Raw genomic sequence first — 57,236 nt, forward strand, 5'->3', positions numbered from 1 at the left:
TCCGCGAGTGTGGCGCTGTTCTGTTGCGACGTCTCGGGTCGTCTTGCGCGGCGCAGTGTTTGCGTGGGGTCGGCCGCTCGCCGCGGTGCGTGGTGCCGCGTGGTGATGATCGCGCGCCGTACAGCGGTTTTGCGTGGTGGCGTGGTGCCGCGAGCGTGGCGCTGTTCTGCTGCGAAGCTGCGGGTCCTCTTGCGCGGCGGAGTGTTTGTGTGGGTTCGGCCGTCTGCCGTGATGCGTGGTGCCGCGTGGTGATGATCGCGCGGCGAACAGCGGCTTGGCGTGGTGGCGTGGTCCCGCGAGCGTGGCGAGGTCCTCCTGCAAAGCCTCGGGTCGTCTTGCGCGGCGCAGTGCCTGCGCGGGGTCGGCCGCTTGCCGCGGCGACTGGCGCTGTGTGGTGATCGCGCAAAGCGAACAACGGCTTTCGGTGGCGCCGTCGTTCCGCGAACGTGGTGTGGTGGTCGATCGTTCCGTAATCGTCCACTGTGGACTCGATGTTAATTGCGTTGACCGGACCATCGGCCGCGAGTCATGATTTTCCCATCAGCGCGACAGAAGCAGCCGAGAGGGGGAAGACCGTGTGGATGACCGAGATCGATCGCGCAGCCGCGGTCTTCCCCGTGCTCTGACCTGGCACTGAACCGCGGCGCCGAACCCGGACAACGAACCGGCCCGGGCGCGCGCTGACCGCACACCGACAGCGGCACCGAAGCGCGAAACCGTGCCCGGAATCCACCACCTCACCTTCTCGATCTTTTCCCGATAAGTCTCCGCGCGCCCGCCCTCCCGCTACCTTGGGTGGTCGCTGTGCGGAGCCGCCGAGTGCGTGCGTCGTCCCGGGGGAGGGGCGGCGTGCGCGCTCGCGCGTCACCGAAAGCGCCGCCGCGGGCGAAAGCGTTGCACAATGGGGGCATGGACACCGAGGTCGCCGATCCGCTGGCCGGGTTCGCCGGGTTCGCGGCGGCTCTGCGTGAGGCGGGCGTCGCGTGCGATGCGCGGCGCGTGCAGGCGTATCTGGCCGCCGTCGCGGAGGTGGACATCGCGGAGCCCACGCAGCTGTACTGGGCCGGCCGGCTCACGTTGTGTTCCGATCCCGACGACCTGCCGCGCTACGAGGAAGCCTTCGCGCGCTGGTTCGAGGGCGACGAGACCCGCCGCGGCACCCAATCCGTCCCCGCGCAGAAGCGTGCCCGCATCGCGCCGCTGACGTCCGACAGCGGTGGCAGCGGCGAAGGCGAGGAAGAGCCCGACACCCTGAAGGTCGCCGCGAGTGACCACGAAGTGCTGCGCCACCGTGATCTCGCCGAGCTCACCAAAACCGAGCGTGAGCACCTGCGCGAGCTCCTGGCCACGCTCAAACCGGTTCCGCCGCAACGCCGCGCGGCACGCCGCCACCCCGCCCACCGCGGCCGGCTGGACCCCGCGCGCACGCTGCGCGCCATGCTCGCCGACGGCGGCGAACCCGTGCGCCTCGTCCGCAGCCGCCGCGGCACCCGCCCGCGGAAGACGGTGCTGCTCATCGACGTCTCGGGTTCGATGAGCCCCTATGCCGACGCGTTGCTGCGCTTCGCCCACGTGCTCACCAGGTCCGCACCGTCGAGCGTCGAGGTCTTCACACTCGGCACGCGCATGACGCGGGTGTCGCGCCAGCTGCGGCAGCGCGACCCGGAGCAGGCCATGCTCGCGGCCGGCAACGCGGTGCCCGATTTCGCCGGCGGCACGCGCCTCGGCGAGACGCTGCGGGTGTTCCTCGACCGCTGGGGCCAGCGCGGAATCGCGCGCCGCTCCGTGGTCACCGTGTTCTCCGACGGCTGGGAACGCGGCGACGTCGCGCTGCTGTCCGAGCAACTCGGCAGACTGCGCCGGCTCGCGCACGCCGTATTCTGGGTGAATCCGCACGCAGGGCGGGAGGGGTACGCTCCGGTTCAGTCCGGCATCGTGGCCGCCCTGCCCCACATCGACCGGTTGCTGGCCGGGCACAGCCTGGCGACTTTGGAACGACTGCTCGGGGAGATTGCCGATGCGTGACGTACTGGACGACGTGTACCGCCGCTGGCTGGCGGGCGAGACGGTGGGCCTGGGCACGGTGGTGGCCACGTTCTCGTCGGCGCCGCGGTCACCGGGCGCGTCGATGGTGGTGGCGCCGGACGGCACCGTCGCCGGCAGCGTGTCCGGCGGGTGCGTCGAGGGCGCGGTCTACGAGCTGGCCCAGGAAGTGGTCACCGACCGCAAGCCCGTGCTGCAGCGCTACGGCGTGACCGACGACGACGCCTTCGCCGTGGGCCTGACCTGCGGCGGGATCATCGACATCTACGTGGAGCACCTCGACCGCGAGTCGATGCCGGAGCTGGACCAGGTCGTGGCCTCGGTGCGCAGCGGCGAGCCCGTCGCCATCGTGACGATCGTCGAGCACGAGACGCCCGGCCTGGTCGGCGAGCGCATGATCGTGTGGCCCGACCGCGTCGAGGGCTCGCTCGGCTCTTCGCGCATGGACGACGCCGTGGCCGACGACGCGCGCGGCCTCCTGGCCAGCGGTCGCACCGGCACCCTGCGCTACGGGCCGGACGGCCAGCGCCGCGGCGAAGGCATGGCCGTGTTCGTGAACTCGTTCGAACCGCCGCCGCGGCTGCTCGTGTTCGGCGCCATCGACTTCGCCGCCGCCATGGCGCGCATGGGCGCCTACCTCGGCTACCAGGTCACGGTGTGCGACGCGCGGCCCGTGTTCGCCACCAGCAGCCGGTTCCCCGACGCGCACGAGGTCGTGGTCGACTGGCCCCACCGCTACCTCGCCGCCGAGGCCGAGGCCGGCCGCATCGACAGCCGCACCGCGATCGCCGTGCTCACGCACGACCCGAAGTTCGACGTGCCGCTGCTGGAGATCGCGCTGCGCCTCGACGTCGGCTACGTCGGCGCCATGGGCTCCCGCAAGACCCACGACGACCGCTTCGCCCGCCTTCGCGAAGCCGGCATCACGGAAGCCGAGCTGGAACGGCTTTCGTCGCCGATCGGCCTCGACCTGGGCGCGCGCACGCCCGAGGAAACCGCGGTGTCGATCGCGGCGGAGATCATTTCGCTGCGCTGGAGCGGAACCGGACGACGATTGGCCGCTTTGTCCGGCCGGATCCACAACTGAGTGTTTTTCAGAAAGTCCCGCACGCCACGGTGTGCGGGACTTTTTGATGAGTCCGCATCTGCGGAGGAAACACACGGGATAAACCGCACTTGCGGAATTTGATTCACTGTAGACCCGACAATGCGGTGAAAAACCCGCTCATCCTCGAGCGACTGCGGCGAGCAGTGGGGGACTGACCGGAAATCCCCACGCCCAGGCGGAAGTCGACCATGGTGTGACCGTCCACCTGAGACTCGGGTGAGTTTTGCCGCCGGGTGGAAAAATCACCCGGACGGAGGTCCGCATCTGCGGAAGGGCCCTGCACATAAGCATGCAGATGCGGGAGTACGGCCCGGATGTACGACATCCGGACTTGTCCGCGCGCGTAAGGAGTAGCAGGCTCCCATGTGAGGCCGATCACGATCGACCTTGGCCGTTCCCGAACCGGCCCGCCGGCCCCACCCGGGTCAGGCGGGCATTTGCTCTTGGAGGCCTTTGATGCGCATCACCGTCACCGTCGACGGCACGAAGTACACCGATGAGGTGGAGCCCCGCACACTTCTCGTCCATTACCTGCGGGAACGCGTCGGGAAAGTGGGCACAGTCGTCGGCTGCGACACGAGCAACTGCGGCGCGTGCACCGTCCACCTCGACGGCCACAGCGTGAAGTCCTGCTCAGTGCTCGCGGTCCAGGCCGACGGCAGCGAGGTCACCACCGTCGAAGGACTCGCCCGCGACGGGCGGCTCCACCCGGTGCAACAGGCGTTCCACGACAACCACGCCCTGCAGTGCGGGTTCTGCACGCCGGGCATGATCATGCAGTCCATCGACCTGCTGGCCGACAACCCCGATCCAGACGAACAGGCCGTCCGTGAAGGACTCGAAGGCAACCTGTGCCGCTGCACGGGTTACCAGAACATCGTGCGCGCCGTGCGCGACGCCGCGAAGCACATGAGCCCGGGCGCCGGACCCGAGGCCGAACAGATCAAGCACGTCGGTGTGGGTGGTGAGTGATGACTGCCACGATCGAACCCGAAGTCGGGAAGTCCCGTCGCCGCAAGGAGGACGAGCGGCTCATCACCGGCCGCACCCGCTGGACCGACAACATCGCGCTCCCGGGCATGCTGCACCTCGCCGTGCTGCGCAGCCCCATGGCGCACGCGAAGATCACCTCCCTCGACACTTCGGCGGCCAAGGATTCGCCGGGTGTCATCGCCGTCTACACCGCCAAGGACCTGGATCCGGACGGTTCGATCGGCATGCCGTGCGCGTGGCCGATCACGCCGGACATGAAGGCGCCGCGCCGGCCCGTGCTGGCCGATGGCCAGGTGAACTTCGCCGGTGAGGGCATCGCCGTGGTCGTGGCGCGCAGCTCCAGCGAAGCCCACGACGCGCTCGAAGGCATCGAGGTCGAGTACGACGAGCTGCCCGTGGTGCTCGACATGGAGGCCGCGCTCGCCGAGGGCGCGCAGCTCGTGCACGAGGACCTGGGCACCAACAAGAACGCGTTCTGGGCGTTCGACTCGGCCGAGGCGGGTACCGGCGGCAATGTCGAGGACGCCATCGCCTCGTCCGAGATCGTGGTCAAGCGCCGCTTCCGCCAGCAGCGGCTCATTCCCGCGTTCATGGAGCCGCGGGCGTGTGTCGTCGATCCGACGGGCGCGCAGCTGACGATGTGGTCGGCCACGCAGGTCCCGCACATCCTGCGGGTGATGACGGCGCTGACACTGGGGCTCCCGGAGCACAAGGTGCGCGTGATCGCGCCTGACGTCGGCGGCGGCTTCGGCGGCAAGATCGCCGTGCTGCCCGAAGAGATGATGGCCGTCCTGGTGGCGCAGAAGCTCGGGAAACCGGTGAAGTGGAACGAGTCGCGCTCCGAGTCGATCCTCACCGCCCACCACGGCCGCGATCAGATCCAGGACATCACGATCTCCGCGAACGCCGACGGCACGGTCACCGGCCTGAAGGTCGAGCTGATCGCGAACCTGGGTGCCTACAACGGGCTCGTCGGCCCGGGTGTGCCGATCCTGGGCGCGTTCATGTTCAACGCGATCTACAAGTTCCCCGCCTACCACTTCGCTTGCACCAACGTGTTCACCACGACCACGCTCACCGACGCCTACCGCGGCGCCGGCCGGCCGGAGGCGACCTACGCCATCGAGCGGATCATGGACGAGCTCGCAGACGAGCTCGGCATGGACCCGATGGAGCTGCGCGAGAAGAACTGGATCAAGCACGAGGAGTTCCCGTTCACCACGGTGGCCGGGCTGACCTACGACTCGGGCAACTACGAGGCCGCCACCGCGAAGGCCAAGGAGCTCTTCGACTACGACGGCCTGCGGCGCGAGCAGCAGCGGCGGCGCGAATCGGGTGACCCGGTGCAGCTCGGCATCGGCATCTCCACGTTCACGGAGATGTGCGGCCTGGCGCCGTCGCGGGTGCTCGGCTCGCTGGACTACGGGGCGGGCGGCTGGGAGTACGCGCAGCTGCGGGTGCTGCCCACGGGAAAGATCGAGGTGACCACCGGAGCCTCGGCCCACGGCCAGGGGCACGAGACGGCGTGGAGCCAGATCGTGGCCGACCAGCTGGGTGTGCCGTTCGAGGACATCGAGGTGCTGCACGGCGACACGCAGTCGTCCCACAAGGGCATGGACACCTACGGCTCGCGGTCTCTCGTCGTCGGGGGCATCGCCGTCGTGAAGGCGGCCGAGAAGGTCGTGGCGAAGGCGATGCCGATCGCCGCGCACATGCTCGAATGCGCCGAGGACGACCTGGAGTTCGGAGGTGGCAAGTTCACGGTCAAGGGCACAGATCAGTCGACGACGATCCAGGATGTCGCCTTGGCCGTGTTCGCGGCCCACGACCTGCCCGACGGAATCGAGCCCTCGCTCGACTCCGACGCGACGTTCGACCCGGAGAACTTCTCCTTCCCGCACGGCACGCACCTGTGTGCCGCCGAGGTGGACACGGAGACGGGCCGGATCAAGCTGCGCTCGTACGTGTGCGTGGACGACGTCGGCGTGGTCGTGAACCCGCTGATCGTCGACGGCCAGGTGCACGGCGGGCTCGCGCAGGGCATCGCGCAGGCGCTGTTCGAGGAGGCCGTGCACGACGAGAGCGGCACGCTCACCACGGGCACGTTCGCCGACTACCTGCTGCCCTCGTCGGCGGACCTGCCGTCGTTCACCACGGCGCGCACCGAAACGCCGTCGACGACGAACCCGCTCGGCGCCAAGGGCGTCGGCGAGGCGGGCACGATCGCCTCGACACCGGCGGTGGTCAACGCGGTGGTCGACGCCGTGCGCCACTTCGGCGTGAACGACATCGAAATGCCGCTGACGCCGATGCGCGTGTGGCACGCCATCCAGCACGGAACCACGGGAGCCGGGGGAGCCGGCTCGGAGGCCGGCGGCGGCCTCGGTTCGATCGACGCTTCCGGAGGTGCCCAGTGATCCCGGCCCCGTTCGAGTACGTGGCTCCGTCCAGTGTGGACGAAGCGGTGCAGGCGCTCGCCGCCGCGGGCGAGGACGCCAAGGTGCTGGCGGGCGGGCAGAGCCTGCTGCCGGTGCTGCGGATGCGGCTCGCCGCGCCGACCACCCTGGTGGACCTGCGCAACATCGCGGAGATGCGCGGTGTCCGCGAAGACGGCGACGCCATCGTGATCGGCGCGATGACCACGCACTACGACGTGCAGCGCGATGCCCTCGTCGCCGAGCACGCGGCGCTGGCCAAGGAGGCGACCGACAAGGTGGCCGACCCGCAGGTGCGCCACCGCGGCACGTTCGGCGGCTCGCTCGCGCACGCCGATCCGGCGGGTGACCTGCCGGCTGTGGCGGTGGCGCTCGACGGCTCGCTGGTGATCGCCGGACCGAACGGCCGGCGCACGGTGGGCGCGGGAGAGTTCTTCCAGGACTTCTTCACCACTGTGCTGGCGCCCGACGAGCTGCTCGTGGAGGTTCGCCTGCCCAAGCACACGGGCTGGAGCGCGCACTACGAGAAGTTCAACCGCGTCGCGCAGGCGTGGTCGATCGTCGCGGTCGCGGCCACCGTCCGCACCGAGGGCGGCGTGATCGAGGAGGCCCGGGTGGCGCTCACGAACATGGGCTCGACGCCGGTGCGGGCCGTCGCGGTGGAGCAAGCGCTGGTGGGCGCCTCGGCGAACGCCGACGTGATCCGCGCGGCCGCCGCGCACGCCGCCGACGGCACGAGCCCGGCCGCCGACGGCAACTCCGACGTCGAGTACCGGCAGCACCTCGCGCGGGTGCTCACGGGCCGTGCCCTCACGGCCGCGGTCGGAGGCTGATTGTCGACGAGGCCCACCTTTCGGCCGTCACGGTCGTAAGGTGGGCCTCATCGGTTCTTGGCTTTTGGTTCTGCGGTTCGAAGGAGAGGAGGTCGGCCCGTGCGGCTCGACCACGAATTCACCGTCCCCGCGCCTCTCGAGGAGGTGTGGCAGGCCGTCATCGACCCCGAGCGCGTCGCCCCGTGCATGCCGGGGGCCGCGCTCACCAAGGTGGAGGGCGACTCCTTCACGGGTACGGTGAAGGTCAAGCTGGGCCCGATCTCCTTGCTGTACAAGGGATCCGGCGAGTTCCTCGAAAAGGACGAAGCGGCCCGCAAGGTCGTCATCAAGGCCTCCGGCAAGGACGCCCGCGGCGGCGGCACCGCGGCCGCGACCGTCACGGTCACCCTGCGCGCGACCGACGACGGCGGCACCCACGGCGACGTGGCCAGCGACATCGCCATCACGGGCCGCCCGGCGCAGTTCGGCCGCGGCCTGATCTCGGAGGTGGGCGGCAAGCTGCTGGACACCTTCGCGGGCAACCTGGCCGACTCACTGCGAGCGGACTCCGGCGCCGGCGCCACGCCCGGCCCAGCCGCCGCATCCGCCGGCTCGGGCTCGGTATCGACCACCCAGGCGGCGACCGCCCCGGCCGCCGAGGCGACCGCCAAGAGCGACCTCGCCGAACAGTCCGCCGCCGACAGCGCCGAAGCCGGCTCAGCGGCCAAGCCCCAGCTCCGCAGCGTCCCCTCCGGCGGCTCGACCGGCGAAACCGAAGCCATCGACCTCCTGGACTACGCGGGCCAGTCCGTGGCCAAACGCCTCATCCCGGTCGCCGCGGGCGCCGCGGTGCTGTTCGCGGTGTTCATGATCATCCGGGCCTTGCGCCGCCGCTGACCCACTCCCGCCGGCGGGTCCGCGGGTTGCCACCCGCGCCCGCCGGCAAGCTCCTCCCGGACGGCGGGCCTCACCCGGTGCTTCGCTCGAGCTGCCCCGCGCCCCCGCCGGACGACAAAACCGCCGCCCTCCCAAGGGGGCGCGCCCATGTCCATTTTATCGGCCCAACCCGACAAAACCTGGCGAAAGCGGCACGGAGCGCCTGGTTGTCCACAACTCGGCTCGGCTGTGGACAACCTGGGTGGCGGCTCGCGGAACCCGGCGGAACAGGCGGCCGCGAGCCCGGCGGATCGGCGGAGCGAGCACCCGCCCACAGCACCGGGCAAAGCGGTTGGACAAGCAGTCGGTGTAGGAACCGGCCAAGCACGTGATCGCGAATCCGGCCGAGCGTTTGGTGGAACGCGTGGCTAAGCGGCGGACGGACCGCGGGGCCGGGTGGCTGGTGACAGAACACCTGGCCGCGCGCGTGGCGGCGAATCCGGCCGAGTAGCCAACCCGGCCAAGAGGTTGGACAAGCAGTCGGTGCAGAAACCGGCCAAGCAGGTGACCGCGAATCCGGCCGAGCGTTTGATGGAACGCCTGGCCGAGCGGCAGGCGGTCCGGGTGGCTGGTCACGGAATACCTGGCCGCGCACGCGGTCGCGAACCCCCGGTCAAGCAGCCAACCCGGCCAAGCAACCTGTCCGACCTGGCAACCCAGCCGAGCACCCGCCCGAGCCAGCCAACCCAGCCCACCAAACACCCCACCCAGGCTCCCGGCCACACCCTCACCCGAACCGGAATTTGCCCACCCGCTCTACCCCAGTCATGACCGCGGGGCAGAGGGGCTCCGGGATTTCCCCCGGTCCGGCGACGGCGGAGGGTTGACCGGCTACCCTGGGCCACCTCGTCGGCCGAAGGGGCGTCACGATGCTGGGAGCGGGACCCCGCGGCGTGCGGGGTGCGCTGGCGGCGTGGCGGGAGTGGGACGGCCTGCCGTCGCGGTGGGGGATGTGGGTGGTGGCGCGGCGGAGGTGGATCGCGTACGCCGTGGTGTGCGAGGTGGCCGCCGTGGTGGCCGTGGCGGTCGGGTTCGCGACGAACTTCGGCGGCGCGGTGCAGTTCGGGTGGTTCGCGACGCTCGTCGTGCTCGGGATCGCGCAGGCGGAGATGTCGCGGCGGATCGAGCGGCTGCGGCGGTGGATGAGCGGCCAGACGCACATCAACGTCACCTCCGTCTGGTACCTCGCGGGCGCGTTCCTGCTGCCGCCGGCGTGGGTGGCGCTGCTGGCGCTCGTCCTCTACCTGCACCTGTGGTTGCGAGTCTGGCGAAGCGTCCGCACGCGGCCTGCGCACCGGTTCCTCGCCAGCACGGCGTGGGCGATGCTCAGCTGCTTCGCGGCGTCCTCAGTGCTGACCATCGACCACCTCAACGACGCGCACCTCGACACGTGGCACGGTGTGCTCGCCCTCGTCGCGGCTGCCGCGGTGTTCGAGCTGGTCAACATGGCGCTGGTCGCCGTCGGCATCTACCTCTATACGGGCAGCCGCCAGGCCGCGGACCTCATCGGCACGTGGGAGGACAACGCCTTCGAGATCGCCACGCTGTGCCTCGGCGGCCTCGCCGCGCTCGCGCTCGTGGCGCAGCCCGTGCTCGTCGTCTTCGTGGTGGCGCCGCTGCTTCTGCTGCACCGCTACCTGCTTCTGAAACAGCAACTGCAGGTCGCCGCTGTCACGGACGAGAAGACCGGGCTGCTCAACACCGCCGGCTGGCACGACCTCGCCACGCGCGAGTTCACCCGCGCCCGCCGACGGGGCCCCGGCAGTGAGTTCGCCGTGCTGATGATCGACCTCGACCACTTCAAGCGCATCAACGACACCTACGGCCACCTCACCGGCGACGAGGTCCTGGCCGCCGTCGCCGTGGCGATCGCGGAGGCCGTGCGCCAGAGCGACACCGTCGGGCGCTTCGGCGGCGAGGAGTTCGTGGTGCTGCTGCCGGCCACCGGCGGCACGCCCGTGCTCGCCATCGCCGAGCGCGTGCGGGTCGCGGTGGGGGAGCTGAGCGTGGTGGTCGGCGGGACGGTGCAGGTCAGCGGCCTGTCGGTGTCCATCGGCGTCGCCGGCTACCCCGACGCGGGCGACACGCTCGACCAGGTGCTGCGCTCCGCCGACGCCGCCCTCTACCGAGCCAAGGACGCCGGGCGCAACCGCGTCGCCGTGTGAGTCACCGCTCGAAATACGCGTTCCCCGCGGTTGTTGAACGTTGTATGAGTGCGGATCACGAGACGGACGTCGTGGTGATCGGGGCGGGACAGGCGGGGCTGTCGGCGGCGTACCACCTGCGGCGTTCGGGTCTCGCCAACGAGACCGGCTTCGTGGTCCTCGACCACGGCAAACGCCCCGGCGGCGCGTGGCAGTACCGCTGGCCCTCGCTGGTCGTCGGCAAGGTCAACGGCATCCACGACCTCCCCGGCATGGCGTTCGGCACGCCCGACCCGGCCCGGCCCGCCAGTGAGGTCGTGTCCGAGTACTTCGGCCGCTTCGAGAAGACGTTCGACCTGCCCGTGCACCGCCCGGTCGACGTCACGGCGATCCGCGAGGACGGCGAACGCCTGCTGGTCGAGACCCCCGCCGAGACGTGGGCCGCACGCGCCGTGATCAGCGCGACCGGCACGTGGGACCGCCCCTTCTGGCCCCACTACCCGGGCCAGGAGCGCTTCGCCGGCCGCCAGTTGCACACCGCCGACTACCCCGGCGCCGAGGCGTTCCGCGGGCGCCGCGTGGTCGTGGTCGGCGGCGGAATCTCGGCGGTCCAGCTGCTGATGGAGATCGGGCCCGTCGCGAGGTCGACGACCTGGGTCACCCGCCGCCCGCCGGTGTGGCGCGACGAGGAGTTCAGCGAGGAGTGGGGCCGCCAGGCCGTCGCGAAGGTGGAGCGGCGCGTGCGCGAGGGGCTGCCGCCGCAGAGCGTCGTGAGCGTCACCGACCTCGCCGTGACGCCCGAGGTGCGGGCCGCGGAAGCCGCCGGGTACCTCGACCGCAAGCCGATGTTCGACCACCTCGTGCCCGAGGGCGTCGTCTGGGCCGACGGCACGTTCGAACCCGCGGACACCATTCTCTGGGCCACCGGCTTCCGCGCCTCGATCGACCACCTGGCGCCCCTGCACCTGCGTGCGCCCGGCGGCGGCATCCGCATGGACGGCACACGCGTGGTCGCCGAGCCGCGCCTACACCTCGTGGGCTACGGGCCCTCGGCCAGCACCGTCGGCGCCAACCGCGCCGGACGCGCCGCCGTGCAGGAGATCCGCCGGTACCTCGGCCTCTGAGCTCGACAACTCGACAACTCGATACGACGTAAAGTATCGTCGGCACCAATCGCTTACAATGTAAAGAGATGGGGCCGACATGGTCACGCTGCCCGGCGGAACCACGATCGACGTCGAGGTGCACGGCGACGGACCGGCGTTGCTGCTGCCCGTGAACCCACGCCCGCTGGAAGGCGAGCAGGCCGAGTCCGTGCGTCAGTGGGGCGGCGACCCCGCGCTGGGTCGCTCGCTCATCGACGGCCTCGCCGGCTTCCGCGTGATCGCCTTCGACTACGAAGGCCACACCCTCGCCCACCCGCGCCCGGAAACCCTTACACCGGAAGAAATCTCGGCCGACCTGCTGGCGATCGCATCCGCCGTGGACGCCGAACGCTTCGCCTACTACGGCTACTCCTGGCTCGCCCTCGCCGGCCTTCAGCTGGCCCTGCGCACCGACCGCCTCACCGCGCTGGTGATGGGTGGCTACCCGCCGCTCGACGGCCCGTACGACGCGATGCTCGCCGTCACCCGGGCGACGCACGCGATGCCCCGCACTGAAGGCGGCGACGCGACGCCGGGCGACTGGGACTCCGTCGGCTTCACGATGTCCACGGCGCAGACCCGCCAGTTCGTCACGCTTTATGAAGCCCTGCAAGGCTTCGACGACCACGCCGTCCACCTGACGTGTCCCCGCCTGTGCTTCGCGGGCGCCGAGGACCGCATCGAATACGGCGAACGCTGGGGTGGCGTCACGGTTGACATCGCGGGTCCGCTCGTGAGAAACCGCGCGGCCCTCGAGCGGGACGGCTGGAAGGTGGAACTCCTCGACGGTCTCGACCACATGACCGCCATGCAGGCCAAGGCGGTGCTCCCGATGATCTCGGCCATCAGGCCGCGCTGAGTCTCGCTCGGCCGGAGTCCTCGCCCGGCACCAGGACGATCCGGCCGACCGGCTCACGACGTTCCATCCGCTCGTGTGCGGTGACGGCCTCGGCGAACGGGAGCACGTCGATCTCGGTCTCACCGAGGCCGGCGGCGACCGCCGCCAGTGCCGCCTCCAATGCCGGCCGGACGACCTGCGGGTGGGCGGGCAGGTAGGCGCCCGCGTTGAAGCCGGCGACCGTGGTGCCCGTCAGCCACAGCTGGTTGGTGTCGACCTGGTGACTCCAGTCGCCGCCGGCGTTGCCCGCCACGATCAGCCTGCCGCCCGCCTTGAGCAGAGCCAGGCTGTGTGTCCGGACGTCGCCGCCGACCGGGTCGACGATGACGTCGAACTTCTCCTCGCCCAGCGCGCCGGACAGATCGGCGGAGTCGACGATGGTGTCGTAGGGCAGCTTGGTCACGGCGGCCGCGGCGAGCTTGCCGCGGCGGACGGTGCCCACGACGCGGGCGGCACCGAGGCGGCGCGCGATGCCGGGGAACGCCGCGGAGAACCCGCCCAGCGCACCCTGGACCAGGACGCTCTCTCCCTCGGCGAGGTGAGCGACTCGGGTGAGCGCCACGTGGGCCATCGCCGCGTTCGGCACGACCGCGACCGCGACCGCGGGGTCGATGCCGTAGCGCTGCGTCGAGGCCACGAGCGCGGTGTCCGCGACGGAGATCGACGCGTACCCGCCCGCACCGGTCGCCGACATCGAGACAACCGGTTCCCCGATGGCGAACCCGGTGACCCCCTCGCCCAGTTCGCGGACCGTCCCGGCGACCTCCAGGCCGGGGACGAACGGGGGCCGCGGCAGGCCCGGCCGGTCGCCGAACAGCCCTTGGCGCATGAACACGTCGATCAGCCCCACTGCGGCGTGGCTGACGTCGATGGTGATCTGGCCCGGCCCGGGCACCGGATCCGGCAACTCGGCGACCGACAGGACGCTCGGCTCGCCGAACGCGGTGATCTGCACTGCTCGCACGGAAAGGTCCTCTTTCGTTCAAGGAAGACTCATAACGCACCTCGTGATGCGCTATGCCGACCGTAGCACCGCGCACGGCGTTAGCGCACCCCATGATGCGCTAAAATTGATCCATGCGTGAACGAGCCCGATCGGCCGAAGACAAGGCGCAGCGGGCCGAGGACCTGCTCGGCGCTGCCGAATCAGTCGCTCTCGAACTCGGCGGGGTGCGGTTCGTCACCATCGCCGCGGTCACCGAACGGGCCGGCCTGCACCGGACCGGGGTGCGGCGCTACTACGCGAACAAGGAGGAACTGCTGCTGGAGCTGGCCGAACGTGGCTGGGGACAGTGGCGCGACGCCGTCGCCGCTGCCGTCCTCGACCGAACCGGGCTGGGGCCGGACCGGGTCGCGGCCGTCCTCGCGGACACCCTCTCGCCGCTGTCGGTGTTCTGCGACCTGCTCGGTCACGTCGCCATGCACCTCGAAGGCGACGTCGACATCGAACGGGCTCGTGCCTACAAGACCAACGCCTTCGCCGCCGCTGCCGGGATCGTCACCGCGTTGGAGCGGGCGAGCACCATGACCGCCGATCAGCTCCGGAACCTCATCACCACCGCGATCTCTCTCGCGGCCGCCCTGTGGCAGGCCTCGCACCCGACCCCGACGCTGGCGACGCTCTACGAGCAGGAACCGGACTGGGGGCATGTCGCGCTCGACTTCGAACCTCGGCTCGGCCTGCTCCTGCGCGCGACGGCCGCGGGGCTGGCGTAGATCAAGAAATTAGACAGCCAAGGCTGATCAGTATAGGCTGTCTATCGTGAACGAACAGACCTCTCCCGACGCCGTGGCCCAGCGGCTGCGGATCGTCTTCGGCCGGCTGCGGCGCCGGTTGCAGGACGCGTCGTCCGTGCGTGGCCTGAGTGCGCCGCAGGCGTCGGCGCTGGCTCGGCTGGCGATTTCCGAACCGTCGTCGGCCAGCCAGCTGGCCGGCGCGGAGCGGGTCCGGCCGCAGTCGATGGCCAAGACGGTCGCGGCCCTGCACGAGCAAGGCCTGATCCGGCGCGAGGCCGACGCCGAAGACGCCCGCCGCCAGCTGCTCTTCCTGACCGACGAGGGCCGCGCGGTCGCCCAGGGGGCCCGCGCGAGCCGGGAAGAGTGGCTGGCCAAGGCGTTCGAGCAGCGCTTCACCGAGGCCGAGCGCCGGGTGCTGGACCAGGCGCTGACCTTGCTGGAGCGCGTGGTCGAAGAATGAGCGCACCCGTGAAGCCGCGCCAGCGCTTCGGCGCGGAAGACGGGTTCAACCGCAAGCTCATCGCGCCTCTCGTCTCGGGTGCGATCCTGAACCCGATCAACTCCACGATCGTCTCCGTCGCGCTGGTGCCGATCGGCGCCGCGTTCGGCGCGCCGCCCTCGCAGACGGCGTGGCTGATCTCCGCGCTCTACCTCGCGACGGCGGTCGGCCAGCCCGTGGTCGGGCGTCTCATCGACGTCTACGGCCCACGCCGGCTGTTCCTCCCCGCGACGGCCCTGGTCGGGGTCGCGGGCGTGATCGGCGCCCTGGCCCCGAACCTGGCGGTGCTGATCGTCGCCCGCGTGATCCTCGGCTTCGGCACCTGCGCCGGCTACCCCGCGGCGATGCGGCTGATCCGCGACGAAGGCCGCCGCACCGGCAAGGACAGCCCTGCCGGCGTGCTCACCATCCTCGCGATCGCCACGCAGACCATCGCCGTGATCGGCCCGCCGCTGGGCGGGCTCCTGATCGGCCTCGGCGGCTGGCGCACCACGCTGGCGGTCAACATCCCCATCGCGATCGTGGCGTTCGTGCTCGGCCGGCTGCGGTTCCCGCGCGACGAACGCGCCCCGGGCAAGCTGAACCTCGACGTCCCCGGCATGGCCCTGTTCGCGACGACGCTGGTCGCGCTCCTGCTGTTCCTCATGAACCCGCACGTCGGCTCGTGGTACCTGCTCGTGATCACCGCTCTCGCCGCCTCGGCCTTCACGGTGCACGAGCTGCGCCACCCCAAGCCGTTCATCGACCTGCGGGTGCTCGGCGGCAACGTCCCGCTGCTGCTCACCTACGGCCGCGCCCTGCTCGCGTACGTCGTGTCCTACAGCTTCATCTACGGCTTCACCCAGTGGCTCGAGGACGGCCGCGGCCTGTCGGCGAGCACCACCGGCCTGGTCACGCTGCCGATGTTCGCCACCGGCATCGTCGTCTCGGCGATCACCGGACGCCGGCAGGGCTTGCGCGGCAAGCTGGTCGTCGCGTCGGTCGCCCAGCTCGTCGCGTGCGTGCTCTTGCTGACGCTGGTGCCGGCCAGTCCGTTGTGGACGATCGTCGGCATCGTGCTGATCTTCGGCATCCCGCAGGGGCTCAACAGCCTCGCGCTGCAGAACGCCGTGTACCGGCAGGCGAATCCGGAGAACGTGGGCGCGTCGGCGGGTCTGCTGCGCACCTTCGGCTACCTCGGCGCCATCGTGTCCTCCGCCGCCCAAGGCGGATTCTTCGGCCAACGGGCCGACACCGGCGGCCTCCATCACCTGGCGTGGTTCCTGGTGATCGCGAGCGTCGTCTTCCTGCTCGTCAACGTCCTCGACCGGACGCTGGCGCGATCCACCCATCCCGAAAGGCACCCGGAAATGACCGAACAGCTCGACCCGGCCCGCACCGCCCTGCTCGTCATGGACTACCAGGCCGGCATCGTGAGCCGCGTCGCCGACGACCAGGCGCTGGTCGATCGCGTCGACACCGCCATCGCCGACGTCCGCGCCCACGGCGGGCACGTCGGCTGGGTCCGCGTCGGTTTCGACGACGCCGAGTTCGACGCCATCCCGGCCACCAGCGTGTTCGCCCGCATGGTTTCGCCCGAAACCCGTGCGGTGATGCACGCCGACGCCCCGGCCACCCAGATCGACGAGCGGCTCAGCCCGCAGCCGCAGGACGTCTCGGTGCGCAAGGTCCGCGTCGGCGCGTTCACCACCACCGACCTCGACACGCAGCTGCGCGGCCGCGACGTCGACACGCTCGTGCTCGCCGGCATCAGCACCAGCGGCGTGGTGCTCAGCACCGTGCGCGAGGCGATGGACCGCGACTACCGCATCCTCGTGCTCGACGACGCCAGCGCCGACCCTGAGCCCGGCACCCACGAGTTCCTCACCGGCCAGATCTTCCCGAAGTTCGCCACGGTGCTCGATGTCGACGCGTTGGCGAAGCTCTGGGCCTAGCGGCTCAGCGGCTCAGGTAGCGGACCTGCCCGGGCTTCGCGGCGTCGAAGTCCGGGCGGCCCGCCAGGTGCACGGGCACGCCGACCTCCCACCACGCGCCGGCTTCCGTCCAGGCCGCGGGCAGCGTGCGCACCACGACCACCGCGGGCCGGCGCTCGGCGACGGCGGCCGCGCGCGCCTTGGCATACGCGTCGCGCAGATCGTCGACCGACGAGGCCTCGAAAACGAGGCAGCCCAGCGATTCCGCGTGGCGCGCGAAGTCCACGCGCGGCGGCTCGGCGTGGGAGGTGCGGCAGTCGGCGTAGAAGTTGTTGAACGGCTTGCCGCCCTGGCCCTGCTGCAGGCGCGCGATCACGGCGTACCCGTCGTTGTCGCAGACCACCGCGACGAGCGGGTGGCCCGCGAACGCGGCGGAAAACAGGTCGGAGTTGAGCATCAGGTACGAGCCGTCGCCGAGCATGGTCGTCACGAGACCGCCGTCGTGGGCGATCGCGGCGCCCCACGCGCCGGAGAGCTCGTAACCCATGCACGAGAAGCCGTACTCCACGTCCATGCTCACCTCGCCCGAGCCGCGCCAGCCGCCGATCAGCTCACCGGGCAGCCCGCCGGACGCGGTCATCACGTAGTCGCGGGGCTCGGACAGGTCGTTGACCACGCCGACGACCTGCGCGTAGCTGGGGATCTCCGAGGCGGCAGAACGCAAGGAGTCGATGTGCTGGTCCCACTTGACGCGTTCCTCGGCGGCCTGGGAAGTCCACTGTGGATCGACGCGCCAGCTTTCCAGCTGTCCCCCCAGATCGTCGAGCCCGGCGTAGGCGTCGCCGATGACGGCCAGCGCGCCGTGTTTCACCGCGTCGAACCCGGCCGCGTTGAGCGTGACCAGCCGCATCTCCGGTGAGAACACCGTCCACGACGCCGTGGTGAAGTCCTGCAGCCGGGTACCGACGGCGAACACGACATCGGCCGAAGCGGCCACGGCGTTCGCCGAAGACGACCCGGTGATGCCCAGCGGCCCCGCGTACAGCGGGTGGGTGTGCGCCACCAGCGTCCGCCCGGCCGTGGTTTCCGTGACGGGAATCCCGTGCCGCTCGGCGAACTCCAGCGCACGGCGGCCCGCTCCCGAGTAGCGCACGCCGCCACCCAGCACCAGCAGCGGACGCCGGGCCGCGCGCAGCACGCCCGCCGCCTCGGTCACCGCGCGCCGGTCCGGGCGCGGGCGTGGCAGCCGGTGCGTCACAGGCTCGAACAGCGAAGGCGGGAAGTCGAAGGTCTCGGCCTGGACGTCCTGCGGCAGCGCGAGCGTCACCGGCCCGCAGTCGGCCGGGTCGGTGAGCACCCGCGCGACCTGCGGCAACGTCGCGAGCAGCTGCTCCGGACGCGTGATCCGGTCGAAGTAGCGGCTCACGGCGCGGAACGCGTCGTTCACGGTCGCCGTGCCGTCGTGGAAGGGCTCGATCTGCTGCAGCACCGGGTCGGGCGCGCGGCTGACGAACGTGTCGCCCGGCAGCAGCAGCACCGGCAGCCGGTTGGCGTGCGCGACGCCCGCGGCCGTCACCATGTTGAGCGCGCCCGGGCCGATCGACGAGGTCACGACACCGACCTGGCGCCGTTGCGTCGCCTTCGCGTAGCCGACGGCCGCGAGCGCCATGCCCTGCTCGGTGTGCCCGCGCCACACGGGGATCCCGTCGCGGTGCTCTTCCAGCGCCGTGCCGAGGCCGAGGACGTTGCCGTGGCCGAAGATCGCGAAGACGCCGGGGAACAGCGGTACCTCGCGCCCGTCGAGCGTCTCGGACCGTTGCGCCAGCAGCCAGCGCACCAACGCCTGCGCCGTCGTCAGCTTCATCGCGCGCGTCCCTCGTAATCGGTGACCGGACAGCGCGGGTCCGGCTCCTGCGTGGCCCACGTGTCGCGGACCCAGCCGTGCGCGGGGTCGTCGCAGAACGCCATCGAACGTTCTTCCGCGGGCCCGGCCAGCACGTTCAAGTAGTACATCGGGTAACCCGGCGCCGCGACGCACGGGCCGTGGTAGCCGCGCGGGATGAGGAACACGTCCCCGTCGCGCACGGCCACGTCTTCATCCAGCGAACCGTCGGCCGTGTAGGTGCGGTGCAGGCCGAAGCCCTCGCGCGAGGGCGTGACGCCGTCGCGCCCGGCGATGCGGAAGTAGTAGATCTCCTCGTTCACGACCTCGCACTCGCCGGCCTCGTCGTGCTTGTGCGGCGGGTACGAGGACCAGTTGCCGTCGGGGGTGATGAGCTCGCACGCGTTGAGCTTGTCCGCGTGGTCCCACACGCCGGGCACGCCGAAGTTGGTGACCTGGCGCGTTGCCTGGCCCGAGCCGCGGACCTCCACCGGCACGTCCTCGGCCGCGCCGTACCTCGGCTCCAGCCGGTTTTCGCAGCGGGCCATCGGCATCGCCACCTCGGCGCCGGTGGGCGAGGTCAGTACCACCTCGGCGTCGCGGGGCACGTAGACGAAGTCCGTGACGCGCGAGAACACCGAATCGCGGCCTTCGAGCTCGAATTCCTCGTCGTCGACCCGCACGCTGAGCGAGCCGGACAGCGGCAGCACGAAGGCCTCGAACTCGCCGGTCTCGATCATCCGGGGCAGCCGGCGGCCGACCTTGAGCACCCGCAGGCCGGTGTGGTTCCACCCGGCCCCTTCGGGCGTCAGGAGAATCGGGTCGGAGTCGTCGGTCAGTGTCCCGTGTGGACGGTGCAGTGCGCTCACTTCGCGGCCTCCAGGATCTTCGCGGCAGCTGCCACGGCGGACCCGACGTCGCCGTCGGGCGGGTAGAGCAGGGTACGGCCCACGACGAGGCCGCGCACCACGTCGTGGCGCAGCGTGCGGCCCCACGACGCCAGGTCGGCGGCGGGGTCGCCGGACGGCACCCCGCCGAGGATCACCACCGGCAGCGTCGTGGCGCCGAGCACGGCGGTGTCGTCGGTCGAGGGCAGCTTGAGCCAGGTGTGCGCCGACGTGACGCCGATGCCCGACGCCACCGTGACGGCCCGGGCCAGCGCCGCCGCGTCCTTCTGCAGCACGAGCCGGCCTTCGGCGCGGGCGTACGGCAGGGGCTCGACCATGGCCATGAGGCCGTAGGACGCGAGCTCCGTGACGGCGTCGGCGCAGGCCTGCAGCGTCGGGACGGTGCCGGGATCGTCGTCGACGAGCCGCAGCAGCATCTTGCCGCCGTCGAGCCGGCAGTCGACGAGCGACGCGGCGTGGTAGCCGGTGAAGCGGTCGTCGATCTCCCAGTCGGCGCCGGCCAGGCCGCCGCGGTTCATCGAGCCGATCACGACCTTGTCGTGCAACGCGTCGAGCAGCAGCAGCTCCTCGACGACGTCGGGGGTGGCGAGCAACCCGTCAACGGACGGGTTGGCCAGCGCCACGAGCAGCCGTTCGAGCAGCGACCGGCGGTCGGCCATCGCGAGGGGATCGCCGCCCACACCCAGCGCTCCGCGCGCCGGGTGGTCGGCGGCCACGAGGAACAGGGTTCCCTTGTCCGACAACAGGTTCTCGCGCCGCCGCCGCGACGCGTACGCCCGCCGCACCGCGCCCGGGTCGGTGGCCCGCACGCGCAGCAGCTCGCTCCAGCGTTCGTCGGACAGCATCAGTGTCACAACAGCTCCTCGATCTCCGCGGCGGTCGGCATCGCGTCGGCGCACGCGAGCCGCGCCGCGACCAGCGCGCCGGCCGCGTTCGCGTACTCCGCGAGGCGCACCGGTTCCCAGCCCGACAGCAGCCCGTGCACGAGGGCACCGCCGAAGCCGTCGCCCGCGCCGAGGCCGCACACCACCTCGACGCGCTGCGGCTTCACCGTCGCGCGGCCTTCCGGGGTCGCGACGAGCACGCCTTCCGCACCCTTCTTGATCACCGCGAGGCGCACGCCGCGCCCCAGCATCCGGTCGGCGGCCTCTTCCGGGTCCGCCGTGCCCACGGCCACCTCGACCTCCGCGCGGTTGCCGACGGCGACCGTCACGTGGTCGAGCATCCAGCCGATCTCCTCGCGCGCGGTCTCGACGTCCGGCCAGAACATCGGCCGGTAGTCGAGGTCGACGACGGTGTGCCGGCGCCGCCCGCGGGCTTCGAGGATCTTGCGCTGCGTCGTGCGCGCCGGCTCCGTGGACACGCCCGTGCCCGTGACCCACAGCAGCGGCACTTCGCGCACGACATCCCACGGCACGTCGGCGTCGGTCAGCGTGAGGTCGGGCGCGATGGGGGAGCGGTAGAACAGCAGCGGCGGGTCGGCCGGCGGGTTCAGCTCGCAGAACACGACCGGCGTCTGCAGCTCCGGCGACGTGCCCACGTGCTCGGGTGAGACACCGAAGCCCGTGAGCGCCTGGCGCACGTAGTCGCCGAACCCGTCGGGCCCCACCTTCGTGAGCACGGCGGTGCGGCGGCCGAGCCGCGCGGCGGCGACCGCGACGTTGGTCGCGGTGCCGCCGAGCGACTTGGCGAACGTGGCGACCTCGGCCAGCGGCACGCCGCTCTGCTCGGGGTAGAGGTCCACCCCGACCCGGCCGATGGTCAGCGCTTCGAGACTCACGTCTCCACCGCGCGCAGCTCGTGTTCCAGGGCCTCCAGCTCGGCACCACCCGCCATCTGCCGCGTGAGCTCCGCGATGTCGATCTCGGACTTCTTGTACGACCCGAGCGCGGCACCTCGCTTGAGCAGCAGGAACCGGTCGGCCACCGGGTAGGCGTGGTGCGGGTTGTGGGTGATCAGCACGACGCCGAGGCCGCGGTCGCGCGCCTGTGCCACGTACTTGAGCACCACACCGGCCTGCTTCACGCCGAGCGCCGCGGTGGGCTCGTCGAGGATCAGCACCTTCGCGCCGAAGTGCACGGCCCGCGCGATGGCCACGCACTGGCGTTCACCGCCGGAGAGGGTGCCCACGGGCTGCTCGACGTCGCGCAGGTCGATGCCCATGTTCGCGAGCGCCTTCTTGGTGGTCTCGCGGCCCTTCTTCCGGTCGAGCATGCGGAACGGCCCGACGCCTACCGTCGGCTCGGAGCCGAGGAAGAAGTTGCGCCACACGCTCATCAGCGGCACCACGGCGAGGTCCTGGTACACCGTGGCGATGCCGCGGTCCAGCGCCTCGCGCGGCGAGGTGAACCGCACGGGCTCGCCCTCGACCAGGAACTCGCCGCGGTCGTGCTGGTGCACGCCGGCGAGGATCTTGATCAGCGTGGACTTGCCGGCGCCGTTGTCGCCGAGCACGCAGGTGACCTCACCGGCGTTGACCACAGTGGACACATCCCGGAGCGCCACGACGCTGCCGTACATCTTGCCGACGTCCTTGACCTCGATCAGGGGAGCGTTCATCGCCGGACCCTTTCCGCGCGTCGCCGGAAGGCGTTGTTGACCAGGACCGCGGCCAGCAGCATGATCCCGAGGAACAGCATGAACCAGTCGCTGTCCCAGCCGGCGAACACGATGCCCTGGCGCGCCATGCCGAAGATGAGGGCGCCGATCGCGGCGCCCACGGCCGAGCCGTAGCCACCGGTGAGCAGGCAGCCGCCGATCACCGCGGCGATGATGTACTGGAACTCCAGCCCGATGCCCTGGTTGGCCTGCACGCTCGCGAACCGCAGGATGTTGATCGAGCCGACGAGCCACGCGGCCAGCGCCGTGCCCATGAACAGCAGGATCTTCGTGCGCACCACCGGCACGCCGACCGCGCGCGAGCTGGCCGCCGAGCCGCCGACGGCGAAGATCCAGTTGCCGAACCGCGTGCGCGACAGCAGCCACGCGGCGACCGCCGTGACGCCGATCCACCACACGATGGAGATCTGGAACGGCGTGCCCCCGATGTTCACCGTCGAGGCGAACACGAATCCGGCCGACGCGTAACCGTCGGTCGAGCGCATGCCCGAGACCTGCACGGTGCCGGTGACCAGCCGCGTCACGCCGAGGTTGAGGCCCTGCAACGCGAGGAACGTGCCGAGCGTGACGATGAAGCTCGGCAGGCCCGTTTTCATCACGAGCCAGCCGTTGAACGCGCCCACGACGAGCGCGAACACCAGCGAGGCCAGGAGGGCGAGCCACACGTTCCAGCCCACCTCGGTCGCGAGGATGGCGGTGACCAGCGAGGTCGACGCCGTCATCACACCGGCCGAGAGGTCGAACTCGCCGCCGATCATGAGCAGCGAGACGGCCACGGCCATGATGCCGAGCGTCGCCGCGTCGTCGAGCCAGGTCGCGGCGCCGCTGGCGCTGAAGAACTTTTCGGTGACGAGGGAGAAGAAGAGGAAGACGACAGCGGCGCCGAGCAGGGCGCCGATCTCCGGCCGGACCACCAGCCGGTCCATGAGCGTCGGCTTCACGAGCCGTTCGTCGAGCGTGGTGGTGGTCATCGGGTGCCCCTTTGCACGTACTGGCCGACCTTGTCCACAGTGGATTTGTCGACCAGGTCGGGGCCGGTGAGCACCGGCTTGCCGCCGCCGACGATGTTCGCGTTGTCGCGGTAGAGCTTGAGGAACATGACCGGGAGGTAACCCTGCTCGTACTGCTGCTGGTCGACGGCGAAGAGCACGTCACCCGACTTGATGGCGGCCACCACGTCGGAGTTCAGGTCGAACGTGCCGACCTGCGCCTGCGAGCCCACCGACTTGATCGCGCTCACGGCGCGGGCGGCGACCTGCGAGTTCAGGGTCAGCACCGCGTCGATCGACGGGTCGGTCTGCACGGCACCGCGGATGCGCGACTCGGCGTCGGTGGGGTTGGAGATGTCCACCTGCAGCGTCTGCACGTCGCCGCCGAAGCCGCTCTTCGCGCCGTCGCAGCGTTGCGCCTGGCCGACGTTGCCGGCCTCGTGGATCACGCAGAGCAGCTTCTTCTTGCCGAGGTCCTTGAACTTCTTCCCGGCTTCCTGGCCCGCGATGGACTCGTTCTGGCCGACGTGGGTGAGCGCGCCGTACGCCGCGCTCTTGTCCTCGCCGGAGTTGATGGTGATCACCGGGATCCCGGCGCGCACCGCCGCCTCGATCGAGGGCTGCAGGGCCTCGGGGTTGGCCATCGAGACGACCAGGCCCCCGATCTGCTGGGCGACGGCGTTGTCGATCAGCTTGGCCTGCGCGCCCGGGTCACCGTCGGAGGCGTACTCGACCTGCACACCCAGGTCCTTGCCCGCCTGCTCGGCGCCGTTCTTGACCACGTTCCAGAACGCGTCGCCCGCGGTGCCGTGGGTGATCACGGCGACCTTGAGCGGTCCGGACTCCACCGGCGCCGCGGCGGGGGCCGTGGCCTTCGGCTCGGCCGCGGGCCCGGTGCACGCCGAGAGCAGCAGGCCGGTGGCCAGCAGCCCCGCCACTACCCGGGCGGCCCTCGAGCGCGGTTTCGGCACCGTGTGCCTCGAAACCGTGCGCCTCAAGCGATGGGACATCGTCGTCTCTCCTCGCTTCGTCTTCCTCGTTGTCTTCTCAGCCGGCCAGGCGGCCGACGATCGCCCCGAGGCAGGCCAGGCTCGCCGCCACGTCCCGCTTCGGCAGGTCCACGGGGCTGCGCTCGTCGAGCGCCGTGTCCTGCTCCAGCACGTACCAGCCGTCGTAGCCCGCTTCGTGCACGAAGCGAACCATGGCTTCGATGTCCACGTCACCCTCACCCAGCGGGACGTACAGACCTTTGCCCACGGCCTGGGTGTACCCGACGGTGCCCTTGCGGACGGCTTCGGCCAGCTCACCGCGCACGTCCTTGAGGTGCAGGTGCCCGATCCGGTCCGGGTACCGCCGCGCCAGCTCGACGGGATCGGTGCCGCCGATCAGCAGGTGCCCGGTGTCGAGGCACAGCGGCAGGTCGGAGTCGGTGAGGAACCGTTCGACCTCGGCCTGCGTCTCGGCGTGGGTGCCGACGTGGGGGTGCAGCACGGTCTTGAGGCCGTGGCCGGCCGCGACGTCGCGGATGCGGCCGGCGGTGGTGATCAGGGTGGCCCACTCGGAGTCGGTGAGGGCGGGCCGTTCGTCGTAGCCGTCGAGGCCGGTCGCGGCGGCGAGCACGAGCACCTCGGCTCCGCACGCGGCGAAGAGCGCGGCGGAGTCCTCGGCTTCGGCGAGGGCGGCCTCCGGGTTCTCGTGCAGCACCACCGCGAGGAATCCGCCGATGAGGTTGAGACCGTGACCGCCGAGGAGCTTCTTCAGCTCGGCCGGGTCGCGCGGGAGGTACCCGGGCGGGCCGAGCTCGGTGGCGGTGATGCCGAGCTCCGCCATCTCCCCGAGCACGGTCGGCGCGTCGAGGACCCGGCCCCAGCCCGGCACTTCGCACACCCCCCAGGAGATCGGTGCGGCGGCGATGCGGATGGTGGCGGTCATGGGAACCCTCTCCGTGCGGTGACCCTTGGCGTTGGCCCGTTCGGTGCGCGTTGGAGCGCTCTATTGATTAGAGCGCTCTAAGCTTGTAGCGTCGGCCACACCCGAGTCAAGGGCCGGTTTCCGGCCGGTTCCGGCGGAGAGGCAAGCGAATCGTGAAGCCCACCATGGAGGACGTCGCCGCGCGGGCGGGGGTTTCCCGGGCACTCGTGTCCCTCGTGATGCGGGGCGCGCCCAATGTTTCGGCGCTGCGCCGCGAAGCCGTGCTGAAGGCGGCCGACGAGCTGGGCTACTCGCCGCACGTGATGGCCCGCTCGCTCGCGAGCCGCACGTCGACCGTGCTCGGCGTGATGGTGAACGACCTGCGCAACGCGTTTTTCGCCGACGTGGTCGAGGGTCTCGACGCGGCGGCGCAGGCGGCCGGGTTCGATCTCATCCTCAACACCGGTGGCCGCGTGCCCTCGCGGGAGAGCGCCGCGTTGCGCAGCTTGCTGTCCTTCCGGCCGGCAGGGCTGATCCTGCTGTCGCCGGTGGTGCCCGCGTCGGCGATCGAGGCGGCGGCGCGCCAATGCCCGGTGGTGCTCGTGTCGCGGACTTCGCGCGCGGCCGGGGTGGACACGGTGAACGACGACGGTGAGGCGGGGTCGGCGCTCGCCGTCGAACACCTCGTGGGCCTGGGGCATCGCCGGATCGCGCACCTCGACGGCGGGGGAGCGGCCGGTGCCGCAGCACGTCGCCGGGGGTTCCGGCGGGCGATGACGGCGCACGGGCTGGAGCCGATCGTGGTGCGCAGCGAGCACACGGACACCGCGGGCGAGAAGGCGGTGCTGGAGCTGCTGAGCACGTACGACCGGGCCGAGGTGCCGACCGCATTGGTGGCCGGTAACGACTTCAACGCCGTGGGCGCGATCTCCGCGCTGGAGGACAACGGGTTTCGCGTTCCCGGTGACGTGTCCGTGGTCGGCTACGACAACACGTCGCTGGCTTCGCTGCGGCACGTCTCACTGACCACTGTGGACCAGCCGCGCACCGAGATGGGCCGGCTGGCGTTCGAAGCGCTGCTGGAGCGCGTGCGCGGCGAGCGCACGACGCCGGTCCGGCACCTGTTGCACCCCTCGCTGGTGGTCCGCTCGACCACCGCCGTTCGCTAGGAGCTCTCTCGTGACCGAACTCGTCCGGCACTGGATCGACGGCGCCCGCACGGCCGGCGTCTCGACCCGTCGTGGCGAAGTCTTCCAGCCGGCCACCGGCGAGGTGGCGCGGCAGGTCGTGCTCGCCGATTCATCCGATGTGGACACTGCGGTGGCGTCGGCGCTGAAGGCTTCGCGAGACTGGGCCGAGAGCTCGCTGGCGCAGCGCACGAAGATCATGTTCGCGTTCCGCCAGCTGGTGGACGCCCATCGCGACGAGCTGGCCGCGCTGATCACCGCCGAGCACGGCAAAGTGCTCTCCGACGCGGCGGGTGAGGTGCAGCGCGGGCTGGAGGTCGTGGAGTTCGCGTGCGGCATCGCACAGGTCCTCAAGGGTGAGCACTCCGAGCAGGTTTCGCGCGGGATCGACGCGTATTCACTGCGTCAGCCGCTGGGCGTGGTCGCCGGGATCACGCCGTTCAACTTCCCGGTGATGGTGCCGATGTGGATGTTCCCGGTGGCGATCGCGTGCGGGAACACGTTCGTGCTCAAGCCTTCGGATCGCGATCCGTCGGCGTCGGTGCGGCTCGCGGAGCTGTTCTCCGAGGCCGGGTTGCCGCCGGGTGTGCTCAACGTGGTGCAGGGTGACGCCGAGGCGGTGAACTCGCTGCTGACGCATCCGGACGTCGCCGGCGTGTCCTTCGTGGGCTCGACGCCGATCGCGCGGCACGTGTACGAGACCGCGACGGCGGCGGGCAAACGCGTGCAGGCGCTGGGTGGCGCGAAGAACCACATGGTCGTGCTGCCGGATGCCGACGTCGACGGTGCCGCCGACGCCGCTGTGTCCGCCGGGTACGGCAGCGCGGGGGAGCGGTGCATGGCGATCTCGGTGGTCGTCGCCGTGGGGGACACGGCCGATGAGCTGGTCTCGGCCATCGCTTCCCGGACCCGTTCTCTTGTCACGGGACCTGGGGTCGACGCTTCGTCGCAGATGGGTCCGGTCGTCACCGCTGCCGCGCGGGACCGGATCGTGTCCTATGTGGACGCCGGTGAACAGGCGGGCGCTTCGGTGGTCGTCGACGGCCGTGGTCTCGCGGCGCGGGAAGACGGCTTCTGGGTCGGCCCGACGCTGCTCGACCACGTGACGCCGGACATGACCGTGTACACCGACGAGATCTTCGGCCCGGTGCTGTCGGTGGTGCGCGCGGAGACGTTCGAGGCGGCGCTTGAGCTGGTCAACGCCAACCCGTACGGCAACGGTACCGCCGTCTTCACCACCGACGGGCTGGCCGCGCGCGAGTTCGAGCGCCGGGTGACCGTCGGGATGGTCGGCATCAACGTGCCCATCCCCGTGCCGATGGCCTACTACTCCTTCGGCGGCTGGAAGGACTCGCTCTTCGGCGACACGCACGTGCACGGCGCCGAGGGCGTGCGCTTCTACACCCGCACGAAAGCCGTGACCTCACGCTGGCCGCGGCAGCCCCACGGCGTCGACCTCGGTTTTCCCACGCACTGATTCGTTCTCGACCACGAGCAGGAGGCTTCCACGATGAGGTTGGGACTGGCGGGCACCGGCCGGATCGGCACCGCCCACGCCGAAACGCTCAAGGGCTTCGACGAGGTCTCCTCGGTGGTCGTCGCCGACGTCGACACCGCACGAGCCCAGGCCGCGGCAGCGAAACTCGGCGTCGAGGCCGCTTCCGGGATCTCCGAGCTGTTCTCTTCCGGTTTGGACGCCCTCGTCGTCACCGCGGCCACCGACGCCCACCCCGGCCTGATCATGAAGGCCGTCGACGCGGGCCTGCCGGTGTTCTGCGAAAAGCCGGTGGCCGCCGACATCACCGGGACCCTGGCGGTCATCGACCACATCGCGGGCTCGCCGGTGCCCGTCCAGATCGGCTTCCAACGCCGCTTCGACGCCGGCTACCGGGCCGCGCGCGCTGCTGTGCTGGATGGCTCGCTCGGCTGGCTCCACACCGTCCGCGCCACCACCCTGGACCCGGAACCCCCGCCCGCTGCCTACGTCCCCCACTCCGGTGGTCTCTTCCGCGACTGCGGCGTGCACGACTTCGACATCGTCCGCTGGGTCACCGGCCGCGAGGTCGTCCAGGTCTTCGCACTGGGCGCCAACCGCGGCGAGCAGTTCTTCGTCGACGCCGGCGACGTCGACACCGCCGCGGTCCTCCTGACCCTCGACGACGGCACCCTCGCCACCGTTTCGCTGACCCGCTACAACGGCGCGGGCTACGACGTGCGCCTCGAAGCCCTCGGCTCGCGCTCAGGCGTCGTGGTGGGCCTCGACGACCGCGCACCACTGCACTCCGTGGAGCCCGGCGTGGCCCCTCTGCCGGGCCCCGCCTACCCCGGCTTCATGGAACGCTTCCGCCCGGCCTACGCCGCCGAGCTCGCGGCCTTCCTGGACGTCGCCGCCGGCCGGGCGCCCAGCCCCGCGGGCGTGGGCGACGCGCTGGAGGCGTTCTACATCGCGGAGGCTTGCGAACTGTCGCGGCGGGAAGGGCGTCCGGTGCAGGTGAGCGAGGTTCGGCGGTAGGTCACGCTTGCCGCAGGACCGCTCTGGACGGGTCAGTCCGCGGCAAGTCCGTCGCATCCGGGAGGCGGGCCACGGCTCGTCTTGCCGGGTCGGCCGGTCAGAGGTCGAGGCGGGCGTCCACGTCGGCGCCGTGCACGTCGAGGTCTGCGCCGGCGCCGGTGAGCAGGCGGCGGGCGGCGGCGTTGTCCACGGTGGTCGAGGCGATGAACCTCGCCGCGCCACCGTCGCGCGCGGCTTCGAGCAGCACTTCCGTCACGCGCTTGCCGATGCCGAGCCCGCGCACCGAGCGGCCCAGCCACACGCCGGCCTCGACCTCGACGGCCGTGGGCCCGTGCACGGGCTGCAGGCGCGCCGCACCGGCCGCGCGGCCGTCGACCTCGACGAGCCACGTGGTTTCGATCGCGGTGTCCGGGTCGAGGCAGCGGCGCCGGTGGAACGCGAGAAACGCCTCGCGCCGCTCGGGCGTCCAGCCCGGCGGGCCCTCCACCGGAGGCATCACCTCGAGGGGGTCGGCGTCGGCGACCGCGGCCTCGAGCAGCCGGTGCAGGGCCGGCTCGTCGAGGGGGGTCAGCACGATCTCGGATTCGGAGGCTCCGGTCACGCCGGAAAGCTTGGCACGAGGATCTTGGGCGCGCGACCTGGTAATACGGCTTACCAACGTTGCCGTCAACGAGCAACGTGACGACTGTCCAGTGTGGAAAGACTCCACGGCGTCGCGGGGCGTCGCTAGGGTGGTCGGCGTTCGATGTCTTGGATGAGAACAGGAGCGGCCTTCGATGGAATACGTCCGGCTGGGCTCGACCGGCCTGCAGGTCTCAAGGGTGATCCTCGGCTGCATGAGCTACGGCGTGCCGGATCGCGGCCGCCACGAGTGGTCCCTCGGTCTCGACGATTCGCGCCCGTTCTTCCGTGAGGCGGTGGAAGCGGGCATCACCACGTTCGACACCGCCAACACCTATTCCGACGGCTCCAGCGAAGAGATCACCGGCAAGCTCCTCGGCGAGTTCACCCGGCGCGACGAGATCGTGATCGCCACCAAGGTCTTCAACCGCATGGGCCCCGGCCCCAACGGCGCCGGCCTCTCGCGCGGCGCCATCATGACCCAGATCGACGCCAGCCTGCGCCGCCTCGGCACGGATTACGTGGACCTGTACCAGATCCACCGCTACGACGAGAACACCCCGATCGAGGAAACCATGGAGGCCCTGCACGACCTCGTGCGCGCCGGCAAGGTCCGCTACCTCGGCGCCTCGTCGATGTGGGCGTGGCAGTTCGCGCAGGCCCAGTACGTCGCCGACCTCGGCGGCTGGACCCGCTTCGTCTCCATGCAGGACCAGTACAACCTCATCCAGCGCGAGGAAGAGCGCGAGATGCACCCGTTCTGCTTCGACCAGGGCGTCGGCGTGCTGCCGTGGAGCCCGCTGGCCCGCGGGCGGCTGACGCGCGATTGGGACGAATCGACGAAGCGCAGCGAAAACGACCGGTTCGCGGAGAAGCTCTACTCGCAGGCGGAGGAAGCCGACCGCCGGGTTTCTTCCGCGGTGGCGGAGATCGCTGCCGATCGCGGTGTTTCCCGCGCGCAGGTCGCCTTGGCTTGGATGCTGCACAAGCCGGCCGTCACGGCGCCGATCTTCGGTGCGACGAAGCCCGGGCACGTCGCGGACGCCGTGGCGGCCGTGGAGCTGGGCCTGACGGAGAAGGAGATGGCGCGGCTGGAGGAGCACTACGTGCCGCACGTTCCGGCGGGCTTCTGAGCTCTGGCCGAACGGCATCGGCGTCAGATGACTGACGCCGATGCCGTTGATCCGCGGCGGCCTGGGCCCGGAAGAACGAGCGGGCGATCGTCGACCCCGGCGCGCCGCTGTTGCGCAAGAAGCGGGTGACGGCAGCCGGCATCGACGACGCCTCAGTCCAGCTGCAGTTCCGGCGAGTACATGTCGAACCAGTGGTACAGGTCCAGCGCCCGGTCCATCCCGACCCGCTGCGTCTGCTCGATCGACACCGGGTCCACTTCGGACACCTTCGTGAGCCACTCGCGGCTCACGAGCTGGAACACCGGGTTGTCGTGCTCCGCCAGGACTTCCTTCACCTGCTGCTGCAGCGCGGCGGGGTAGCCGGGGTCCTGGGTGGACGGATACGGGCTCTTCACGCGGTCGCGCACCGAGTCCGGCAGGACGTGCTTGGTCGCGTGGCGCAGGAGGCTCTTCTCGCGGCCGTCGAAGGTCTTGAGCGACCACGGCGTGTTGTAGACGTACTCCACGAGCCGGTGGTCGCAGAACGGCACGCGCACCTCCAGGCCCACGGCCATCGACGCGCGGTCCTTGCGGTCGAGCAGCATGCGCACGAAGCGGCTGAGGTGGAGGTTGCAGATGGTGCGCATGCGCGCCTCCTGCTCCGACTCGCCGTCGAGGTGCTCGACCTTGTCCACGGCGGTGCGGTACTGGTCGGCCACGTAGTCGCCGAGGCTCAGGTGCGTGGCGACGTCGGGGCGCAGCAACGCTTCGCGCTCCGTCATCAGGCCCGAGCGGAACGCCAGCCACGGGAACGTGTCGGCGTGCACCGACTCGTCGTGGAACCAGCGGTAGCCGCCGAACACCTCGTCGGCCGACTCGCCCGACAGGGCCACCGTTGACTCGCCGCGGATCGCCTTGAACAGCAGGTACAGCGACGTGTCCATGTCGCCGAGGCCGGCCGGGATGTCGCGCGCCCGCAGCACGGTGCGGCGCACCTCCGGGTCGGACAGCTCGCCCGGGTTGAGCACCACGTCCTGGTGCGCCGAGCCGACGAGCTTCGCGACGTCGCGGATGAACGGCGAGTCCGGGGTGTCGCGCATCTCGTCGGGCTTGAAGTTCTCCTCCTGGCCCGTGAAGTCGACCGAGAACGTGCGCAGCTGCTCACCCTGCTCGGCCAGGCGCGCGGCCGCGAGACCCGTGACGGCGCTGGAGTCGAGCCCGCCCGAGAGCAGCACGCAGCGCGGCACGTCGGCCACGAGCTGGCGGTTGACGATGTCGGTCATCAGCTCGCGCACGCGCGCGACGGTGGTCTCCTGGTCGTCGGTGTGCTGCTTCGCGTCGAGCTTCCAGTAGGTGCGGGTGCGGATGCCGTCCTTCGACACCGTGACGACGGTGCCCGGCTCGACCTCGGCCATGCCCTTCCACAGCGACCAGCCGGGGCGCTTGGTGAACGCCATCAGCTCGCGCAGCCCGTCGCTGTCGACCACGCGCTTCGCCAGCGGGTTGGCCAGGATCGCCTTGGGCTCCGAGCCGAACAGCACGCCATCGCGAGTCGGGTAGTAGTAGAACGGCTTGATCCCCATGCGGTCGCGGATCATCACGAGCTTCTGGTCGCGCTCGTCCCAGATCGCGAACGCGTACATGCCGTTCAGGTGGTCGACGACCTGGTCGCCCCACTGCAGGTACCCGTGGAGCACGACCTCGGTGTCGCTGTCGGTCTCCCACGTGTGCCCGAGCTTCGTGAGTTCTTCACGAAGTTCGGTGAAGTTGTAGGCCTCGCCGCTGTAGACCATGGAGATCTCGCCGTTGGGCGTGCGCACGCTCATGGGCTGGCGGCCGCCCGGCAGGTCGATGATCGCGAGCCTGCGGTGCCCGAGCGCGACGTTGCGGCGCACCCACGTGCCACGGTCGTCCGGGCCGCGGCACGCCATCGTCTCCGTCATCGCGTCGACGATCTCCTGCCGTTGCGACAGGTCAGAGTCGTAGGAAACCCAGCCGGCGATTCCGCACATCCGCGTGCCTCCGTGATTTTGCTTAGGTAATACAACTATTCGAAACACTGGTGTAACACAGCCGGGTGGGGCATGTCTGCCCGAATTGCACGCTCCGTCGTAGATCCACTACTTATTGTGGTGTGAGTCACTCACCAACTACTTGGCGTCACCGGTCAAGATCGACCGAACGCCACGAGGTACCAGGCGAACGGCGGTGGTGGGGGTCACCCGGCGTCAAGAACGCGTAAATGGCCCAGGAGGCCGCGTCAAGGAGGCGTCAGACCGTCTCCATCACGGAGCGCTACGACCGCACAGTTGCGGTCGTCCAACGGTCACCCGCCCCGGGTGACCTGTCTTGAGAGGTGCCTTGTGGCCGACTTGTTGTACGTCTTGCTGACGATCGGCGTGTTTGTGGTCCTAGCCCTGACGCTGCGCGGGATGGAGAAGCTGTGAGCGGCGCCGGCACCGTGGCCAACATCGTCGGCGGACTGCTGGCGCTGGGTCTGATCATCTACCTGTTCATCGCACTGGTGAGGCCGGAGAAGTTCTGATGAGTGATGTCGGCGCCGGCCTCGTGCAGGTCGGTCTACTGCTGGTCGCCCTCGCGGTGGTCTACAAGCCGCTCGGCGACTACATGGCCCGGGTCTTCTCGAGCGAGAAGCACTGGCGGGTCGAAAAGGTCTTCTACAAGGTCGTCCGCGTGAACCCGGACTCCGAACAGCACTGGAAGACGTACGCGTCCGGGGTGCTCGGGTTCTCGTTCGCGTCGGTCATCCTGCTGTACCTGCTGCAACGCCTGCAGGCGGTGCTGCCGTGGAACTTCGGCCGCGGCCCCGTGTCGCCCTCGGTCGCGTTCAACACGGCGGCGAGCTTCGTGGCGAACACGAACTGGCAGTCCTACGTCCCCGAGACGACGATGGGCCACTTCGTCCAGATGGCCGGCCTCACCGTGCAGAACTTCGTGTCGGCGGCCGTCGGCCTCGCCGTCGCGATCGCGGTGACGCGCGGGTTCATCCGCTCGAAGACCAACCGTCTCGGCAACTTCTGGGTGGACCTGGTCCGCGGCTCGATCCGCGTGCTGCTGCCGATGGCGTTCGTCTTCGCCATCGTGCTCATCGGGCTCGGCGTGGTGCAGAGCCTGCACTCCGGCGTCGCGGTGACGAACCCCGACGGCAGCCAGAGCACCATCGCGCTGGCGCCCGCCGCGAGCCAGGAGACGATCAAGGAGCTCGGCACCAACGGCGGCGGGATCCTCAACGCGAACTCCGCGCACCCGTTCGAGAACCCGAACGCGTGGACCAACCTGATCGAGATGTTCCTGATCCTCGTGATCCCGGTCAGCCTCACCCGCACCTTCGGCAAGCTCGTCGGCAACAAGAAGCAGGGCTACGTCCTGCTGTCGGTCATGGGCGCGATCTGGGGCGCGATGCTGGCCTTGATCTGGAGCTCCGAGTCCCTCACCAACAGCCCCGCCGCGCTGGCCGCGGGCGCCAACATGGAGGGCAAGGAACAACGCTTCGGGCTGAGTCTCACGTCGATCTTCGCCGATACGACAACGGGTACGTCCACCGGCGCGATCAACGGCGCCCACGACAGCCTCTCGGGTCTCGGCGGTGGCGGCACGTTGCTGAACATGCTCTTCGGCGAGATCTCGCCGGGCGGCGTCGGCACGGGCCTCTACGGCATCCTCGTGATGGCCGTGATCGCGATGTTCCTCGCGGGCCTGATGGTCGGGCGCACTCCGGAGTACCTGGGCAAGAAGCTCGGCAAGCGTGAGGTCACGGCCGCCGCGATCTCGATGCTCGCGATGCCGACCCTGGTGCTCGTCGGCGCCGGGATCTCGCTGGCCCTGCCGTCCACGCAGAGCGCGCTCGGCAACCCGGGGGCGCATGGCCTGTCGGAGATCCTCTACGGGTACGCGTCGACCGCCAACAACAACGGCAGCGCGTTCGGCGGCCTGACCGCCACGAGCGACTGGTTCCAGTCGTCGTTCGGCGTCGCGATGCTGCTCGGCCGGTTCATCCCGATCATCGCCGTGCTCTGCCTGGCCGGTTCGCTCGCCCAGCAGAAGAAGGTCCCCGAGACCGCGGGCACCTTGCCCACCACCGGACCGCTGTTCGGCACGATGCTCGCCGGCACCATCGTGCTCGTCGCGGCTCTCACTTTCGTCCCGGCGCTCGCGCTCGGGCCCATCGCGGAGGCGTTGGCATGACCGTCACCGAAACCCCTCGAAGTCCCCTCGAGGACCAGCAGCACCACGCGGAGAACGCGGGCCGGGTCGGGGCCGGCGCGTTCAACGCGCGTCAGCTCTGGCTCTCGATGCCCGAGGCGCTGCGCAAGCTCAACCCGAAGCACCAGCTGAAGAACCCCGTAATGTTCGTGGTGTGGGTCGGTTCGGTCCTCACCACGGTGTTCGCGATCGTCGACCCGAGCGTGTTCGCGATCCTGGTCGCGATCTGGCTGTGGCTCACGGTGCTGTTCGCGAACCTGGCCGAGGCAGTCGCCGAAGGGCGAGGCAAGGCGCAGGCCGAGTCGCTGCGCAAGTCCAAGAAGGAAACGATCGCGCGCCGGCTCACCGAGGACGGTTCCGAGGAGAGCGTGCCCGGTGTCGACCTGCGGGTCGGCGACCTGGTGGTCGTCGAGGCCGGCCAGATCATCCCCGGTGACGGTGACGTCGTCGAAGGCATCGCGACCGTCGACGAGTCGGCCATCACGGGCGAGTCGGCCCCGGTCATCCGCGAATCGGGCGGCGACCGCTCGGCCGTGACGGGTGGCACCACGGTGCTGTCCGACCGGATCGTCGTGAAGATCACGACCAAGCCCGGTGAGTCCTTCGTGGACCGCATGATCGCGTTGGTGGAAGGCGCTTCCCGGCAGAAGACGCCCAACGAGATCGCGCTGACGATCCTGCTCTCCACACTCACGATCATCTTCGTGCTCGCCGTGGTGGCGCTGCAGCCGATGGCCGGGTACTCGGGCGCCGAGCAGTCGGTGATCGTGCTGACCGCCCTGCTGGTCTGTCTCATCCCGACCACGATCGGCGCGCTGCTGAGCGCCATCGGCATCGCGGGCATGGACCGGCTGGTGCAGCGCAACGTGCTGGCCACCTCCGGACGCGCGGTGGAAGCCGCGGGCGACGTCTCGACGCTGCTGCTCGACAAGACGGGCACGATCACCTTCGGCAACCGCAAGGCGACCGAGCTGATCCCCGTCGGCGGATCCACCATGGACGACCTGGCCCGCGCGGCCCGGCTGTCCAGCCTCGCCGACGGCACGCCCGAGGGCCGCAGCATCATCGAGCTGATCGCGGCGAACCACGGCCTGCCCGAGAAGGCCGGCGACGACGAGAAGCTCGCCGAGTTCGTGCCCTTCACGGCGCAGACGCGGATGAGCGGTGTCGACCTCGGCGACCGCGAGGTCCGCAAGGGCGCCACCTCGGCCGTGCGCCAGTGGGTGCGCGAGCGCGGCGGCGAGATGCCGGACGAGACCGAGCGGATCGTCGACGAGATCAGCCAGCAGGGCGGCACGCCGCTGGTGGTCGCGGAGTCGGCCGGCGGGCGGGCGTTCGTGCGCGGCGTGATCCGGCTGTCCGACGTGGTCAAGCCGGGCATGAAGGAGCGCTTCCAGGAACTGCGCTCGATGGGCATCAAGACGGTGATGATCACGGGTGACAACCCGCTCACCGCCAAGGCCATCGCCGAGGACGCGGGCGTCGACGACTACCTCGCCGAGGCCAAGCCCGAGGACAAGATGGCGCTCATCAAGAAGGAGCAGGAGGGCGGGCGGCTCGTCGCGATGACGGGTGACGGCACGAACGACGCTCCCGCGCTGGCGCAGTCGGACGTCGGTGTCGCGATGAACACGGGCACGTCGGCCGCGAAAGAGGCCGGCAACATGGTCGACCTCGACTCGAACCCGACCAAGCTCATCGAGATCGTGGAGATCGGCAAGCAGCTGCTCATCACGCGCGGTGCGCTCACCACGTTCAGCGTCGCCAACGACCTCGCGAAGTACTTCGCCATCCTGCCCGCGATGTTCACGAGCATCTTCGCCCAGCTGGGCGCGCTGAACATCATGCACCTGGCGACCCCGCAGTCGGCCATCCTCTCGGCCGTCATCTTCAACGCGCTGATCATCGTGTTCCTGATCCCGCTCGCCCTGCGCGGCGTGCGCTACAAGCCCTCGTCGGCTTCCGCGCTGCTGCGCCGGAACCTGCTCATCTACGGCCTCGGCGGCATCGTGAGCCCGTTCCTCGGGATCTGGATCATCGACCTGATCGTGCGGCACATCCCTGGAATCGGGTGAATCAGATGAACACACTGGTCAAGCAGACCTGGGCGGGTCTGCGCGTTCTGATCGCACTGACGATCATCCTCGGCATCGTCTATCCGCTGGCCGTCTGGACGATCGGCCGGATCCCCGGTCTGCAGGGCAACGCCGAGGGATCGGTCGTCACGCAGAACGGGCAGGCCGTCGGGTCGTCCCTCATCGGCATCGACCCGGTGCCGGCCGACCCCGCGCACGACCCCTGGTTCCACAACCGGCCGTCGGCCGGCTCGAAGGACGCGCTCGGCCCCGGCGACCCGTCCGCCTCGGGCGCGTCGAACAAGGGCCCGTTCAACGAGGACCTCGTGAAGACCATCACCGAACGCAAGGACGCCATCGCGAAGCGGGAGAACGTCGCCCCGGCCCAGGTGCCGGCCGACGCCGTGACCGCTTCCGGTTCCGGCCTGGACCCGTCGATCAGCGTCGCCTACGCCGATCTGCAGATCCCGCGCGTCGCGATGAACACGGGGCTGAGCGAGGACAAGGTGCGCCAGCTGGTCGAGGCGAACACCTCCGGTGCCGGCATCGGTGTGCCGGGCGTGAACGTGCTGCTGCTCAACTTGGCCGTGCATTCCGCCGCGCCGGGAGCACACTGACAACGTGAGCACACCGAGTACGACCCCGAAGCCGCGCCGAGGAGAACTGCGGATCTACCTCGGCGCGGCTCCGGGCGTGGGCAAGACCTTCGCGATGCTGGGCGAGGCGCGCCGCCGGCTGGAACGCGGCACCGACGTCGTGGTGGGCCTCGTGGAGACCCACGGCCGGCAGAAGACCGCCGACCTGCTCGACGGCCTCGAGATCGTGCCGCGGCGCACGGTCAGCCACCGCGGGCACGAGTTCGCCGAGATGGACCTCGAAGCGATCCTGAAGCGCGCGCCCGAGGTCGTCGTCATCGACGAGCTGGCGCACACCAACGTGCCCGGCGCGCGCAACGACAAGCGCTGGCAGGACGTCGAGGAACTGCTCGAGTCGGGGATCGACGTGCTGTCCACGGTCAACGTGCAGCACCTGCAGAGCCTCAACGACGTCGTCGAGCGCATCACCGGCGTCACGCAGCAGGAGACCGTGCCCGACGAGGTCGTGCGCAAGGCCGAGCAGCTGGAGCTCGTGGACATCACGCCGGAGGCCCTGCGGCGCCGGCTCGCGCACGGCAACGTCTACCCGGCCGAGCGCATCGACGCCGCGCTGGGCAACTACTTCCGCCCCGGCAACCTCACCGCGCTGCGCGAGCTGGCGCTGCTGTGGGTCGCCGACCAGGTCGACGTCGCTCTGCAGCGCTACCGCGCCGAGCAGAAGATCACCGACACGTGGGAGGCGCGCGAACGCGTCGTCGTGTCCATCACCGGCGGACCCGAGAGCGAGACGCTCATCCGGCGCGCGAGCCGCATCGCCACGCGCGCGGGCGCGGAGCTGCAGGTGGTGCACATCCTGCGCGGCGACGGTCTGTCCGGCCTCAGCCCCACGGCCATGGCGCGCAGCCGCACGCTGGCCGAGGAGGTCGGGGCCACGTTCCACGCGGTCGTCGGCGACGACGTGCCCACCGCGTTGCTGGACTTCGCACGCGGGGTCAACGCCACGCAGCTCGTGATCGGCACGTCGCGCCGGTCGCGCGTGGCGCGGCTGTTCGACGAGGGCATCGGCGCGGCCGTGGTGCAGCAGTCCGGCTCGATCGACGTGCACATGGTCACGCACTCCTACGCCGGCGGCCGGCTGCGGGCGCGGCTCGGCGCGAGCCCGCTGGCGCCGTCGCGGCTCGTGCTGGGCTGGCTGCTGAGCCTGGCGCTGCCGATCCTCGCGACCGGGCTGGGCGTGCTGCTGCGCGACACTGTCGAGTTCTCCACCGATGTGATCCTCTACGTGCTCGCGACGGTGATCGTCGCGCTCGTCGGCGGCCTCGGCCCGGCGGTGGTCGCGGCCGTGTTCGGCGCGGGCCTGCTCAACTTCTTCTTCACGCCACCGCTTTACACGCTCAACGTGCACAGTCCGCAGAACGTGGTCACGCTCGTGGCGATGATCGTGGTCGCCGTGCTGGTGGCCCTCGTCGTCGCCTCGGCGGCCCGGCGCGGCAGCCAGGCCGCGCGGGCGCGCACGGAAGCGGCGCTGCTGGCGTCGTACGCACGAACGGTGCTGACCAACCCGAACCCGATCGAGCGGTTGCTGGAGAAGGTGCGGGAGAACTTCGGCCTGACGTCGGTGACGTTGCTGGAGAAGAAGAACGGCGCGTGGCACAAGGTCGCGATCGCCGGGCAGTTCCCGTGCGCCGACCCGGACGAAGCCGATGTGGACATCGCGGTGACCGCCGACGTCCACCTGACCCTGCGCGGCCGGGCGCTGCCCGCGGCCAACCGGCGGGTGCTGGAAGCCGTGGCGGGGCAGGCGCTGCTCGCCCTGCGCCAGCAGCGGATGGCCGCGGCCGCGGCGGAGGCCGAGCGCAAGGCCGAGGCGACGGAGCTGCGAACCACGCTGCTCTCGGCTGTCGGCCACGACCTGCGCACGCCGTTGACGTCCATCAAGGCGGCGATCGGCAGCCTGCGCGCGCCCGACCTGTCCCTGTCCGAGGAGGACACGGGCGAGCTGCTGGAGGCCATCGAGCTCTCGGCCGACCGGCTCGCCGGGCTCATCGACAACCTGCTCGATTCCTCCCGCCTGGCCACCGGCGCGGTCACGCCGCACCTGCGGCCGGTGGGCTACGACGAGGTGGTGGCCCACGCACTGTCCAACGTGGACAATTCGCGCGACGTGAAGGTGGGCGTGGACATGAGCCTGCCTTCGGTGCTGGCCGACCCCGGCTTGCTCGAACGGGTGATCGCCAACGTCCTCGACAACGCCCTGCGCCACGGCGGCGGCGTGGTGTCGGCGCGGGCGAGCGCGCACTCCGAGTACGTGGAGCTGCGGATCGTGGACCACGGCCGCGGTCTGCGGAAAGGCACGGCGGACTCGGCGTTCGCGCCGTTCCAGCGGCTCGGCGGCGACCGCGACTCGACCCCCGGCGTGGGGTTGGGGCTGTCGGTCGCGAAGGGCTTCATCGAGGCCATGGGCGGCAGCATCCGGGCCGAGGACACGCCGGGCGGCGGTCTCACCGTGGTGATCTCGTTGCCCGCCTACACCGGGCAGAATCCGGACAAGGACCTCCTCAAGATCGACGAGGCCGCCGGCTCAGTCGCCGACGAGGCGGTGGAGGGAGTGGGCACGTGAGTCCCGACAAGGCGGCCACCGTGCTGGTGGTCGACGACGAACCGCAGATCGTGCGCGCGCTGCGGATCAACCTCAACGCCCGCGGGTACAAGGTGATCACGGCGCACGACGGCACCGCGGCGCTCAAGGCCGTGGCCGAGACGAAACCCGACGTGGTGGTGCTCGACCTCGGGCTGCCCGACCTCGACGGCACCGAGGTGATCGCCGGCCTGCGCGGCTGGACCACGGTGCCGATCATCGTGCTCTCCGCGCGCGGCGACTCCGCCGACAAGGTCCAGGCGCTCGACGCGGGCGCCGACGACTACGTGACCAAACCGTTCGGCATGGACGAGCTGCTCGCCCGGCTGCGGGCTGCCGTGCGACGCTCCACTGTGGCCGGCTCCGACGGCGCGGAAGCCGTGGTGGACACCGGTTCCTTCACGATCGACCTGGCGGCGAAGAAGGTCCGCCGCGACGGGCGCGAGGTGCACCTGACCAAGACCGAGTGGGGCGTGCTGGAGCTGCTGGTGCGCAACCGCGGCCGGCTGGTGGCGCAGAAGCAGCTGCTGCACGAGGTGTGGGGACCGTCGTACGAGACGGAGTCGCACTACCTGCGCGTGTACCTGGCACAGCTGCGGCGCAAGCTCGAGCCGGAGCCCTCCCGCCCGCGGCACCTGCTGACGGAACCCGGGATGGGCTACCGCTTCGAGGTCTGAACACGACGATGGCCGCCCCGCGGGGCGGCCATCGTCGTGTTGTCAGCTGGTGGGGCCGGTCGGGTCGGTCGTGCGAACGTCCGTGGAGGACGAGACCGGCGGCGAGCTCGGCGGCTCACCGCTGCTGCTCGAACCGCCGCCACCGCTGCTGCTGGACGGCGGGTTGGACGGATCGGTGGGTGTGGTCGGGTCGCTCGGCTTCGTCGGCGACGTCGGAGTGGTCGGCGTCGACGGCGGCGGGTCGCTGCGCGGCGTCGTTGTCGGGCTCACTGTGTTGCCGCCGGTGGGGTGCTGCCCCGGGTTGCCAGGCTGACCTGGCGGGTTGTTCGGCGGCGGGATGACCACCGTGGTGGTCGGCACGCCGTCGGAGCCCGTGGAGACCACGGTCGTCGGGGTCGAGGGGACCGAGGTCGGGTCGCCCGGGGTCGGCTCGCCGGTCACGGTCATCGGGGCGCCCGGCACGGCGTTGCCCGGCACGACCTGCGAGCTGCCCGGCAGGGTGCCCTGGCCGCCGCCGGGGACGGTGGTGGACGTGGCGGTGGTGCTGCCCGGGCCGGCCAGTTCGGCGACCGCGGCGAAGGCCGTGGCGACCACGAGCCCGCTGACGCCGAGGATGGCGTAGCCGGCCCGGTTCATCAGGCCGCTCGCGGCCTTCGGTGGTGCGACGGAGATGCGTGAGCTCGGATCCGGCCCGTCGGGACGGGACATGCAGGCTCCTTACATGCGGTTCATCGCTGTACAGGTCGGGGCAGTCAGGACGACGCCGTCCCTCGGCGTCGCCGGTGCCCCTGGCTTTCGGGCACCACATCCCGACGTCGGAAGTCGTGGCGCGGTTCGGTCCGGCTCCCCGGAGTGGTTCGGGGGATCGGGGTGCCGGACGCGGACCCCGGCCGGGAGATTATCACCGCCTGTGACCCATTCGCGCAGGTACGGGGCCTGCCCCGTCACTGTCCGCAGCGGGTGGCGTGGGGCAGGATGGACGCGTGAGTGAGGAAGAAACACACATCCGGCTTTCGGCGTGGGTCCACGGGCGAGTGCAGGGGGTCGGTTTCCGCTGGTGGACCCGGAGCCGTGCGCTGGAACTCGGCCTGGTCGGCTTCGCGCGCAACTTGCCCGACGGGCGTGTCGAGGTGGTAGCGGAGGGTGGTCGAGACCACTGTGAGCGGTTGTTGGCCACCCTGAAGTCGGGAGAATCACCCGGAAGTGTGGATCACGTCGTCGAGCGCTGGAGCCCGGCGAAGGGCGGTCTGACGGGGTTCGTCGAGCGCTGACCGGCAGCGCCGGGGGCATTGCGCCGCCCGGGTGACCGCTGTGACGGGTGGGACACAAGGGGTTGCCGGTGCGCTGCGTTCTGTGCTAGGCGCGCCGGGAGAAGGCGGCCTCCCGCGATCACGGCGGGTGCCCAGGTAGCCTTGGCGGACTGTAGAGCCAGTACTCGCGGCCGGAAGGGTCAGCACCACGTGCACCTGAAAAGCTTGACGCTGAAGGGTTTCAAGTCCTTCGCCTCGGCCACCACGCTGCGGTTCGAACCCGGGATCACGTGCGTGGTCGGGCCCAACGGTTCGGGCAAGTCCAACGTTCTCGACGCGCTGCGCTGGGTCATGGGCACCCAGGGCGCGAAGGACCTGCGCGGCGGCAAGATGGAAGACGTCATCTTCGCCGGCACCGCGGGCCGCGCCCCGCTGGGCCGCGCCGAGGTCACGCTCACCATCGACAACGCCGACGGCGCGCTGCCGATCGAGTACACCGAGGTCTCCATCACGCGCCGTATGTTCCGCGACGGCGCGAGCGAGTACGAGATCAACGGTGACCGCTGCCGCCTGATGGACGTGCAGGAACTGCTGTCGGACTCCGGTATCGGCCGCGAGATGCACGTCATCGTCGGGCAGGGGCAGCTGTCGGCGATCCTCGAGTCGAAGCCCGAAGAGCGCCGCGCCTTCATCGAGGAGGCCGCGGGCGTCCTCAAGCACCGCAAGCGCAAGGAACAGACCCTGCGCAAGCTCGCCAACATGCAGGGCAACCTCGACCGCCTCGGCGACCTCACCACCGAGCTGCGCCGCCAGCTCAAGCCGCTGGGCAAGCAGGCCGAGATCGCGCGCAAGGCCCAGTCGGTGCAGTCCGAGCTGCGCGACTCCCGCCTGCGCCTGCTGGCCGACGACCTCGTGACCCAGCGCGACGCCATCGCCCGCGAAGAGGCCGACGAGCGCACCGCCCGCCAGCGCCGCACCGAGGTGGAGCAGGCCCTGGAGGTCGTGGCCGCCGAGGAGACGGAGCTGGAGGCCTCGCTCGCCGAGGACGCGCCGAAGCTGCAGACCGCGCAGGAGACCTGGTACAAGCTCTCCGCGCTGGCCGAGCGCCTGCGCGGCACCGTGCGCCTGGCCGTGGAGCGCCAGCGCCACCTGTCCTCCGACGTCTCGGCCCCGACGGGCGGACGTGACCCGGAGGAGCTGCTGGCCGAGGCCGAGCAGGTTGCCGAGCGCGAGCAGGAGCTCAACGAGGCCGTGATGGAGGCCCGTGAGCTGCTCGCCGAGACCGTGCTGCGGCGCGAGGACCTCGAACAGCGCGTGCAGGCCGCCGAACGCGCTCACTGGGCCGCGGTGCGCGCCATCGCCGACCGCCGCGAGGGCATGGCGAAGCTGACCGGCCAGGTCGAGGCGTTGCGCAGCAAGAACGGCGCCACCGCCGACGAGATCGACCGCCTGTCGGTGTCTCTGCAGGAGTCCGCCGAGCGGGCGGAGATCGCGGCCGACGAGCTCGAAGAGGCCAAGGCCGAGGGTGGGGTCGAGGAGTCCGACGACGCCGACCTGATGCAGCGCCACGACCGCGCGGTCGAGGCCAACAACGCCGCCAAGGCGCGCGTCGAAGAGCTGGTGAAGGCCGAGCGCTCCGCCGAACGCGAAATCGCGTCGGAGCGGGCGCGCGTCGAAGCGCTGTCGATGGGCCTCAAGCGCAAGGACGGCGCCGGCGCGCTGCTGGGCGCGTCGCACGAGCTGCCGGGCCTGCTGGGTTCGGTCGCCGCGCTGCTCACGGTGGAGCCGGGCCACGAGGTGGCGCTGGCCGCCGCGCTCGGGCCGGTGGCCGACGCCGTGGCCGTGGCCGGCGGCGAGCAGGCGCTGACCGCGCTGAAGTACTTGAAGGACACCGATTCCGGCCGCGCCGGCATCGTCCTCGGCGGCTCCGGCTTCAATGCGTCCACTGTGGACACATCGTCGTGGCCGATGCTGCCGTACGGCGCCCGCTGGGCCCGCGAGGTCGTGACCGCGCCCGACCAGCTGCGCCCCGCGGTGGAGCAGGCGCTGGACAAGCTGGCTCTCGTCGACGGCCTCGACGCCGCGCGTCAGCTGGTGGCGAGCCACCCGGACGTGCGGGCGGTGACGCGCGAGGGCGACGTCTTCGGCGCCCGCTGGGTCGCCGGTGGCTCAGCTGCACGCGAGAGCGTGATCGAGGTCCAGGCGGCCGTCGACGAGGCGGGCGAGCGGCTGCGCACGGCCGAGCGCGCGCTGGAACGGCACACCGCCGAGCTGGAAGGCGCCCGCGCCGAGCAGCAGGCCCGGCGCGAAGAGGTCGGCCAGGCCAAGGACGCCCTCGGCGACGCGAAGGTCCGCAAGGCGCGTTCGTCGGAGCGGCTGAACCGGATGCAGCAGGCCGCGCGCTCGGCGCAGGCCGAGGTCGAGCGGCTCGCCGGGCAGCGCGCGAAGGTCGAGCAGAGCCGCGAGCAGGCGCTCGCGCAGCTGGCCGAGCTGGAGGAACGGCTCGCCGCCGTCGCCGAGCAGCCGGTGGAGGACGACCCCGACACGGCCGAGCGCGACGAGGCCGTGGAACAGCTGACCGTGGTCCGCCAGGAGGAGATGGAGGCGCGGCTGGCGCAGCGCACCTCCGAGGAGCGGGCGCGCAGCATCGCCGGGCGCGCCGAGTCGCTGCGCCGCGCGGCCCGTGCCGAGCAAGAGGCCCGGGAACGCGCGGCCAAGGCCCGCGAGGCGCGCGAGCGGGGCGCCGCGATCGCCAACGCCGTGGTCAACGCCGGTGAGCTCGCGCTGGAACGCATCGAGCACTCCGTGCAGCGCGCGGCCGCCGAACGCGACGAAGCCCAGGCGCAGCGCCAGACCCGCGAGACCGCGCTCACCGCGGTGCGTGCCAAGGTCCGCGAGCTGTCCGGCGAGCTCGAGAAGCTGACCGACGCCGTGCACCGCGACGAGGTGCTGCGGGCCGAGCAGCGGCTGCGGCTGGAGACGCTCGAGGCCAAGATCGCCGAGGACTTCGGCATCGGCCTCACCGACCTCGTCCAGGAGTACGGCCCCGACGTGCCGGTGCCGCCGAGCGCCGGCGAGATGGCCGAGTACGAGGCGGCGAAGGAACGCGGCGAGGACGTGACCATGCCGCCGCCCATGCCGTACGACCGCGACACGCAAGCCCGCCGCGCCAAGCGCGCGGAGAAGGACCTGACGCTGCTGGGCAAGGTCAACCCGCTGGCGCTGGAGGAGTTCGCGGCGCTGGAGGAGCGCTACAAGTTCCTCTCGACCCAGCTCGAGGACCTCAAGGACACGCGCAAGGACCTCGAAGCCGTGATCCGGCAGGTCGACGAGAAGATCCTCGAGGTCTTCGCCTCGGCCTACGCCGACGTGGCGCGCGAGTTCGAAACCGTGTTCAGCGTGCTGTTCCCCGGCGGCGAGGGCCGCATGGTCCTCACCGAGCCCAACGACCTGCTCGCCACCGGCGTCGACGTCGAGGCGCGCCCGCCGGGCAAGAAGGTGAAGCGGCTGTCGCTGCTCTCGGGCGGCGAGAAGTCGCTGGTGGCCGTGGGCATGCTCGTGGCCATCTTCCGCGCCCGCCCTTCACCCTTCTACGTGATGGACGAGGTCGAGGCGGCGCTCGACGACACCAACATGCGCCGGCTGATCGGGTTGCTGGAGCAGCTGCGCGACTCGTCGCAGCTGATCATCATCACCCACCAGAAGCCGACCATGGAGATCGCCGACGCGCTCTACGGCGTGAGCATGCAGGGTGATGGCATCACGAAGGTGATCTCGCAGCGCCTGCGTGCCGAAGACGAGGAGCCGGTGCCCGCGGGCTGACTCCGGACGTGCGAAAAGGGGCTTTCCCGGGTGACCGGGGGAGCCCCTTTTCCGTTGTTGCTTTCAGTTCGCGGTCCAGAAGGCGTACTCGGCCGAGTACGGCGTGGAGGTCTGCTGACCCGTGGTGCACGCGCCCTTCGGGGCGAGGCCGCCCTTGGTGGCCAGCCGTTGCACGTAGGTGACGGTGCCGAACACGCCCTTGCCGGTGTCCTGGTCGGACTTGAGCAGGAGCTCGGGGATCGCGTCGGTGTGCTGCACCGCCTTGCCGGGCACGGCGGTGGCGGCGACCGTGCTACCGTCCACAGTGGACGTCCACACCGGTCCCTTGCTGTGCAGGGCCACGGCCTTGCCGTTGTCGGACATGATGGCCGCGGGCTGGATCAGGGTCCACGCGCCGTCGGTGCAGCCGTAGATCTGCACGCCCTCGCCGTGGAAGGTGGCCACGCGCTTGTTGCCCGGCGGCACCTGCACCTGCGCGGGGGCTGCGATCACCTCGGGGGTGCCGTCCTGGGTCCCGGCCTGGTCCTGCGCCTGCGTTCCGGCCTGGGCGCCGGCCGCCGCCTTCGCCGGCGCGCCCGGATCGGCCGCCGCGGCCCCGGAGGCTGACGAACACGCCGTCGCACCGCCCAGGAGGATCATCGAACCTGCCGCCAGTGCCAGAGAAATCCGCTTCATCGTCCCCGCCTGATCCGGGCCCGCCGTCCGGTGGCGGGCGCTCGTCAGATGCACGAGCGCCCACCCCGGGACGGTTCACCCGATGGGGGAAAATTCTCGCCGGGGTGATCAACCGCCGGTCAGACGGTGACTTCTTCCTGCGGCGCGTCGACTTCCGCGGCGTGCGGGTCGGCGTCGCGGTGGCGCAGCGCGAGCAGCCCGCCGACGACCATCGTGATCACCACGCCGACGAACGTGTACCAGTAGGTGGCCATCGGCACGAGTGTCTTCGTGGCCGCGCCGAACTGGATGTGCACGGCCGTGGTGGTCTTGTCGAACTTGACGAACAGGATCAGGAACGCCATGCCCACCACCGAGCACGCGAACGCGACCACCGCGTCGGCCTGGCGCGCCTTCTTCACGATCAGGCCGAGGAAGAACGAGCCCAGCAGCGCGCCGTAGGTGTAGCCGACGATGCCGAGGCCCTGCTGGATCACCGGGTCCTTCGAGTTGGTGAACAGCGACGCGAAGATCGCGAACACGACCGCCCAGATCAACGTCCACATGCGACCGTGGCGCAGCAGCTTCGAGTCCTCCACCGACCGGTTCGTGAAGCGCTGGTAGAGGTCGGCGATGGTCGAGGTGGACAGTGCGTTGAGCGCCGAGGCCAGCGCGCCCATCGTGGACGCGAGGATGCCGGCGATGAGCAGGCCGGCCAGGCCTACGGGCAGGTCGTTGACGATGAAGTTGGAGAACACGTCGTCGCCGGACATCTTCCCGGCCGCGACCGCCGTGGCCGTCGCGCCCGTCTTGCCGCCGGTGTACACCCACAGCATCGCGCCCACGACCAGGAACAACGCGAACTGCACGAACACCACGAACGACGAGCCGATCAGCGCGCGCTGGCCGTCGCGCAGGCTCTTGGTCGACAGCAGCCGCCCGACGATCAGCTGGTCCGCGCCGTGCGAGGCCATCGACAGGAACGCGCCGCCGACCACGGCGCCGATGAACGCGTACGGGCTGGTGATGATGTTGGACGTGAAGTCGGTGAGCTGGAACCGGCCCTGGCTCGCGGCGATCGAGGTCCAGCCGTCGGGCAGCTTCGTCGAGAGGAACACGACCGCGCCGATGGCGCCGAGGACGTAGAGCGACCACTGGATCACGTCGACCCAGATCACCGACTTGATGCCGCCGACGAACGCGTAGATGAGCGTGAGCGCCGTGAGCAGCACCACGATGTGCCAGTACGACGTGTGGATGCCGTAGTGGTCGAGGATCGCCTTGATCGGGATGGCACCGGCGAACAGCCGCAGGCCCTCGGCGAGCAGGCGCGTGACCACGAACGTGACCGACGCCGTGCCCTGCAGCCCGCGCCCGAAGCGGCGGCCGAGGAACTCGTACGCGCTCACGTAGTTGCCGCGGAAGTAGCGGGGCAGCAGCACGAACGCGGCGACGATGCGGCCGAGGATGTAGCCGAACGCCACCTCGAGGAAGAGGAACTCGCTGCCGAAGACCAGGCCCGGGGTCGAGATCACGGTGAGCGTGGACGTCTCGGTGGCCACGACCGAGAGCGTGACGGCCCACCAGGGCATGCTTCGTTCGCCGACGAAGTAGTCGTTCGCGGACTTCTGTCTGCGGCCGACCAGCACGCCGATGATCGGCATCGCCGCCAGGTACACGATGACGATCACCAGATCGACTGGGTTCATGGGGTTTCTCCTACCGTCGTGCGCCAACTTCCGTGACCCGCAAGCGGTCCACGGTGCCCCCCAGTGGGGCCGGAAGGTTCAGGGGGTCCGCTCCGGGCGTGATCGCGCCGAGCAGCCGGGGCCCGCGCGCGCCCGTCGCCGACGGCAGCGTGGCCGGCACTCCGCACCAGGTCAGCCAGCCGAGCAACGCCGTCAGGTACGCCTCTTTGCCCGCGCCGGGCAGGCCGAGGTCGTCGCTCGTGCGCAGGGCGACGCCGGGCAGGTCGGCCGCCAGCGCCGCCATCACGGCGGGGTTGCGCATGCCGCCGCCGGAGACGACGAGCGTCGCCGCGTGGTGGCGCCGGCATTCGGCGGCGACGGTCGCGGCGGTGAGCTCGGTGAGCGTCGCCAGGAGGTCTTCGGGCGTGAGCGGCGGCAGACCGGCGAGGGCGGCGTCGAGGTAGGCGCCGTGGAAGTGCTCCTTGCCGGTGGACTTCGGCGGTGCGGCGGCGAAGTACGGGTCGGCGAGCAGCCGGTCGAGCAGGTCTTGGCGGACGGTGCCGGCGAGCGCGAGCTTCCCGTCGACGTCGGCGTGCTGCTCACCGCCGGTCACGCGGGTGGCGGCGAGGTCGAGCAACGCGTTGGCGGGACCGGTGTCGTACGCGAGCACGGCGTCGCTCTCCCCGACCACCGTGATGTTGGCGATGCCGCCGAGGTTGAGCGCGGCCACGGGGTTGCCCGTCTCTTCGGCGAGGCCGCGCAGCCACAACGCGTCGAGCGTGCTGGCCAGCGGTGCGCCCTGACCGCCCGCGGTGATGTCGCGGATGCGCAGGTCGGCGACGACGGGCGTGCCGGTGCGTTCGGCGATCCACGCCGGCTGGCCCAGCTGCAGCGTGCCGAGCGCCACGCCGTTCTCCACCCAGTGGTAGACGGTCTGGCCGAGCGACGCGATCACGTCCACGGGCCCGTACTCGGCGATGCCCCGCGCGGCGGCTTCGGCGAAGGCCTGGCCGACGCGGGTGTCGAGGACGGTGAGCGCTTCGGCACTGCTCGGGTTGGGCGGCAGGGCGTTCAGCACTGCCCCGCGGGTTTCCGGCGTGAACGGCACGTCGAGCTCGCCGAGCGGGGTGAGGACCACGGTGCCGTCTTCGGCGTGCAGCTCGGCGACGGCGACGTCGATGCCGTCGACCGAAGTCCCCGAGAGGAGGCCGAGAACGCGGAAGCCGTGGGTTTTCATCCGGAGTGGTTTAGCCGGGGTGAAGCAGCGACGCAAGCCACGCCGTGAAGTCTTGGCCGAATCGGAACTCTGCGTGTGATCCGTTGGCCTGAAGGGGGTAGCGCGGTGGGGTGTCCGGGGGAGCCGGGGAGCGGATGACAGGATGGGTGCGTGTCGAGCACCTGGTTCTGGATCGTCATCGTCGCCGTCGTCGTCCTGGTCGCCGTGCTGGTGTCCGGGCTGCTCATCGCACGTCGGCGGCGGATCAGCCTCGAACAGACGCGCAAGGTCGAGGAGAAGCCGAAGGGCGGCGGGTACACCGCGTCCGGCGGCATCACCTTCGCGCCCGGAGGCGAGGCTGAGGCCGTCGCTGCGCCGGAACCGGTGCCGGCCGAGCACCCCGTCGAGGACCGCCCGGAGGTCGACGGCCAGCCCGCCGTGGGCGACGACGCCGCCGTGCCGCGCGACTCCGACCAGCGCACGATGCGCGACGTCAAGCTGCCCGAGCCCGAGGCGGAAGCTCCCGCGGCCGTCGAGGGCACCGTCGAACCGATCGAGCCGGTGCTCCCGATCGAGGAGATCGACCCTGCGACCGGCCGCCTGGAGCGCCTGCGCGGGCGGCTGTCGAAGTCGCGCTCGATGTTCGGCCAGAGCCTGCTGGGCCTGCTCGGTGCCGGTGACCTCGACGAGGACTCCTGGCAGGACGTCGAGGACTCGCTGCTCGTCGCCGACCTCGGCGCGGCCACCACGACCCAGATCGTCGAGCGCCTGCGGGACGAGCTGTCGCGTCGCGCGGTGCGCACGCCCGCCGAAGCGCGCGAAGTGCTGCGCGAGGTCCTGACCGCTTCGCTGTCCACGGACGGCATCCGCGCCGTGCGCGCACTGCCGCACGAGGTCGACGGCCAGAAGCAGCCCGCCGTGGTGCTCGTCGCCGGCGTGAACGGCACCGGCAAGACCACCACCACCGGCAAGCTCGCGCGTGTGCTCGTCTCGCAGGGCTCCACCGTGGTGCTCGGCGCGGCCGACACGTTCCGCGCCGCGGCCGCCGACCAGCTCCAGACCTGGGGCGACCGCGTCGGCGCGTCCGTCGTGCGCGGCAAGGAAGGCGCCGACCCCGCGGCCGTCGCGTTCGACGCGGTGAAGCGCGGCATCGACGAAGGTGCTGACGCGGTCCTCGTCGACACCGCCGGCCGCCTCCACACCAAGACCGGCCTCATGGACGAGCTCGGCAAGGTCAAGCGCGTCGTCGAGAAGCAGGCGAAGGTCGACGAGGTCCTGCTGGTGCTCGACGCCACCACGGGCCAGAACGGCCTCGCCCAGGCCCGCGTGTTCTCCGAGGTCATCGACGTCACGGGCATCGTCCTCACCAAGCTCGACGGCACGGCGAAGGGCGGCATCGTCTTCCAGGTCCAGAAGGAGCTCGGGGTGCCGGTGAAGCTCGTCGGCCTCGGCGAGGGCCCGGACGACCTGGCGCCGTTCGAGCCCGGCGCGTTCGTGGACGCCCTGCTCGGCTGAGACACGATTCGCTCGTTGAGGTGATCAACGGGCGAAGAGCGCAGAACCCCCGCCGGTCTCTGTCACGGTGATCACGTCGTGACAGCCGGACGAGGGGTTCGCGGGGATGACGGGCGGGTTCGACGCCGTAACGGAGGAGCTCGAACGCGCCGCCGACACCATCGGTGACGTGGTCGGAGGCGCCGCGGGCCTGCTGTGGCAGGGGCCGAGCGGCGACTACGGGCACCCCGGTGTGCAGGCGGGCTGGGGCAGCTTCATCGAGGACATCAAGTCCGTCGTCGACGCGCTCGAGGGCAAAGCCCAGGGCCACGGCGAGGACCTGCGCACCGCGGCGGTGCGTTACGCGGGCGCCGACGACACGGCGACCGACGCGATCGTGAAAACCGCGGCGAAGGCGTTCGGCGGGCACGGCGGACCGTCCGACGGTGGCATCTTCGGCCCGCTCGGCGAGATTCTGCACCGGTCCGCGGGCCCGGCCGAAGGCGAGAAGCTCGGTCCCGCGTGGACGGGCGGCGGGACCGGCCGCATCAGCGGGTCGATCGAAGAACTCCCGCCGGACGTGATGAGCCCCGAGCGTTCCCGGGAGCTGTTCCCCGGTCCGAAGTCCGAGGTGGAGGGCCCTGACCCCGCCACTGAGGCGGACCGCGAAGGGCCGGTCTTCTGATGGCCGCCGAGCTGGGGGAGACGACCGACCCGAAGGACCTCGTCCCCGGGGAGCCGCGGTTCATCTCGGGTGACCTGAAGGACCTCGTCCGCAACATCCAGAAAATGGCCGCGATCTCCGACGGCCTCTCCGGCGTCGACGCGAAGCAGTGGACCGGCGAGGCGAGTGACCGCTTCCGCGAGACCTTCGGCCAGGAACCGAAGAAGTGGTTCGACACCATCGGGGTCCTGGGCGGCGGCGCCAACGCGCTGGCCGACTACGGCGACGCACTCACGCGCAGCCAGTCCGAGGCCCAGCGGGCGATCGAGCTGTACACGCAGGGGCAGGCGGCCACGCGGGCCGCGTCGGCGCAGTGGACCGTCCAGGCCTACCGAGCCCTCACCTCCGGTGCGCAGGTTCCGCCTTTCGCTGACCCGGGCCAGTCCGCGACGCAGGAGGCCGAGCGGATCCTGCGGGCCGCCCGGGCCGCGCTCGAGGAGGCCGGCGGTGAGACGGCGAAGAAGCTCGGCTTCAAGAAGCAGGACGACGGCAGCTATTCGAAGGATCTCAAGAAATTCGGTGCCGACCGGCGCCAAAAGTGGGATCCGGACAAGAAGCAGTGGGTCGACACCGACGAAGACGAGAAGGGCTGGGCCGCGGGCAAAGGCGGCAAGGGGCGCAGCTTCGAAGCCGAGTGGGGTTCGCAGTCTGACGGGATGCTCACCGACAAACTCGGCGGCCTTCTCGAAAAGTTCGGCATCGACACGTCGGAGAGCACCGTGTCGGCCTCGGCGAGCGTCGACCTGGTCGACGGTTCGCTGGACGGCAAGTTCGGCGACGGAACGTTCGGCGGCAGCGGCAAGATCGAGGGCGCGGCCCTCGGAGCCGGCGCCGAGGCCCACGCAGGGGCGTCCGCGCTGGGCCTGACCGCGGGCGCGTCGGCCGAGGCGTATTTGGCCAAGGGCAGCGCGGAAGGCGAAATTCACTACGGCGACCACGTTGCGGTGAAGGGCGACGCCTCGGCGGAAGTCGGGGCCAAGGCATCCGCCCAGGGCTCCCTCGGCTGGTCCGGGATGCAGGGCAGCGTCGAGGGGTTCGTGGGCGGCCGGATCGAGGGCAACGCGAGCGCCGAGGTCGCCGGTGTCACCGCCGGTGCGCACGGCGAAGCGTGGGCCGGGATCGGCGCCGAGGCGAGCGGCCAGTTCGGCATGGGCGACGACGGGAAGTTCCACGTCGGCGCTTCGGTCGGCGTGGCCCTGGGTATCGGTGGCAAGGTCGGGTTCGACCTGAGCATCGACCCGGGTGAGGTCGTCGACACCGTGCAGGACGTGGCCGGTGACGTCGGCGAGGTCGCGTCCGACGTCGGGCACGGCATCGCGAACGCGGCCGGCGCCGTCGGCGACTTCCTCGGCTTCTGACCACCAGAACCAGCAGATTCGGAGCAGACACAGTGGCAGGCACCCTCCCCGTCCCGATCGAGTTCTCGCTGCCGGACGGCTGGCGATCGGTTCCGCCCGACCAGGTCGGCACCCCGGACGCCGCGTTTGTCGCGCTGAATCCCGCGTCGGCACGCGAAGGGTTCACCGCGAACATCACGATCACCGGCGAGCTGCGCGAGGACGACGTCGCGCTCACGGCGGTCGGCGACGAGGCCGTGGAGAAGCTGCGCGCGGCCGGCGCCCAGGGCGTGCAGCTCGGGCGGCGCAACGAGGTCGGCTCGGCTGAGAACCCCGGGCTCACGCAGGCGGTGAAGCTGACCGTCGGGCTCAAGGGCAAGCAGGTGGATCTCGTGCAGTTCCAGGTGTTCCTGCCGATGCGCGACCAGCAGGACCCGCAGCGGCGGGCCGTGCTGCACGTGGTGCTGTCGGCGTTGCTGGAGAACCAGTTCGAGCACGTGATCGACGACTTCCAGAAGTTCCTCACCACCGTCAAACCGGAGCAGGCGGCATGAACGACACCGCGCGGCAGCTGCTGGCCCGCATCGAGGCGATCGACGCGGCCGCGACCGACAACCGCCTCCGGGCCGAGGCGTACCAACGGGTCGCCGACGAGCTCAAAGACGCCATGGGCAGCGCCACGTCGCCGGATGGCGTGGTCACCGTGGTCGCCGGTCCCGGCGGCGCGATCGCCTCGGTCACCTTCAGCGAACGCGCCCGCGAGACCGATCCCGCTGTGCTGTCTTCCGACGTCCTGCGCGCGATCGGCGAAGCGCAGGCCGCGGCCGCGCGGATGCAGGCCGACGTCGTCCGTCGCGGCCTCGGCAGCACGGAGTTCCTCGACCGCGTGCTCGACTCCGACGAACAGCTCTTCGGCGCTCCTCGCCCGACCTCGGTGGCACCGCCGCCGCGCCCGCCGGTTCGCGAAGTGCCGCCGGAGGACGAGTTCGACGACTTCTCCGTGTACGACCAGGAATCGACCCGGTGAGCGTCGCTCTGATCCTCGTGATCGTCGTCGGCGGCACGCCCTTGGTCGCGGCCGCGGTGGCGTGGTCCGTCGTGGACGAGCTGTTCTCTCCAGCCGGTGTGTTCGCCCGGCCGCCCGAAGCGTTCGAGGCGCGCGAGATCGTGAGCGGGACGCACCGCGGGCGCCCATTCGAGTTCACCTTTCCCCGTTCCGTCTGGACCTAGAGGAGGCAAACAGTGTTGCGTCGGGTGGTTGTCGCCGTGTGCGGAATCGCGTTGGTGGCCGGGTGTTCCGCGCACGTGGAGGTGCAGCGGCGGGTGGCGAAGGCCGATCTGGAGAAGGGGATCGCCGACGCGCTGCAGAGCTCGTTCGGGCGGCGGCCGGACTCGATCACCTGCCCCGGCCCGATCGACGCGAAGGTCGGGCAGCAGATGCGCTGCGAACTGGCCGACGGGTCCACGAAGTACGGCCTCACGGCGACCATCCACACCGTGAACGGCAGCGACGTCCGCTACTCGGTGAAGGTCGACGACCACGCCGTCGGCAATTGAGATGACACACCGGCCCGCGCGGGCGCACACTCCAGCCATGGATTGACGCCCGCGTGGACCGCCCGTTTCCCCTCGTCACCCGAACATCCCCAGACGAGAGGAGACCCAGTCATGATCATCGAAGGCCCGCGCGTCCGCCTGCGCCCGCTCACGCGGGACGACCGGCAGCGCGCCCAGGAAATCCTGTCCACGCCCGAAGTCGCGCGGTGGTGGGGCGAAACCGTGCACGAGGTCGAAAGGCTCCTCGAGGAGGAAGCCGGCTTCTCCAGCTACGCCATCGAGCTCGACGGCGAGGTCGTCGGCCTCATCCAGAGCTGCGAGGAGCTCGACCCGCAGTACCGCCACGCCGGCATCGACATCGCCGTCGCCCCGAGCCACCACGGTCGCGGCCTCGGCCCGGAGGCCATCCGCGTGCTCGCCGCGCACCTGTTCGCCCAGGGCCACCACCGCCTGACGATCGACCCGGCCGCCGCCAACGCCAAGGCCGTGCACGTGTACACCAAGCTCGGCTTCCGGCCCGTCGGCCTGCTGCGCCAGTACGAACGCGGCCCCGACGGCACTTTCCACGACGGCCTGCTGATGGACCTGCTGAAAGGTGAGCTCAGGTAACCGGCAGCTGCTGCGAAAGCCGGTCGGCGATCTTCTGCACCACGGGCGCGATGCTCGCCACCGCGTCCGCGGTCAGCCGGCCGGACGGGCCGGACACGGACACCGCCGCGGGTACCGGCATGCCGGGGACCGCGACGGCGATGCACCGGACGCCGAGCTCCTGCTCGGCCTCGTCCAGTGCGTAGCCCTGGGCAGCGATGCGCGTGAGCTCGGTGGCGAGCGAAGAAGGGTCGGTGAAGGTGTGTTCGGTGTACGCGGGCATGCCGGTGCGCGCCAGGAGCGCCGCGACGTCGTCGGCGGGCAGCTGCGCGAGCATCGCCTTGCCGACTCCGGTGCCGTGGGGCAGCAGGCGCCGGCCGACCTCGGTGAACATGCGCATGGAGTGCTTGGAGGGCACCTGGGCCACGTACACGACCTCGTCGCGTTCCAGCACGGCGAGGTTGGCCGTCTCGCCGACCTCCTCGACGAGCTCGACCAGCAGCGGCCGCGCCCACGAGCCGAACTGCATGCTGGCGTTCTCGCCGAGGCGGATGAGCCGCGCGCCGAGGGCGTAGCGGCGGTTGGTGTTCTGCCGGACGTACCCGAGGTCCACCAGCGTCCGGATCAGCCGGTGAATGGTCGGCATGGGCAGCCCGGACAGGGTCGCGAGCTCCGACAGGCTGGCCTCCCCACCCGTGTCCGCGAGGTGCTCCAGCAGCTCGAACGCACGCTGCAGGGACTGGACGCCGCCGTCCCGTCCGCCTTTTTCAGCCGCCACCGGTGGTCCTCCTCACAGGTCCTCTTCTTCCGAGCGTTTGAGCTTCCGCTATGCAGAAACTATAGTCCGTCAGGTAAAAACCGTAGGGACGTTATCCAAAGAACGACTCGGGGTGTTTCGCATGTCTGAAGTCCAGGTCCTCGGCGGCTCGGTGGAGCGCGGCGACGAGATCCTGACGCCGGAAGCCCTCGCCTTCCTGGCGGGGCTCCACGACGCCTTCGCGGCGCGCCGGGACGAGCTGCTCGTGGCCCGCGGCAAGCGCCGCGAAGAGGCCCGCACGACCGGCCGGCTCGACTTCCTGCCGGAGACCAAGGAGATCCGCGAAGGCGACTGGAAGGTCGCCGAGGCGCCGCCGGCGTTGCGCGACCGCCGCGTGGAGATCACCGGTCCCACCGACCGCAAGATGACCATCAACGCCCTCAACTCCGGCGCCAAGGTGTGGCTCGCCGACTTCGAGGACGCCAACACGCCGCACTGGGCCAACGTCGTGTCCGGCCAGGTCAACCTGTCCGACGCCATCCGCGAGACCATCACGCTGGAGAGCGGCGGCAAGAGCTACGCGCTCAAGCCCGACGTCGAGCACGCCACCATCGTGGTCCGCCCGCGTGGCTGGCACCTCGACGAGCGCAACCTCACCTTCGGCGGCCGCCAGGGCGTCGGCGCGCTGGTCGACTTCGGCCTGTACTTCTTCCACAACGCGGCCGAGCTGCTCAAGCGCGGCAAGGGCCCGTACTTCTACCTGCCGAAGATGGAGAGCCACCTCGAGGCGCGGCTGTGGAACGACGTGTTCACCCACGCCGAGAAGGCCCTCGGCATCGAGCACGGCACCGTCCGCGCCACCGTGCTGATCGAGACGATCCCGGCCGCGTTCGAGATGGAGGAGATCCTGTACGAGCTGCGCGAGCACGCGTCGGGCCTCAACGCGGGCCGCTGGGACTACCTGTTCAGCGTGATCAAGTACTTCCGCGACGCCGGTGAGAAGTTCGTGCTGCCGGACCGCAACTCGGTGTCCATGACCGCGCCGTTCATGCGTGCGTACACCGAGCTGCTCGTGCACACCTGCCACAGCCGCGGCGCGTTCGCGATCGGCGGCATGGCGGCGTTCATCCCGAGCAAGGACCCGAAGGTCAACGAGGGCGCGTACGAGAAGGTCCACGCCGACAAGGCCCGCGAGGCGGCCGACGGCTTCGACGGTTCCTGGGTCGCGCACCCCGGCATGGTCGCCCTCTGCAAGGAGGAGTTCGACAAGGTCCTCGGCGACAAGCCGAACCAGCTCGACCGCACCCGCGACGAGGTCAGCGTCACGGCCGACCAGCTCCTCGACGTCGCCTCGACGCCGGGCAGCGCCACCGCGGCCGGCCTGCGCGCCGCCGTCGAGGTCGGCATCCGCTACATCGCCTCCTGGCTGAGCGGCAACGGCGCGGCGGCCATCCACAACCTCATGGAGGACGCGGCCACGGCGGAGATCTCCCGTTCGCAGGTGTGGCAGTGGGTCAAGAACGGCACCACGCTCG

General features: G+C 70.7%; 49 protein-coding genes (1 of these 49 cut by a window edge). 33 read left to right on the plus strand and 16 right to left on the minus strand.

Going from position 1 to position 57,236, the window contains the following annotated elements; all coding sequences use genetic code 11:
* The first annotated feature begins 909 nt into the window (after positions 1–909).
* The 9 genes from AB0878_RS16940 (at position 910) to AB0878_RS16980 (ending at position 12,475) form a co-directional block, all read left to right on the plus strand.
* A complete protein-coding gene (locus AB0878_RS16940; protein ID WP_366580757.1) occupies positions 910–2,025 on the plus strand; it encodes a VWA domain-containing protein in 1,116 nt (371 codons plus the stop codon).
* Positions 2,018–3,130 carry an XdhC/CoxI family protein gene (locus AB0878_RS16945; protein WP_366580759.1) on the plus strand — a complete coding sequence of 371 codons (1,113 nt, stop codon included), beginning with the start codon at positions 2,018–2,020 and terminating at the stop codon, positions 3,128–3,130. Before AB0878_RS16940 ends, AB0878_RS16945 begins: the two co-directional genes overlap by 8 nt.
* Positions 3,131–3,607: 477 nt before the next feature.
* Positions 3,608–4,123 carry a (2Fe-2S)-binding protein gene (locus tag AB0878_RS16950; protein WP_366580761.1) on the plus strand — a complete coding sequence of 172 codons (516 nt, stop codon included), beginning with the start codon at positions 3,608–3,610 and terminating at the stop codon, positions 4,121–4,123.
* Positions 4,123–6,561 carry a molybdopterin cofactor-binding domain-containing protein gene (locus AB0878_RS16955; RefSeq protein ID WP_366580763.1) on the plus strand — a complete coding sequence of 813 codons (2,439 nt, stop codon included), beginning with the start codon at positions 4,123–4,125 and terminating at the stop codon, positions 6,559–6,561. The genes AB0878_RS16950 and AB0878_RS16955 overlap by 1 nt, the downstream gene beginning before the upstream one ends.
* Entirely contained in the window at positions 6,558–7,412 is an 855-nt protein-coding gene (locus AB0878_RS16960) for a xanthine dehydrogenase family protein subunit M (RefSeq protein WP_366580765.1), read from the plus strand. Before AB0878_RS16955 ends, AB0878_RS16960 begins: the two co-directional genes overlap by 4 nt.
* 99 nt (positions 7,413–7,511) lie before the next feature.
* A complete protein-coding gene (locus AB0878_RS16965) occupies positions 7,512–8,288 on the plus strand; it encodes an SRPBCC family protein (protein ID WP_366580767.1) in 777 nt (258 codons plus the stop codon).
* 908 nt (positions 8,289–9,196) lie between these two features.
* Positions 9,197–10,492, plus strand: coding sequence for a GGDEF domain-containing protein (locus AB0878_RS16970; protein WP_366580769.1), 1,296 nt, complete (start codon positions 9,197–9,199; stop codon positions 10,490–10,492).
* A 44-nt stretch (positions 10,493–10,536) separates the two neighbouring features.
* A complete protein-coding gene (locus tag AB0878_RS16975) occupies positions 10,537–11,595 on the plus strand; it encodes an NAD(P)-binding domain-containing protein (protein WP_366580771.1) in 1,059 nt (352 codons plus the stop codon).
* 79 nt (positions 11,596–11,674) lie between these two features.
* A complete protein-coding gene (locus AB0878_RS16980) occupies positions 11,675–12,475 on the plus strand; it encodes an alpha/beta fold hydrolase (RefSeq protein ID WP_366580773.1) in 801 nt (266 codons plus the stop codon).
* Here the strand turns inward: AB0878_RS16980 and AB0878_RS16985 are convergent.
* Complete coding sequence (locus AB0878_RS16985; protein WP_366580775.1) at positions 12,462–13,478, minus strand: zinc-binding dehydrogenase; 1,017 nt, start codon at positions 13,476–13,478, stop codon at positions 12,462–12,464. The genes AB0878_RS16980 and AB0878_RS16985 overlap by 14 nt on opposite strands.
* Positions 13,479–13,591: 113 nt before the next feature.
* Here AB0878_RS16985 and AB0878_RS16990 point away from each other — a divergent pair, with 113 nt between their 5' ends.
* Genes AB0878_RS16990 through AB0878_RS17000 form a run of 3 tightly spaced genes read left to right on the plus strand, consistent with a single transcriptional unit; the run spans position 13,592 to position 16,684 of the window.
* Complete coding sequence (locus tag AB0878_RS16990; protein WP_366580777.1) at positions 13,592–14,230, plus strand: hypothetical protein; 639 nt, start codon at positions 13,592–13,594, stop codon at positions 14,228–14,230.
* Positions 14,231–14,276: 46 nt separating this feature from the next.
* Positions 14,277–14,711, plus strand: coding sequence for a MarR family transcriptional regulator (locus tag AB0878_RS16995; RefSeq protein WP_366580779.1), 435 nt, complete (start codon positions 14,277–14,279; stop codon positions 14,709–14,711).
* Positions 14,708–16,684, plus strand: a complete 1,977-nt coding sequence (locus tag AB0878_RS17000; protein WP_366580781.1) for an MFS transporter — start codon at positions 14,708–14,710, stop codon at positions 16,682–16,684. Before AB0878_RS16995 ends, AB0878_RS17000 begins: the two co-directional genes overlap by 4 nt.
* Positions 16,685–16,688: 4 nt before the next feature.
* Here AB0878_RS17000 and iolD read toward each other — a convergent pair whose 3' ends face one another.
* The 8 genes from iolD to AB0878_RS17040 are packed head-to-tail and all read right to left on the minus strand — an operon-like array spanning position 16,689 to position 24,993.
* On the minus strand, positions 16,689–18,527 hold the full coding sequence (iolD, locus tag AB0878_RS17005; RefSeq protein WP_366580783.1) for a 3D-(3,5/4)-trihydroxycyclohexane-1,2-dione acylhydrolase (decyclizing): 1,839 nt from the start codon (positions 18,525–18,527) through the stop codon (positions 16,689–16,691).
* Positions 18,524–19,414, minus strand: coding sequence for a 5-deoxy-glucuronate isomerase (gene iolB, locus AB0878_RS17010; RefSeq protein ID WP_366580785.1), 891 nt, complete (start codon positions 19,412–19,414; stop codon positions 18,524–18,526). Before iolB ends, iolD begins: the two co-directional genes overlap by 4 nt.
* The gene (locus AB0878_RS17015) at positions 19,411–20,298 is read right to left on the minus strand and encodes an aldolase (RefSeq protein WP_366581110.1); all 888 of its coding nucleotides are present in this window, start codon (positions 20,296–20,298) and stop codon (positions 19,411–19,413) included. The genes iolB and AB0878_RS17015 overlap by 4 nt, the downstream gene beginning before the upstream one ends.
* A 5-nt stretch (positions 20,299–20,303) precedes the next feature.
* Complete coding sequence (gene iolC, locus AB0878_RS17020; RefSeq protein ID WP_366580787.1) at positions 20,304–21,233, minus strand: 5-dehydro-2-deoxygluconokinase; 930 nt, start codon at positions 21,231–21,233, stop codon at positions 20,304–20,306.
* Complete coding sequence (locus AB0878_RS17025) at positions 21,230–22,012, minus strand: ATP-binding cassette domain-containing protein (protein WP_366580788.1); 783 nt, start codon at positions 22,010–22,012, stop codon at positions 21,230–21,232. The genes iolC and AB0878_RS17025 overlap by 4 nt, the downstream gene beginning before the upstream one ends.
* The gene (locus AB0878_RS17030) at positions 22,009–23,043 is read right to left on the minus strand and encodes an ABC transporter permease (protein ID WP_366580790.1); all 1,035 of its coding nucleotides are present in this window, start codon (positions 23,041–23,043) and stop codon (positions 22,009–22,011) included. The genes AB0878_RS17025 and AB0878_RS17030 overlap by 4 nt, the downstream gene beginning before the upstream one ends.
* Positions 23,040–24,071 (minus strand): substrate-binding domain-containing protein, encoded by a 1,032-nt coding sequence (locus AB0878_RS17035; RefSeq protein ID WP_366580792.1) that lies wholly within the window; start codon positions 24,069–24,071, stop codon positions 23,040–23,042. Before AB0878_RS17035 ends, AB0878_RS17030 begins: the two co-directional genes overlap by 4 nt.
* Before the next feature lie 37 nt (positions 24,072–24,108).
* The gene (locus AB0878_RS17040) at positions 24,109–24,993 is read right to left on the minus strand and encodes a sugar phosphate isomerase/epimerase (protein ID WP_366580794.1); all 885 of its coding nucleotides are present in this window, start codon (positions 24,991–24,993) and stop codon (positions 24,109–24,111) included.
* A 149-nt stretch (positions 24,994–25,142) separates the two neighbouring features.
* On the opposite strand from AB0878_RS17040, the gene AB0878_RS17045 reads away from it, so the two are divergent.
* The 3 genes from AB0878_RS17045 to AB0878_RS17055 are packed head-to-tail and all read left to right on the plus strand — an operon-like array spanning position 25,143 to position 28,671.
* On the plus strand, positions 25,143–26,141 hold the full coding sequence (locus AB0878_RS17045) for a LacI family DNA-binding transcriptional regulator (RefSeq protein ID WP_366581112.1): 999 nt from the start codon (positions 25,143–25,145) through the stop codon (positions 26,139–26,141).
* 10 nt (positions 26,142–26,151) lie between these two features.
* Positions 26,152–27,636, plus strand: a complete 1,485-nt coding sequence (locus AB0878_RS17050; protein WP_366580796.1) for a CoA-acylating methylmalonate-semialdehyde dehydrogenase — start codon at positions 26,152–26,154, stop codon at positions 27,634–27,636.
* 33 nt (positions 27,637–27,669) lie between these two features.
* Positions 27,670–28,671 (plus strand): Gfo/Idh/MocA family oxidoreductase, encoded by a 1,002-nt coding sequence (locus tag AB0878_RS17055; protein WP_366580798.1) that lies wholly within the window; start codon positions 27,670–27,672, stop codon positions 28,669–28,671.
* A 97-nt stretch (positions 28,672–28,768) separates the two neighbouring features.
* On the opposite strand, the gene AB0878_RS17060 is transcribed toward AB0878_RS17055, so the two are convergent.
* Positions 28,769–29,272: a GNAT family N-acetyltransferase gene (locus AB0878_RS17060; protein ID WP_366580800.1), complete on the minus strand. Its 504-nt coding sequence runs from the start codon at positions 29,270–29,272 to the stop codon at positions 28,769–28,771.
* Between the two features lie 175 nt (positions 29,273–29,447).
* Between AB0878_RS17060 and AB0878_RS17065 the strand changes: the two genes are divergently transcribed.
* Positions 29,448–30,425, plus strand: a complete 978-nt coding sequence (locus AB0878_RS17065) for an aldo/keto reductase (protein WP_366580802.1) — start codon at positions 29,448–29,450, stop codon at positions 30,423–30,425.
* A 152-nt stretch (positions 30,426–30,577) separates the two neighbouring features.
* Here AB0878_RS17065 and asnB read toward each other — a convergent pair whose 3' ends face one another.
* A complete protein-coding gene (asnB, locus tag AB0878_RS17070) occupies positions 30,578–32,416 on the minus strand; it encodes an asparagine synthase (glutamine-hydrolyzing) (RefSeq protein ID WP_366580804.1) in 1,839 nt (612 codons plus the stop codon).
* A 431-nt stretch (positions 32,417–32,847) separates the two neighbouring features.
* On the opposite strand from asnB, the gene kdpF reads away from it, so the two are divergent.
* From kdpF to AB0878_RS17100, 6 genes are read left to right on the plus strand one after another with little or no spacing between them, the layout of a single operon-like run.
* The gene (kdpF, locus tag AB0878_RS17075; RefSeq protein ID WP_326569282.1) at positions 32,848–32,949 is read left to right on the plus strand and encodes a K(+)-transporting ATPase subunit F; all 102 of its coding nucleotides are present in this window, start codon (positions 32,848–32,850) and stop codon (positions 32,947–32,949) included.
* Positions 32,949–34,610, plus strand: coding sequence for a potassium-transporting ATPase subunit KdpA (gene kdpA / locus AB0878_RS17080; RefSeq protein WP_366580806.1), 1,662 nt, complete (start codon positions 32,949–32,951; stop codon positions 34,608–34,610). The genes kdpF and kdpA overlap by 1 nt, the downstream gene beginning before the upstream one ends.
* Positions 34,607–36,703 carry a potassium-transporting ATPase subunit KdpB gene (gene kdpB, locus AB0878_RS17085; RefSeq protein ID WP_366580808.1) on the plus strand — a complete coding sequence of 699 codons (2,097 nt, stop codon included), beginning with the start codon at positions 34,607–34,609 and terminating at the stop codon, positions 36,701–36,703. Before kdpA ends, kdpB begins: the two co-directional genes overlap by 4 nt.
* Before the next feature lie 5 nt (positions 36,704–36,708).
* Positions 36,709–37,320, plus strand: coding sequence for a potassium-transporting ATPase subunit C (locus AB0878_RS17090; RefSeq protein WP_366580810.1), 612 nt, complete (start codon positions 36,709–36,711; stop codon positions 37,318–37,320).
* A gap of 4 nt (positions 37,321–37,324) precedes the next feature.
* Positions 37,325–39,919: a sensor histidine kinase KdpD gene (locus tag AB0878_RS17095; protein WP_366580811.1), complete on the plus strand. Its 2,595-nt coding sequence runs from the start codon at positions 37,325–37,327 to the stop codon at positions 39,917–39,919.
* On the plus strand, positions 39,916–40,614 hold the full coding sequence (locus AB0878_RS17100; RefSeq protein WP_364065569.1) for a response regulator: 699 nt from the start codon (positions 39,916–39,918) through the stop codon (positions 40,612–40,614). Before AB0878_RS17095 ends, AB0878_RS17100 begins: the two co-directional genes overlap by 4 nt.
* 42 nt (positions 40,615–40,656) lie before the next feature.
* On the opposite strand, the gene AB0878_RS17105 is transcribed toward AB0878_RS17100, so the two are convergent.
* Positions 40,657–41,322 (minus strand): hypothetical protein, encoded by a 666-nt coding sequence (locus tag AB0878_RS17105; protein ID WP_366580813.1) that lies wholly within the window; start codon positions 41,320–41,322, stop codon positions 40,657–40,659.
* Between the two features lie 275 nt (positions 41,323–41,597).
* Between AB0878_RS17105 and AB0878_RS17110 the strand changes: the two genes are divergently transcribed.
* Entirely contained in the window at positions 41,598–41,885 is a 288-nt protein-coding gene (locus AB0878_RS17110) for an acylphosphatase (protein WP_366580815.1), read from the plus strand.
* Positions 41,886–42,074: 189 nt separating this feature from the next.
* Positions 42,075–45,686 carry a chromosome segregation protein SMC gene (gene smc / locus AB0878_RS17115; protein ID WP_366580817.1) on the plus strand — a complete coding sequence of 1,204 codons (3,612 nt, stop codon included), beginning with the start codon at positions 42,075–42,077 and terminating at the stop codon, positions 45,684–45,686.
* A gap of 63 nt (positions 45,687–45,749) precedes the next feature.
* On the opposite strand, the gene AB0878_RS17120 is transcribed toward smc, so the two are convergent.
* From AB0878_RS17120 to AB0878_RS17130, 3 genes are all read right to left on the minus strand, one after another.
* Entirely contained in the window at positions 45,750–46,361 is a 612-nt protein-coding gene (locus AB0878_RS17120) for a DUF3455 domain-containing protein (RefSeq protein ID WP_366580819.1), read from the minus strand.
* A 119-nt stretch (positions 46,362–46,480) separates the two neighbouring features.
* Positions 46,481–48,049, minus strand: a complete 1,569-nt coding sequence (locus AB0878_RS17125; RefSeq protein WP_366580821.1) for a sodium:solute symporter — start codon at positions 48,047–48,049, stop codon at positions 46,481–46,483.
* Positions 48,050–48,059: 10 nt separating this feature from the next.
* Entirely contained in the window at positions 48,060–49,265 is a 1,206-nt protein-coding gene (locus AB0878_RS17130) for an anhydro-N-acetylmuramic acid kinase (protein ID WP_366580823.1), read from the minus strand.
* Positions 49,266–49,415: 150 nt separating this feature from the next.
* Between AB0878_RS17130 and ftsY the strand changes: the two genes are divergently transcribed.
* From ftsY to AB0878_RS17170, 8 genes are all read left to right on the plus strand, one after another.
* A complete protein-coding gene (ftsY, locus tag AB0878_RS17135) occupies positions 49,416–50,759 on the plus strand; it encodes a signal recognition particle-docking protein FtsY (RefSeq protein WP_366580825.1) in 1,344 nt (447 codons plus the stop codon).
* A gap of 106 nt (positions 50,760–50,865) precedes the next feature.
* A complete protein-coding gene (locus AB0878_RS17140) occupies positions 50,866–51,423 on the plus strand; it encodes a hypothetical protein (RefSeq protein ID WP_366580826.1) in 558 nt (185 codons plus the stop codon).
* Positions 51,423–52,820, plus strand: coding sequence for a putative T7SS-secreted protein (locus AB0878_RS17145; RefSeq protein WP_366580828.1), 1,398 nt, complete (start codon positions 51,423–51,425; stop codon positions 52,818–52,820). Before AB0878_RS17140 ends, AB0878_RS17145 begins: the two co-directional genes overlap by 1 nt.
* A gap of 32 nt (positions 52,821–52,852) precedes the next feature.
* Entirely contained in the window at positions 52,853–53,353 is a 501-nt protein-coding gene (locus AB0878_RS17150) for a hypothetical protein (protein ID WP_366580829.1), read from the plus strand.
* A complete protein-coding gene (locus AB0878_RS17155; RefSeq protein WP_366580831.1) occupies positions 53,350–53,826 on the plus strand; it encodes a YbaB/EbfC family nucleoid-associated protein in 477 nt (158 codons plus the stop codon). Before AB0878_RS17150 ends, AB0878_RS17155 begins: the two co-directional genes overlap by 4 nt.
* Positions 53,823–54,029 (plus strand): hypothetical protein, encoded by a 207-nt coding sequence (locus AB0878_RS17160; RefSeq protein ID WP_366580833.1) that lies wholly within the window; start codon positions 53,823–53,825, stop codon positions 54,027–54,029. Before AB0878_RS17155 ends, AB0878_RS17160 begins: the two co-directional genes overlap by 4 nt.
* A gap of 12 nt (positions 54,030–54,041) precedes the next feature.
* A complete protein-coding gene (locus AB0878_RS17165) occupies positions 54,042–54,356 on the plus strand; it encodes a DUF4333 domain-containing protein (protein ID WP_366580835.1) in 315 nt (104 codons plus the stop codon).
* Positions 54,357–54,467: 111 nt separating this feature from the next.
* Complete coding sequence (locus AB0878_RS17170) at positions 54,468–54,965, plus strand: GNAT family protein (protein WP_366580837.1); 498 nt, start codon at positions 54,468–54,470, stop codon at positions 54,963–54,965.
* Here the strand turns inward: AB0878_RS17170 and AB0878_RS17175 are convergent.
* Positions 54,958–55,722, minus strand: coding sequence for an IclR family transcriptional regulator (locus AB0878_RS17175; protein WP_366580839.1), 765 nt, complete (start codon positions 55,720–55,722; stop codon positions 54,958–54,960). The two genes, AB0878_RS17170 and AB0878_RS17175, sit on opposite strands and share 8 nt — an antisense overlap.
* A 121-nt stretch (positions 55,723–55,843) precedes the next feature.
* Here AB0878_RS17175 and aceB point away from each other — a divergent pair, with 121 nt between their 5' ends.
* Positions 55,844–57,236, plus strand: the 5' portion of a protein-coding gene (gene aceB / locus AB0878_RS17180) for a malate synthase A (RefSeq protein ID WP_366580841.1). The gene runs 182 nt beyond the window's last position; only the first 1,393 of its 1,575 coding nucleotides appear in the window; its start codon is at positions 55,844–55,846; its stop codon lies off the right edge, out of view.

Source organism: Amycolatopsis sp. NPDC047767, from assembly GCF_040704195.1.
Lineage (GTDB): Bacteria > Actinomycetota > Actinomycetes > Mycobacteriales > Pseudonocardiaceae > Amycolatopsis.

What these genes read in the sequence shown, in the direction of transcription:
- AB0878_RS17120 (WP_366580819.1), bottom strand. Translation starts at nt 46,361, where the DNA reads ATGAAGCGGATTTCTCTGGCACTGGCGGCAGGTTCGATGATCCTCCTG.
- AB0878_RS17090 (WP_366580810.1), top strand. Translation starts at nt 36,709, where the DNA reads ATGAACACACTGGTCAAGCAGACCTGGGCGGGTCTGCGCGTTCTGATC.
- AB0878_RS17145 (WP_366580828.1), top strand. Translation starts at nt 51,423, where the DNA reads ATGGCCGCCGAGCTGGGGGAGACGACCGACCCGAAGGACCTCGTCCCC.
- AB0878_RS17025 (WP_366580788.1), bottom strand. Translation starts at nt 22,012, where the DNA reads ATGAACGCTCCCCTGATCGAGGTCAAGGACGTCGGCAAGATGTACGGC.
- AB0878_RS17000 (WP_366580781.1), top strand. Translation starts at nt 14,708, where the DNA reads ATGAGCGCACCCGTGAAGCCGCGCCAGCGCTTCGGCGCGGAAGACGGG.
- AB0878_RS17155 (WP_366580831.1), top strand. Translation starts at nt 53,350, where the DNA reads ATGAACGACACCGCGCGGCAGCTGCTGGCCCGCATCGAGGCGATCGAC.
- AB0878_RS16950 (WP_366580761.1), top strand. Translation starts at nt 3,608, where the DNA reads ATGCGCATCACCGTCACCGTCGACGGCACGAAGTACACCGATGAGGTG.
- AB0878_RS17105 (WP_366580813.1), bottom strand. Translation starts at nt 41,322, where the DNA reads ATGTCCCGTCCCGACGGGCCGGATCCGAGCTCACGCATCTCCGTCGCA.
- asnB (WP_366580804.1), bottom strand. Translation starts at nt 32,416, where the DNA reads ATGTGCGGAATCGCCGGCTGGGTTTCCTACGACTCTGACCTGTCGCAA.
- AB0878_RS17040 (WP_366580794.1), bottom strand. Translation starts at nt 24,993, where the DNA reads ATGACCGCCACCATCCGCATCGCCGCCGCACCGATCTCCTGGGGGGTG.
- AB0878_RS16970 (WP_366580769.1), top strand. Translation starts at nt 9,197, where the DNA reads ATGCTGGGAGCGGGACCCCGCGGCGTGCGGGGTGCGCTGGCGGCGTGG.
- AB0878_RS16945 (WP_366580759.1), top strand. Translation starts at nt 2,018, where the DNA reads ATGCGTGACGTACTGGACGACGTGTACCGCCGCTGGCTGGCGGGCGAG.
- AB0878_RS17130 (WP_366580823.1), bottom strand. Translation starts at nt 49,265, where the DNA reads ATGAAAACCCACGGCTTCCGCGTTCTCGGCCTCCTCTCGGGGACTTCG.
- kdpB (WP_366580808.1), top strand. Translation starts at nt 34,607, where the DNA reads ATGACCGTCACCGAAACCCCTCGAAGTCCCCTCGAGGACCAGCAGCAC.
- AB0878_RS17030 (WP_366580790.1), bottom strand. Translation starts at nt 23,043, where the DNA reads ATGACCACCACCACGCTCGACGAACGGCTCGTGAAGCCGACGCTCATG.
- AB0878_RS17065 (WP_366580802.1), top strand. Translation starts at nt 29,448, where the DNA reads ATGGAATACGTCCGGCTGGGCTCGACCGGCCTGCAGGTCTCAAGGGTG.
- AB0878_RS16955 (WP_366580763.1), top strand. Translation starts at nt 4,123, where the DNA reads ATGACTGCCACGATCGAACCCGAAGTCGGGAAGTCCCGTCGCCGCAAG.
- iolD (WP_366580783.1), bottom strand. Translation starts at nt 18,527, where the DNA reads ATGAAGCTGACGACGGCGCAGGCGTTGGTGCGCTGGCTGCTGGCGCAA.
- AB0878_RS17055 (WP_366580798.1), top strand. Translation starts at nt 27,670, where the DNA reads ATGAGGTTGGGACTGGCGGGCACCGGCCGGATCGGCACCGCCCACGCC.
- AB0878_RS17140 (WP_366580826.1), top strand. Translation starts at nt 50,866, where the DNA reads ATGACGGGCGGGTTCGACGCCGTAACGGAGGAGCTCGAACGCGCCGCC.
- AB0878_RS17035 (WP_366580792.1), bottom strand. Translation starts at nt 24,071, where the DNA reads ATGTCCCATCGCTTGAGGCGCACGGTTTCGAGGCACACGGTGCCGAAA.
- AB0878_RS17015 (WP_366581110.1), bottom strand. Translation starts at nt 20,298, where the DNA reads ATGCTGTCCGACGAACGCTGGAGCGAGCTGCTGCGCGTGCGGGCCACC.
- AB0878_RS16980 (WP_366580773.1), top strand. Translation starts at nt 11,675, where the DNA reads ATGGTCACGCTGCCCGGCGGAACCACGATCGACGTCGAGGTGCACGGC.
- AB0878_RS16940 (WP_366580757.1), top strand. Translation starts at nt 910, where the DNA reads ATGGACACCGAGGTCGCCGATCCGCTGGCCGGGTTCGCCGGGTTCGCG.
- AB0878_RS17125 (WP_366580821.1), bottom strand. Translation starts at nt 48,049, where the DNA reads ATGAACCCAGTCGATCTGGTGATCGTCATCGTGTACCTGGCGGCGATG.
- AB0878_RS16990 (WP_366580777.1), top strand. Translation starts at nt 13,592, where the DNA reads ATGCGTGAACGAGCCCGATCGGCCGAAGACAAGGCGCAGCGGGCCGAG.
- AB0878_RS17170 (WP_366580837.1), top strand. Translation starts at nt 54,468, where the DNA reads ATGATCATCGAAGGCCCGCGCGTCCGCCTGCGCCCGCTCACGCGGGAC.
- AB0878_RS16975 (WP_366580771.1), top strand. Translation starts at nt 10,537, where the DNA reads ATGAGTGCGGATCACGAGACGGACGTCGTGGTGATCGGGGCGGGACAG.
- kdpA (WP_366580806.1), top strand. Translation starts at nt 32,949, where the DNA reads ATGAGTGATGTCGGCGCCGGCCTCGTGCAGGTCGGTCTACTGCTGGTC.